Source organism: Marinobacter fonticola (assembly GCF_008122265.1).
Lineage (GTDB): Bacteria > Pseudomonadota > Gammaproteobacteria > Pseudomonadales > Oleiphilaceae > Marinobacter_A > Marinobacter_A fonticola.
Map to the genome: position 1 here is coordinate 2,414,222 of NZ_CP043042.1, position 57,671 is coordinate 2,471,892.

Here is a 57,671-nt window from a genome sequence, read left to right on the forward strand (position 1 = left end):
CGGTAACGGCATTGGTGGATCAGTTCTATGCCGATGTACAGGCGATGGGAGGCGAGCGCTGGGATACGTCCAGCCTGTTGGCACGGCTGCGAAAATTGGGCAACCTGCAGTAAGCCGCTTATGCACGCGGGTGATACCAAACAGAAAAGGCCCCACGGTCGCCCGTGAGGCCTTTTCTTCAACGGTGTTTTCGATAGCCCCGTCAGGCTTTCTTGTCTTTCACCTGCCACTTACCGGCGGTGTAGAAGGCACTCCAGCCTGTGGCCTTACCGTCCTTCTCACTCATAACGTACTGTTCTTTGGTTTTGCGACTATAGCGGATCACCGCGGGGTTGCCCTCGGGATCCTGCTCGGGCGCATCCATCAGGAAGCCGTACTTGGGATCAATCTCCTCCCGGTGCGGCTTGATCTCTTTCACCAACGGCGCCCGGGTCTCCCGATTCTTGGGGAATTTACTGGCAGCCAAGAACAGGCCGGAAGCCCCGTCGCGCAGCACGTAAGTGTCATCCACCTTCTCGCACTTGAGCTCGGGCATCGGCACCGGATCCATCTTAGGCGGAGCGGGCTCGCCGCTACGCAGTAGTTTGCGGGTGTTTTTGCATTCCGTGTTGGTGCAGCCGAAGTATTTGCCGAAACGCCCCGTCTTGAGCTGCATCTCGGAACCGCACTTGTCGCACTCCAGCGTCGGCCCGTCGTAGCCCTTTATACGGAAGGAGCCTTCTTCCACCTCGTAACCTGAACAATCCGGGTTATTGCCGCAGACATGAAGCTTGCGCGTCTCGTCGACCAGATAACTGTCCATCGCCGTGCCACACTTGGGGCAACGGCGCTTCTTACGCAGCAGCCAGCTCTCGCCCTCACCTTCCACATCATCTTCGGCGCTGACGACTTCATCGCCGGAGACCAGATTGATCGTTGTCTTGCAACGCTCCTTAGGCGGCAGCTGGTAACCGGAACAGCCAAGGAATACCCCCGTGCTGGCCACGCGAATCTGCATCGGGCGGGCGCACGTGGGACAGGGAATATCAGTCTCCGTCGGGGTATTACCGCGCATGCCACCGTGGTCAGAGTCGGACCCTGCGGCATCGAGCTGCTGTTTAAAGCGCTCATAGAAGCCATTCAACACCCGCTTCCAGTCGATGTCACCGGCGGCAATTTCGTCCAGCTCTTCCTCGAGGCGGGCCGTGAAGTCGTAATCCATCAAATTCGAGAAGGATTCGGACAGTCGATCCGTGACGATGTCACCCATTTTCTCAGCGTAGAAACGGCGATTCTGTAAACGCACGTATCCCCGATCCTGAATGGTCGAGATAATCGACGCATACGTAGACGGCCGGCCAATGCCTCGCTTTTCCAGTTCCTTCACCAGGCTCGCTTCCGTGTAGCGCGGTGACGGTTTGGTGAAATGCTGGGTCGGGTCCAGCTTGGCCAGATCGAGTTTTTCGTTGACCTTGATGTCCGGCAGCGCCACGTCTTCGTCTTTTTTCGAGGACTGGGGCGCCGCTTTAAGGAAACCGTCGAAACGAATGATGCGCCCGCGGGTACGCAGCTCGTAGCCTCCAGCTTCAACGGCAATGGAGGTACTGGTGAATTCGGCGTCCGCCATTTGGCAGGCGATGAACTGCCGCCAAATCAAGTCGTAAAGCCTTTCTGCGTCCTTTTCCAAACCACTAATGTCGGTGGGCCGCCGCTTGACGTCGGTCGGGCGAATCGCCTCGTGAGCCTCCTGAGCACCCTCTTTGCTACCGTAGACGCGGGGGTTCTCCGGTAAATACTTGCCGCCAAATTGGTTGTCGACGTAGTCGCGCACGTTGGCCACCGCTTCCTGGCTCAGGTTGGTGGAGTCGGTACGCATGTAGGTGATGAAGCCGGCTTCGTATAGACGCTGGGCTAACATCATGGTTTTCTTGACGCTGAAACCCATCCGGTTGCTGGCCGCTTGCTGCAGCGTGGATGTGATAAACGGCGCACTGGGACGCGAACGCGTGGGCTTATCCTCGCGCTTGGCGACCCGGAATTCGGAGGCCTTGAGCTTGTCGACATGCGCTTTGGTTTCAGATTCACTGGTGGGCCGGAACGCCTTGTCACCGTCGCGAGTCACTTCAAAGCGCACCGGAGACTTCTCGTCCTTGGGTGCTAAATTGGCATGTACTTGCCAATACTCTTCCGGCACGAACGTGCGGATTTCCCGCTCTCGCTCGGCGATGAGACGTACCGCAACCGACTGTACGCGGCCTGCGGAGAGCCCGCGCGCCAATTTGCTCCAGAGCAACGGCGAAACCATATAACCGACTACCCGGTCGAGGAAGCGCCGCGCCTGCTGGGCATTTACCCGGTCGCGGTCAAGCTGGCCGGGCTCTTTGAAAGCCTCCTGGATGGCGCGCTTGGTGATCTCGTTAAACACCACCCGGCGATACTTGCCAGCGTCGCCGCCGATGGTTTCCTGCAAGTGCCAGGCAATGGCCTCCCCTTCTCTGTCCAAGTCCGTTGCGAGGTAAACGTGGTCAGCGGATTTAGCCAGTCGCTTGAGTTCGTTAACCACCTTTTCCTTGCCCGGAAGTACCTGGTAATGCGCATCCCAGTCTCTATCGGGATCAACCCCCATACGGGCAACAAGTTGTTCCCGGGCCTTGCGCTTCTTGTACTCGGCCTTCTCTTCGGGGTCCATCTTCCGGGTTTGGGCCGCCTGCTTGGCGCGGTCCTTGGGATCAGATTGGGTACCACTGCCGCTGACTGGCAAATCGCGGATATGCCCGACACTGGACTTCACCACATAGTCGGGGCCCAGGTACTTGTTGATGGTTTTCGCTTTTGCCGGTGACTCGACAATGACGAGATTCTTACCCATAGCGGAATTGGTTTCCTCACATGCTCCCTTCAAAGCAGGGAGCCTCAAAATCAGGTTTAGAGAGACACTGAGCAGATGTCAAAACCTGAGCAGTCAGCACGACAGCTCTTCAGTGCAACTCATTATTGGCTAAAAATCAGGCTGCTAGCGCATTTACACTCGCAGCTTTATAGGTGCTCTGTTTTACAGGGTCAAGATGAACAGCACAACCCATCTTTGGGCCGAGCTTTCGATAGTCAACCATCAATCTGAACCCACTCGCAAAAAAAAGCCCGGCGATTGCCGGGCTTCCGTCAGTCACGCTTGCGAGATCACACCCGCTCCCAGACGGTGGCGATGCCCTGACCCAGGCCGATACACATGGTGGAAACACCCAATGTGCCGCCCTTGGCCTGCATCACGTGCAGCAGGGTGGTGGAAATGCGCGCTCCAGAGCAACCCAGCGGGTGCCCCAGGGCAATCGCCCCACCGTTCAGGTTCACTTTCTCGTCCATGACGTTCAGCAGCTTGAGGTCCTTGAGGACCGGCAGCGACTGGCCGGCGAAGGCTTCGTTCAGTTCCCAGAAATCGATATCCTCGATGTTCAGGCCTGCACGCTTGAGCGCCTTCTTGGTGGCAGGGACCGGACCGTAGCCCATAATCGCGGGATCACAGCCGGCTACGGCCATGCTGCGAATACGCGCGATAGGTTTCAGACCCAACGCTTCGGCCCGTTCGGCAGACATCAGCACCATGGCTGAAGCACCATCGGTCAGCTGTGAGGACGTGCCCGCAGTCACGGTACCGTTTTTCGGATCGAAAGCAGGACGCAGCTGACCCAGGGACTCGGCGGTCGTCTCAGGACGAATAGTTTCGTCGGCCTCGATCAGCTTAACGAACCCGTTCTCATCGTGTCCCTGAATGGGCACGATTTCGTTCTTGAAGCGACCCTCGAGCGTAGCTTCATGCGCCAGACGGTGAGAGCGGGCACCGAACTCGTCCTGCTGTTCACGGGTGATGCCGTGCATCTTGGCCAGCATTTCCGCGGTCAGGCCCATCATGTTGGAGGCCTTGGCGGAATACTTGGACGCCGCCGGGTTATGGTCGAAGCCCGAAGTCATCGGCACGTGGCCCATATGCTCAACGCCGCCGACCATGAAGACATCGCCGTTGTTGGTCATGATGGCCTGAGCCGCGGTGTGGATCGCCGACATGGCGGAGCCACACAGGCGGTTGACGGTCTGAGCCGCGGATTCGTGCGGCAGGCGGGTCAACAGCGAAATCTGACGCGCCACGTTGAAGCCCTGCTCCTGGGTCTGGTTAACACAGCCCCAGATCACGTCTTCAACTTCTTTCGGGTTCAGCTCCGGATTACGCTCGAAAATAGCTTCGATCAGCGCAGCCGACAGGTTTTCCGCACGCACGTTGCGGAAACATCCGTTCTTGGCACGACCCATCGGAGTCCGCACGCAATCGACGACGACAACGTCTCTCGGATTAAGGCTCATAGATCTTTCTCCGTTCGGAAATCTCGTTCAGGGTTAGCCAAAGAACTTTTCGCCATTCTTGGCCATATCACGCAGTTTCTCGGTCGGGTGGTACAACGGACCCAGATCTGCATACTTGTCTGCCAGTTCGACGAACGTGTCGACACCCATGTCGTCGATGTAGCGCAGCGCGCCACCACGGAACGGCGGGAAACCGATACCGTAGATCAGGCCCATGTCGGCATCGGCCGGGGATTCGACGATGTTGTCTTCCAGGCAGCGAACGGTTTCCAGGCAAAGCGGGATCATCATACGGGCGATGATATCTTCTTCACTGAAGTCGTTCTTGGACTGAACCACCGGCTCAAGAAGCTTGTAGGCCTCTTCGTCAACGACCTTCTTCTGCTTGCCCTTGCGGTCCAGCTCGTACTTGTAGAAGCCTTTGTCGTTCTTCTGGCCATAACGGTTGTTGTCGAACATCACGTCGATCGCCGTTGTGCCTTCGTGCTTCATACGATCCGGGAAGCCGTCAGCCATAACTTCACCAGCGTGCTTACCCGTATCCATGCCAACGACGTCCAGCAGATAAGCCGGACCCATCGGCCAGCCAAACTTTTCCATCACCTTGTCGACTTGCTGGAAGTCCGCGCCGTCACGCACCAGACCGATAAAGCCGCCGAAGTACGGGAACAGAACACGGTTGACCAGGAAGCCCGGGCAATCGTTGACCACGATTGGGGTCTTGCCCATGGCCTTGGCGTAAGCAACAGTAGTCGCAATCGCACGATCAGACGTCTTCTCACCACGGATGACCTCAACCAACGGCATCATGTGTACCGGGTTGAAGAAGTGCATGCCGCAGAAGTTCTCGGGACGCTTGAGGTTTTTAGCCAGCAGATCGATGGAGATCGTTGAGGTGTTGGAGGTCAGAATCGCGTCGTCCCGAACCATTTCTTCGGTTTCACGCAGAACCGCATCTTTCACCTTCGGGTTTTCAACCACCGCTTCAACAACCAAGTCTACGTTCTTGAAATCACCGTAGTTCAGGGTGGGAGTAATGCTGTTGAGAACGTCAGCCATCTGGTCGGGCTTCATCTTGCCCTTGTCGACGCGCTTGGCCAGCAGCTTCTTGGCTTCCTTAAGGCCCAGGGCGATACCGTCCTGGTTGATATCCTTCATGATGATCGGAGTGCCTTTCAGTGCAGACTGATACGCCACACCGCCGCCCATGATACCGGCGCCCAACACGGCGGTCAGTTTCACGTCGTTGGCTTCCTTCTCCCACAGCTTGGCCTTTTTCTTCAGCTCCTGATCGTTCAGGAACAGGCCGACCAAGCACGCTGCGACGTTGGTCTTGGCCATTTTGGCGAAGCCCTTGGCCTCAACCTCAAGCGCCTTGTCGCGCGTCAGACTGGCATGCTTCTGCATCACCTTGATAGCTTCGACAGGCGCGGGGTAGTTTTTGCCCGCCTTGCCGGCAACGAAAGCCTTGGAGATCTCGAATGCCATCATGCTTTCCATGGCGTTGAGCTTGATCTTGCCCTGCTTTTCTTCGCGACGAGCTTTGTAATCCAGCTTGCCTTCGTTGCACTGCTTGATCAGATCGACAGCAGCCTCAATCAGCTTGCTCCCTTCCAGGACCGCATCCACGGCGCCTTCTTTGAGCGCCTTGTCCGCCCGGTTCTCAGTACCGCCGGAGATCCATTCGATGGCGTAATCGACACCGATCAGGCGGGACAGCCGCACGGTACCGCCAAAGCCTGGGAAAATACCCAGTTTGACTTCCGGCAAGCCAACCTTCGCCTTGCTATCCATCACCCGGTAGTCGGTCGCCAGACACATCTCAAAACCACCGCCGAGTGCCATGCCGTTAATGGCGGTGACCGTCGGGAACGGCAGATCTTCAATCGTGTTGAATACCTCGTTGGCCTTGAGGTTGTTGGCCACCAGGTCTTCTTCTGAACCGGCAAACAGTTCGGTAAACTCGGTGATATCAGCACCGACAATAAAGCTATCCTTGGAGCTGGTGACAACCAGGCCCTTGATGTCCTTGGATGCTTTCAGCTTGTCGGCGGCGGCCCCCAGCTCTTCAATCGTCAAACGATTGAACTTATTGACTGACTCGCCCTGCAAGTCGAAGTTGAGCTGAGCGATCCCGCCTTCGATCTCTTTAACCGTGATGGCTTTACCTTCGTAAATCATCAACTGATCTCCAGTCTGTGTTTGGAACTGCACCAACGCCCTTACCGGCAAAAGCCAAGGCTCATTCATGCAGAGAGATTTCGGTCACTGCCCGATCATTCGATCCAAAATTCATACAGTCGTTTGAATCGAGTGCCGCACACGATGAAAAAAAACCATGGGTTTGTCAATTTGTTTCTCTCGACTGATCGATGCGCCAAGTCCTACCCACTCGTCATCCATACGCTTTAATAAACAACAATAAATTATTACAAACAAAAGCTTATGAAGGGCTTCTAGCTAATGACATGAACTACGCTTCTTAATACCGCCCAAGCTTTGCGCTTAGCGCACCAAAAGGCCGTGTAAAAGCCTGTCAAAACCGCTTGATTGGTGGGCAAAGTTAATTTAGCCTCACATCCAATCAAGCGACAATAGTCGACGACACTAAACAAGCAAGGCGGTGTCAAAGAGTGTTGCACGCCCCATAAAAACAAAAGCTAACAGACAATTTAGTACGGAGATTTCGCTAATGACTCACTCCGGCATCTGGACTAGGGCGTCGTTTGTGGCGCTGCTTACGTGCGCGTTGTTGCTCTCACCATTTACCTCACGAGCGGCCGAAAACCCACTTCTTTCCAGCCTCCACGATTTTCGGCTCAGCAATTTTGAAGCGCTTAATGCCTACTATAATTTCAGCGTTAACGGCTCCACCGAAACCCTGAATGAAATCGTCGCGGCCATCAATACTTCCAACACCCAGATGAACAGCATCGGCGACCAAAGTTCCGGCTTACTGAACGATGACCAGGTTTCACGGCTAACCCAGGATTTCGATCAATTCAAAGACCTGATGCGGCAGAACATCAACGACGTACGCCAGAACGGCTACCCTGATTTGCGCTTAGTATCCGACATGGCCAACCAGGCTGTGACCCTTAGCAAGACCTCAGCTGAAATGTACGATATTGTCCGCACCGACGAGCAGGTGACGACAGATAAGCGCGTCGAATCCGCTCGTGCGGCGGCCGTTCTGATGGCGCAGATGATGAGCAAGTATTCCGCCCGCTCCACATCGGCTGTGTCGCAAACATTCCAGGGAGCCGACACCGAAGAGCCTTTGGATGAACAGGCCAAGCAATTCGACGCCCTGCTGTCCAGTATTACCGCCGGCAACCCGAGCGACGAACTCCGCGCAGCACTGAGCGGCATCTCGTCCAAATGGGGATTCATTCGCAGCTCTTACGTCAATTACAACGAGAACAACGTGTCGTTTGTTATTGACCGCTATTCGCAGGGTATCCTCGAAGGTTTGGACGAAGCCATTAGTGTCATGACGGACAACACGCCGTCGTCGGCCGCAACCACGGCAGACACCTCCACTAATTGAGAGTGACGGGCCTCGGCCCAAACGCTTCGAGTGAACCGCCACGTACCGGCCGCTTGTTCATTCGCACTCCACTGGCTGCCCAGTCGATTGAATTTTCCAGTTGATTGGGCACGATCAGTGGCCCTCCCGCAGCATCGCGACTTAACACTCGCTTGCCGGAACTCCCCAAGACATAACTTCGCAGTCACGAGCCAATATTGCTCACTCGGTTCATCAGGGACACAACTGTTGCCTGAAGAACAATCAAACTGATACCAGAAGTTTTATAGACAAATGCTCTTCCATAGTGTATTTACACTATATGACTATTAACAATGAGATGTATGCCATTGTCGCAAGAGACTGCCTGTGTCGCAAAGCTCGCATGGTTGACCGTATGATTACCCGTGCCTACGACGATGCCTTGCGGCCGATAGATCTTAGGATTACTCAATTTACGCTACTGGCCGCGATCGGGTATGGCGGACCCAACTCCATCAGTGAACTTGCCGACTGGTTGGCGATGGAGCGCACTACCCTTACACGAAATTTGAAACTTCTGGAGCAGAACGAATTCATCGCCATGGGTGCCGGGAGCCACCACCGTTCCCGCGCTATTAAACTCACCGCCCCCGGCAAAAACAAGCTCGAGCAGGCGTATCCGCTATGGCAGGCGGTGCAAGAAAAGTTTCGTGAGAGCTTAGGGAGCGAGGGATGGTCTCATGCCCATGACACCCTTGCTCAGCTTGCAGACGCTAAATCAATGAAGTGAATATTTAGAAAAATTGCCGGCCCTCCCCTCAAGGGCCTTTTTTAGGAAACTTATAGTGTAGTTACACTACAAAGAAAGGGACATTCCATGCAAAGCAGAACTGATCGAGCAGGTCGCTTTTACCATCTCATACTGACTTACCGCTGGTTGGTCATTTTTCTGGGCATAAGCCTGATCGTTGTCGCGGCTGTTTCGTTGCCAGGCCTGGCTAAAGACACGTCCGCTGGTGCATTCATCGATCCTGAGAATCCCGCGTTGCGCTACCGGGAGAACGTTAAGGAAGTATTCGGCTTAAGCGATCCCATCGTGGTCGCCGTAGCTAACCAAGGTCCAAACGGCATTTTTAATCCGCCGAGCTTGGGCTTGGTGTCGTGGCTGACCGAGAAAATTCAACGTCTTGATAACGTCGATCCTGAACGGGTAATGAGTCTGGCGACTGAATCCAACGTTATCGGCAACGACATGGGTATAGAGGTTCACGAGTTTCTCGACCCAGTACCGACTACCCAAACGGAAGTGGCTTCGGTAAGGGCCGCTGTCGAAAACTTTCCCCTTTACCAAGGCAGCCTCGTTGCTCGCGATGGCCGTGCGACCCTGGTCGTGGTTGAACTGCTGGATGAGGAAAAAGCCCAAGCGACCTACGATGCAATTCTGGAGTTGATTTCGTCAGCCCCCAAAGGCCCGGGTGACGAATTGCTCGTAGCCGGCGAAGGTGCTGTGGCAGGTTATCTTTCCAGCTACATAGACCAGGATGCACAGCGATTAAACCCTTTTGCCGGACTCATCATTACTCTCATTCTGTTCCTTGCCTTTCGTACGGTCCGGGCCGCATTACTACCCAATGCCGTTATCTTGGCGACTGTCGTCATCACATTGGGCCTCATGGCCGCAAGCAATACGCCCTTTTATGTCATCACCAATGGTCTCATTGTCTGCATGATCGGGATCGCGGTGGCCGATTCGATCCATGTATTCAGTCAATACTATGAAGAGCTCCGAAAAGCACCGACCAGCTCTCAGCACGATCTTATCATTCGCACCATGCAAGCCATGACGCGACCCGTGACGTTTACGACCCTTACCACTGCAGCTGGCTTCCTCTCCCTTTACCCGACGACCGATATGCCGCCCATTCAAGCTTTTGGTCTGTTTGGGGCGCTCGCCGTGACAATTGCCTGGGTTTATACCCTATCAGTGCTCCCTGCGATCATGAGCTTTCTGAAACCACGCGCTAGCAAGTCATTCAGAAATACCACCGGAGACGTAGTCAAAAGCCCCAGTTATCGACTCATGGATCGCCTTGGCCGTGCGGTGCTCAATAATCCCAGGGGAATTATCGTATGCGGCCTGATTGTCGCAGCAGTAGGTGCGGTAGGTTTATCGCAAGTTCAGGTTGAGGACCAGCGAATAGCAAATTTCAAGCCCTCTGAGCCGCTGTATCAAGCTGATAAACAGATTAATACGTTAATGGACGGAACCTATCATTTGGATGTCGTGGTTGAGACCCCCGAAGATGAAGGCCTACACGACCCGGCCCGGTTACGCAAAATAGAGAAACTACAGCGCTTCCTTGAGGAGCAGCCGCACGTTAACGGGACCACGTCCATCGTCGACTACATCAAGCAAATCAATCGCGCCGTCAATGAGAACCAAGCCAATGAATTTACCATTCCTGACAACCCTCAGCTGATCGCTCAACTGTTTTTACTGTACGCCACTTCCGGCAGCCCTACCGACTTCGAAGAGGAAATTGACACTGCACATCGCCAGGCGCTGGTTCGTGCCTATCTCGACACAAACACCTTCGCCAACAATCGTCAGCTTGTTCCCGTAGTCCGGGAGTACCTGACCGACCAATTTAACGAACCCGGTCTTACCGCGACCCTTACCGGTCGTGTCAATGTCGACTATCACTGGATTAACGGTGTGGCTGAGAGCCATGCGGGCAGCGTCATCGCATCGGTCCTGGCTGTACTACTGATGGCCTCTGCGGTGTTCAGGTCTGTGACGCTGGGTGTGTTGGCAGTCGTTCCGGTGGCAATGTCCATCCTGCTGATCTACGCCGTTATGGGTTTCATGGGAATCTGGCTCGGCGTCGGCACCTCCATGTTCGCTGCGATTGCTATTGGACTTGGCGTTGACTCCGCTATTCACACCCTTGAGCGCGTGCGTGAACTCGGCAATGACCGAGTGGACAAACCCCTGTCGGTCGCGCTGACCGAACTTTACCCGACCACCGGGCGCGCCCTGTTTTTCAATCTGGCAGCCGTGGGCCTTGGCTTTGGGGTGCTTTGTCTGAGCGATGTACCTCCGTTAGTCCGGTTCGGTGGTTTGGTAGCGTTGGCGGTTAGCGCCTCGTTCATCGCAAGCATCACGCTCTTGCCTGCTCTTGTGCTGCTGGTCAAGCCAGCCTGCATTGTCAGTCCAATTGCGCCGCGCGGCAGACAAAAAAAGGGTGCTGTCACGGCCGCCGTACTGGTGCTTGGGACCGGAATGGTTGCGATTCATGGCATACCTGACGCCAGCGCTGAAGAACTGCCCGAAGGTGCAGAAATTATGAGCTTCGTCGCGGCGCGGCCGGAAGGACAGCAGGTCACACGCAATATGGTGTTCGAATTAACGGACCGGCGGGACCAGACGCGTACGCAGGAGATCAAGGCGTTCAGACGTTATTTCGGCGATGAAAAGCGGACCGCTCTATTTTATACCGCCCCGGCCAATGTCCGTGGTACTGGATTTCTAACCTATGACTATGCAAGCGATGCAAAAGACGACGACCAGTGGCTATATCTTCCCGCCTTACGCAAAGTACGCCGCATTCCGGCTTCCAATCGCGGCGATTATTTTCTCGGTACCGATTTCAGCTACGAGGAGATCAAGAGCGAAAACAAAGTCAGCTTGAAAGACTACGAATTTCGGACGGTGGGCAAGGAAACAATCGATGGAGTTCAGCTATACGTCGTAGAAGGTACAGCGGCGACCGCGGATATCGCCAAAGAGCTTGGCTACAGCAAGGCCGTATGGCGGATCGACCCGGCGATGTGGATCTCCCGCAAGAGCGATTACTGGGATGTCAATGGAAACCATCTGAAGACTATTAAAAATCTACAGATCGAGAAGATAGACGACATCTGGACTGTTTTACAAGTTCGGGCAATTAACCACAAAAGCGGTCACAGTACTCTGATCACGAGCAGTGATGTCGATTACCAAAGCTCAATACCGGCTCGCACCTTCGAAAAACGCGCGCTGGTACGAGGGCAATAAAATGGGAGCATCTATCAACCCAAACCGACTCGCCGCCCTATCACTAATAGGCTGCCTGAGCCAAACAGCGAGTGCCCTGACGCTCCAGGTCATGGGGGATTTCGACGTAGCCGTCGAAACCACGGATGGCGACCTTCAGAAGTCGGAGTTGGTTCTCACGCCACGGATGGATTTCGACTTGCCGGAATCCGTACGGGCCACGGTGATTGCCCGCGGTCGCTTCGACGCCGCTGACGAACTATCTCCAGGCCAACCGCCTCAAAATAGTCGAAGCGAGTGGAATCGCCGCGTCTACTTGGGCGACCACGGGGACCTGGAATTAAGAGAGGCATACATTGACGGGTTCGCGGGCGATGTCTTTGTCCGCTTGGGAAAACAGCAAGTTGTGTGGGGTCAAGCCGATGGCTTAAGAGTTCTGGATGTACTGAACCCCATCGATTATCGCGAGTTTATTCTGCCTGACCTCGATGAGCGACGGATACCCCTTTGGATGCTCAACGCCGAAGCGCCATTATGGGAAGGGACGCTTCAGGTCGTTGCGGTCCCGGATCAAACCTATGATGAACTGCCGCCTTTTGACGGGGCCTTCGGCGTTAGTTCGCGCCTGCTCGTACCGAAAGCCCCTGACGGCGTTCCTGTCACCATAAACGATCCGGATCGTCCCGACAGTCCCTTGCAAGACGCCGACGCGGGTGCTCGCTGGCAAGCTTTTGTCGGGGGCTGGGACGTAAGCCTAAATTATCTCTATCACTATCACGACCAAGCAGTTTACTACCTTAACGAGCGCCCAGGCCGCATCGTGGTCAGCCCAACCTATGAACGTACTCATCTCGCAGGGGCGACATTCTCCAATGCCTTTGGTGACTTTGCCCTGCGCGGCGAAATCGGCTACTCCACAGACCGTTACTGGGTAGCAGACCCTAGTAGCATCGCCAACGGCGTTGCGGAAAGCCCTGAACTGGCTTACGTGATCGGCCTGGACTACAGCGGATTTAGCGACACATTCTTCAGCATACAGGCCTTTCAAAGCTACCTCACCGATCACGCACCGGGCGTCATCCGCGACAGTTTAGAGACACAGCTAACCCTTCGCATCAGACACCTGATTTGGAATCAAGCATTGGGCCTGGAGGCTTTCTTTATACAAAGCGCCAATGACGCTGATGGCTTACTTCAGCTTGAAGCGAACTATCAGTTTAGAAGCGATCTGGTGGGCCGCGTCGGCGCCGATCTGTTCTTTGGCGATAAATCGGGCCTTTTCGGCCAGTTCCAGGAGGCCAATCGTATCAATATCGGTCTGGCCTACTCTTTCTGATTGTTACGACACACCTGATTGTTACGACACACCTGATTGTTACGACATAGCCACAATACAAGGGACGTTTCAAATGAAAATAAAGCGACTGGGAAATAGCATAAGATCGAGCATTGTCGGATCACTATCAGCCGTTATGCCCGCCTACTTTGGTTCGATTGGCGCTAAGGTCTTCTTGACCCCAAGGCGAAACACAAGTACCCAACACTGGAAAACGGCTTACGACAAGGCCACACGCAGAGAAGTTGAAGTGGAAGGTCATCGTGTACCGTTCTGGATACAAGGTTGCGGGCCTCTCGTCTTGCTTGTACATGGTTGGGAGCGTGACCACTTTGCGATGGGGGGATTTGTTCGACCACTACTTGATGGCGGATATACGGTTGCTGCCGTCGATCTGCCAGCTCACGGCGAGGCGGACGGAGCCCGCGCGCCATTACCGCTGCTTGCGAAAGCTATCACAGAAGTCGTATCAACCTTGGACCAACCCTGCAATATTATTGCTCACTCCATCGGTGGCGCCATGACCGTACTCGCGATGGAGGCTCATGGGTTGAAGCCGGACCGCGTGGTCCTTATCAGCACCCCAAGATCGGCCGAAGACTACGCTATTGCACAGGGTAAGCATCAAGGCCTCGGACGGCGGGCGTTGCTTAACATGGTTGAGCAAATATCCCGCGGCCTCGGTGAACCTCTAGAACGCTTCCGCGTTGACAACGCGTTGTTGACTCTCAAAGCGCCTGTACTACTGATTCATGCGGAAGATGACGCGATAGTGTCTCTCCAGGATGCAATTGAAAACGCGAAGGCAGGTACGACCCAAACGTTCTGGATTCCAACTGGGGGACACAATCGCATTCTCGGAAACGAGACGGTCATCGAAAACGCCGTCCAATGGCTGGTATCGCCGATACCTCGACAGGTCATCCCGACACCAGACTTTGCGCTGAGTAGCCATTGAAGTAGCCTCATATAGAGGATTCTAGATCAACTACATTTGAAAAAGAGGTCAACCTTGGGCGTGACGCCAGCTCGTCGCCTGTCAGCGCAAATATAGGACCCAGGCAGGCGGCGAGCGGATGTTAAGAGCAGGGAATGCCTGAGGCAATATGAATAAATTGACACACATCAGCGTTTCATTGGCCGCGCTGGCCTAAATTTATGACTCTTCTATAATTTGTGAATATAGCTCGTGATCTATTAGCGCACGCATTGAGCACCGGAGGATACCGACATGGCAATCTATAAGACGATACTTGCGGCGATCGATCTCACAGAAGAAGCGGACCAGATCATAAACCGAGCCCGGGATCTGTGCGGCATCCACCAGGCAGAGCTTATCCTTATACATGTCGTCGAACCCGTCGGATACGCCTATGGCGGGGATATACCGATGGATCTTACGGAGTTGCAGGACCAGCTCGATAAGTCAGCTCGGGAACAACTTGCCGCTTTCGGCAAGAGCCATAATATTGCGGACAACAATCTGATGGTGACCGTCGGACGGCCGGAATCGGAAATCCATCGTGTCTGCGAAGAGCGCGGGGTCGATTTGGCGGTTGTAGGGAGTCACGGCCGCCATGGCATTCAGTTGTTGCTGGGCTCTACGGCAAATGGCGTACTTCATGGTGCCAAGTGCGACGTGCTCGCGGTGCGTCTTAGCTGACACCTATCGGGCTGACTGAATGGTGCGCGGTGGAAGGTCGATGCCGAACCCAGGCAAGTCGCCACAGAACCGCTGATATGTTTCTCAGACCGATGGCCGGGCGTAAGGTCCGTTGGGCTGGCAAGGACGGGATGCTAGCACTCGCCGTCAGCACCTTCCTCTGCGAGGCGAGACTCCAGCTTTCGCAACTGGGTTTCCAATGAAAAGGTGACGCTGGAGGCCATGGAAAAGAAGTTCAGCAACGCTTTCAAATTACTGTCTCCCTTACAGACGGTATGAATCCGCTGCCAAAGCGCCTGATTCACCAGCTGTAGCCGCTGATTTCGGTCAACCAATCCTTGCAGGTTCCAGTCGGGCTCGCCATGGTTACGTTTAACGAAGTACTGCTGAAGCAGGTAGAGCGAAACGCTGCGGGTGATGAACTCTTCGGCATTCGCGAAGGGCATGTGGTGGATCGCCATCGGACGCAGTTCACCGAGGATCGGACACCGGCTGGTAGCCATAATGAGTCCCAGCAACGAACGCAGGGATTCTTCCAGCGTTGTCTCCTTCTCGTAACGACGGCGTTCATCCTCAACGTTTACCGTCACTTTTTGGTAGGCGTTCTCGTCACGGAACGCCTCAACGACCGGCAAAATATCGACCGCGGCAGGACAATACTCAACGCGATCTTTTTTGAGCGGACAGTTACTGCATTGGCAGTGCGCCAACCTCGTCCATTCCGGACGTTCCAAAACCGGCTCGTTCGGTCGCGAGTCAAGACTGACCCGGAACATGCGGGAATCACTGTTGGCTAGGACAAAGGTATAGGTGACGCTCATTCAGTTGACCTTCACAACGACTGCTGAAACATTGATAAACCGAGGCACGAAAGCGTTCCGCCAAGACTCCATCCACCCAAACTTCATCCACCACCACCTCATCCGCCAAGAGCAATAAGTGTAAAGGAATAGCGCGCTGCAAGGCGTGATGTTTGGTGATATTTTGCAATTTAACGAGACAAAACAGCCGACTGAATCACGTCACTCAACCGGCCATCTCTTCAAGTTCCATCCAGCGCTCAATCTTGGCTTCGAGGGTTTTCTCGATTTCAGCCAGCGCCTCAAGCACGCGGGATATATCTTCGTGCGGACGGCTGTAAAATTCAGGATCCGATACTTGCGCCTGGAGCATTTCAATTTGCCCCTCAAGATCGGCGATTTGGTCGGGCAACTGCTCCAGTTCCAATTTGTGCTTGTAGCTGAGCTTTTGGGCTGGAGTCGTGGGTTTGGCCTCAATTTTTTGGGATTTGGCATCCTTCTTCTCCCGCCGCGCCTCAGGCTCGACGGGAACCTCCGCCGGAAACTGGCCGCCCTGGCGCCGCCAGTCGCTGTAGCCGCCAACGCGTGCGGCTACACTGCCCGACCCATCGAGAAATAACGTATCGGTGACTACGTTGTCGAGAAATTCACGGTCGTGGCTGATTACGATGACCGTTCCGGAAAAATCAACAAGCTGCGATTCAAGCAGCTCCAGCGTTTCAACATCAAGATCGTTGGTCGGTTCGTCCAATACCAGGATGTTGGCTGGCTTGCTAAACAGCTTGGCCAGCATGAGACGCGCTCGCTCCCCACCGGAAAAGACACTGACCGGCGAGCGGGCGCGCTCGGGGGAGAACAGAAAATCCTGCAAATACCCGAGAACGTGCTTTTGCTGGCCATTGATGTCGATAAATTCCCGCCCCTCGGCCAAGTTATCCAGCGCGTTCAGGCGAGGATCGAGCTCGCCCCGGAGCTGATCGAAATAGGCAACCGACCGATTGGTACCGAGGCGAAGCTGGCCCGACACCGGCTCCAACTCTCCCAGCAGCAGGCGCACCAGGGTGGTCTTGCCGGTTCCGTTCTCACCGATAAGACCGATCTTGTCGCCCCGCATCACCGTCAAGTTCAGATTCTCGATGAGGGGTTTGCTTTCGCTGTAACCGAAGCTGGCATCAACGGCCTCCACCACAAGTTTGCCGGATCGCGCGGCATCTTCGATGGCGAAACTGGCGTTTCCGCTGCGCTCGCGACGCTGCCGGCGCTCGTCCCGCATCGCTTTGAGCGCTCGCACACGCCCCATATTGCGGGTCCGGCGCGCCTTGATACCCTGACGAATCCAGGCTTCTTCCTGCTTTAGCCTGCGATCGAACTCGGCGTTGTGGCGCTCTTCTTCTTCAAGCGCCTTTTCTTTCAGCTCCAGGTAGCGGTCATACGTTGCGGCGAAGCTGATCAACTGCCCGCGATCGAGCTCAACGACGCGCGTTGCCAGCCGGCGGATAAACGCCCGGTCGTGACTGACGAACAGCAAAGCACCCGGGAACTGGCGCAGGGCATCTTCCAGCCAGGCGATGGCCGGTACGTCCAAATGGTTAGTGGGCTCATCAAGCAGAAGTATATCCGGCTCGCTGACCAGTGCCTTAGCGAGCAATACGCGACGCTGCCAGCCCCCCGACAACGTATCCAGAGTGCTGTTTGGATCAATCCGGAACTGGGCCAGAATAGCGCTGACTTTTTGATCCAATCGCCAGCCGTCTAGGCTTTCGAGCTTTTCCTGAACGTTCATCAGGCGATTGAGGCTGGCTTCATCGGCCTGTTGCGACAGCGCATGAAAGTCCGCCAGCAATTGACCGGTTTCGGGGAAGGCGTCGGCAACCACCTCGTAGGCAGTACGTCGCTCGTCCGAAGGTAGCATTTGCGGTAGAACTGAAAGCACAGTGCCCTCTTCCAGGCGTACCGTGCCACCATCCGGCACCGTCTCCCCGGTGAGGATTTTGAGCAACGTCGACTTACCTTCGCCGTTACGTCCCAGCAAACAGACGCGCTCTCCGCGCTCGATGATAAGCCCGGCGTTATCCAGCAATGGATGCAAACCGTAGGCGAGCGAAACGCTTTCCAGGGACAGCAGCGGCATTAGTTAGTGATCCTCAACATAGTCAACATCAAAGTAATCCCCCACCCGAAGCTCGCCCAGGGCATCGTGAACCGCATTTACACCGAATACGACGCCATCGGGGGTGCGACGAAAACGGCCAAGCTCCCTCAAGGGCTGCAGGTTATCCGAGCGAACACCCTCGTCAGGATGAACGGTGGTCATGACACAACGGGTGCAGGGTTTGACCAAACGAAAACGCAAGCTTCCCAGCGACAGTGCCGCCCAGCGATCTTCCTCGAACGCCTCACCGCCCGACACCACGATGTTCGGGCGGAACCTGCGCATATCTACCGGCTCACCGATCCGACTTGAAAGCGATTCAAGGGACATCGTATGCGTGATCAGAAAGGGAAAGCCATCGGCGAAACTGACGCGACGCTCGTCATCGACATACGTGTTGTCGACCGGCCGTAACGTGGACTCGGGCATATAGACAAACTGTACGGCTTTACCCAGCCACGCACTCAGTTTTTCTGACGGGCCTGGCTGGGCGGGCTGAGCCTTAACCCAGTCACGCCAGACCAGAACACGGCGCGTCTCGTCGCTGGCAACCACCTTTTCTGGCGCTTCGCCAGGGATACTAATGTGCAACCCTGACGGTGTCAGCGTAGCGTTAACCTGCGCCAGTCGCGGTTGCTCTCGCTGGGTCACGAAGCGGCCTTCGTCATCGACGATCATCCAGCGCCGGTCGCCAGCAGGTCCAAAGGCGTCAAGCGTCATCGCATCAAGGGCGACGCCGTGCAGCGATTTAACCGGGTAAAAGAACAGTTGCTCGATTTTCAACTGCGCCATGAGTGTGCCTCCTTGCAAAACGCTAAGGATATCAGCGGCGATGGCAGGGTGTCAGCGAGAAACGAAAAAGCCCGGCACAATGGCCGGGCTTTTTTTGAATCTGGAGCGGGAAACGAGATTCGAACTCGCGACCCCAACCTTGGCAAGGTTGTGCTCTACCAACTGAGCTATTCCCGCTTTTCGTCATGAGGGCGACCCTCTCAACGGCTGCGTATTTTACGCATTCGGCCGCGACCGTCAACACCTGCCCCGCACTTTTTTCATTCGGCCTTACTTTTATCAACCGCGCCTATCTATCGGTCAAACTGGCTACCAGTCAAACCGGCTATTGGCCATACCGGTTGGCGTCGTTATCCAGGTAGGCCTGCTCCTCTGACGTTGGGTATCTGCCCAGCACCTTGTTCCGATGCGGAAATCGACCAAACTGCGCCACGATGTCCCGATGCGCAACGGCAGACGAGTGAAAGCTCCTAAGCACATCCTTTAGTCGGCCTTGCGCTGTCGCCTCCAGTTGTTCATAGAGCGCCACAGCCTTTTCCTGGTCTTTCAGTCGCTCGGAATGCTGCAGCGGCATGATAAAAAATGCACGTTGAATCAACGGTAAATGGAGATCCAGCCCCCGCTCAAGCCCCTCAAGACAATTTAGGCGCGCCTGCCGGTCGTTGTCGTACGCCATCGCACGACCACGGTGGATATTGCGCGTAAACTGGTCCAACAGAATAAGTTCGGCAAGTGCTCCGCCGGGTTCTTCCCGCCAGGCCTCCAGTCCATTTTCCGAGGCCACCAGCACCAAGGAAAGAAAGCGTCGCCGGATCTCCCAGTCAAAGGCTCGGCTGGATTTGAACCAGCGCTCTCGGTGGAACGAGTCTGGCACGCCGTCCTTATCCAGCGGTCCGAACCAAAAATGTAGAACTTCCTGCCACGCAAACATTCGAATCCCTTTTGACGAGCATCTGAACAAAGGCTTATTCAAAGGCTCTCTTAGTTTACTGTAGTGACACAGCCTGAAGTGCTTTCTGGTAAGACTTCGCTAGTGTGCCGTGCGGTTAATTCGCTGATCCAATGAGCCCCTGAGAGCTTTGAGAGCAAGGCGCGGTGGCGAAGGTTTGGTGGTTCCAAATCGAGCCAGCGCAACGCGGCTATCAAAGCTCTCAGGGGCTCCCGAAGGGCGCGTCGCTGACGACGCCGGGCCGTCGTCAGCGACGCGCAGTAGATCAGTGAATTAACCGCACGGCACGCTAGTATCCAATCTGACATACTTTACGTATAGGTGTTATTAGCGTCAGTTCCGTTACCCCAATCAGGAGTCTTTAGTTTCCATGCAAAATCACCGCGTACTTCTACTGGCCCACGGCAGCAGCGACCCTAGATGGTGCGAGACCTTTGAGAAGCTGGCCGGCCCGAGCCTGCAGGCTATCCCGGGTGCGGCGATTGCCTATATGGAGCTCAGTCAGCCATCCCTCAGCGAAGAGATCGCTCGGGCGGCTCGTGACGGCGTATCCGGTGTCACTGTGCTGCCATTATTTCTCGCCGCAGGCCGACACTTGCGCCAGGATGTCCCGGCTATGCTGGAGAAGCTGTCAACCGAACACGGCATCGATATCGAGCTGGCCGCGCCCATCGGTGAACACCCTTTGTTGGGTGAAGCTATTCAGCATATCGTTGAAGAACGTCTTGATAACGATAACCCTCGCTGAAACTAGGCCAATCCATTGAGGAGGTCACTATGACTCAGCACATCCTGGTCACCGGAGGAACCGGCTTTATAGGCCAGCGGCTCTGCCCGGAGCTGCTGACTAAGGGCTACCGGCTCACGGTACTGAGCCGGCAGAGCGAGGCCGACGTCAAAGCCCGTTGCGGTCGCGTGGAGGCAGTCAACCAACTCAGCGAAATATCCCGGTTGCCGCGTCTCAACGCCGTCATCAACCTCGCCGGCGAAGGTATTGCAGAATCCCGCTGGACCGAAAAACGTAAGCAGGAACTCAGAGACAGCCGCATTGCGTTGACACGCCAACTCATGGAACAGCTTCAGAGCCGCGAGCAACAGCCAGAGGTTATCGTCTCAGGGTCTGCGGTGGGTTACTACGGCAGTCACGGCGGCGAACCATTGAACGAAGATGGACCCGTCAAGGACGAGTTCACTCACCACCTCTGTGCAGACTGGGAGTCCGAAGCGTTGCGAGCCCGCGACTGGGGCGCTCGGGTGGCGTTGTCGCGAACCGGCATTGTGCTCGGCCCTGACGGCGGTGCGCTGGGCAAAATGCTACTGCCTTTCAAACTTGGGCTAGGCGGTCGACTCGGCGATGGCCAGCAGTATATGCCGTGGATACACCGGGAAGACGTGGTAAAGGCCCTTATTTGGATGCTTGAGTCACCGGAAGCCTCGGGCGCCTATAACGTGGTCAGCCCTCACCCGGTGAGAAACGTGGATTTTACGCGCACACTTGGACGCGTTCTGGGACGGCCCACCATCATCCCCCTGCCCGCTTTTGCGTTAAAAGCAGGACTTGGCGAGATGTCGACTCTGCTGTTGGACGGCCAACGTGCGATGCCGGAAAAACTGTATCAGGCAGGATTCGATTTCAAGTACCCCGAGCTTGAAGATGCCCTGCGCGCCATTGTGTAGTGCAACCCGGTTCGGGCTAGCGCAGCGGCCCGCGTTTGGGCGACGGCTCACAGCGTCGAACGCTATGCAGTGCTAACCTGCCGGCTATCTGACTGAATCAGTATCGACGCTGGCCCATGTACAAGAAATCTCTGCTAATCGCTCTAGCCCTTCTCATCGGTGCTTCGCCCTGCTTTGCCGATGGCCGGGCCGCAAAACAGAGCTTCGAAACCTGCAGCATGATTACCAGCGAGTACATCACCGTGCTGCAGTTGGTTCACCAGGGCTTTACAGGGGAACAGTTGTTGAACGCTCTGCCCGGGCTAAGCGAGGGCGGGGCCACACGTGTTCGAGAACTGGCAAAAGTCGCAGATCAAGATGGGCTCGTCGACACGTTTTCGTCAGTCAATGCCGAGTACGCCCGCTGTAGCAAGCAGGTGTTCGAGCAAACTGGCGCGCCCGATCCGGCCACGCGGGAGGGCCACTTCTATTTCTGCGCCGGCGAGAACAAGCTGCGCCACGAGATACTTTTAGCGGCGACGCTCGAAGCCTCGAAAAACGAGGTTCTGACGCAGATTCCGGCAAGCCGCCATCGCATGGCCCGCGCTATATTCGAACTACAGGACAACCAGGGCACGTTAGCCGCGTTCGATGCGATCGGCGACGAGCTGAAGTACTGCCTGAACGGCCAAAGCTGATTTTCCTGAAAATTTTTCAGAAAAGAGTTTGACAGCCTGGGGAGCCTTTCTTAATATACGCGCCACCTCGACGAGGTCAGCGTTTAACGCGCAGCGTCCCCTTCGTCTAGTGGCCTAGGACTCCGCCCTTTCACGGCGGCAACAGGGGTTCGAACCCCCTAGGGGACGCCACTTTTTTCTTTCGCTGTTCTTCTGCAATTACTGCGTTCTCGCTGCTAACCGAGTTTAGACAGCATACGATCCGGAGAAATAAACTCCAGCCCCTGGGCAATCGCCACCCCCTCGCAGGTCAGCTTGCCCTGAGCAACATTCAGTCCAGGTAGAAATCCCGAATCGCTTTCAAGCGCTCCGCGCACCCCTTGATCCGCCAGCTTTACGACGTAGGGTAAAGTCGCGTTCGTTAAGGCCAAGGTAGATGTTCTCGCCACCGCACCGGGCATATTGGCCACGCAGTAATGCACCACACCGTTCACCAAGTATGTGGGATCGTCATGGGTTGTCGGTCGAGACGTTTCGGCACACCCTCCCTGATCAATCGCAACATCCACCAATGCGGCACCTTCCGGCATCACCTTCAGCAGGTCCCGGGTAACGAGCTTGGGTGCTGACGCGCCGGGAATCAGCACCGCGCCGATAACAAGGTCCGCCTCTTCAAGCACCTTCTCCAGAGCATCGGTGGTCGAATAGAGTGTCGTGATTTGCCCACGATACTGGTGATCCAGTTCGCGCAACACCGGCACCGAACGATCTAGCACCGTTACCCGGGCGCCGAGCCCGACAGCAAGCTGGGCGGCATTTCGCCCCACTACACCCCCGCCAATGACCACAACGTTTCCAGGGTGGACGCCAGGCACGCCGGATAGCAAAACCCCACGGCCTCCGCAGACTTTCTCCAAAGCCTGTGCACCTGCCTGGATCGCAAGGCGACCCGCCACCTCAGACATGGGCGCCAACAGGGGCAACTGCCCTTGGCGGTCAGTCACCGTTTCGTAGGCAATACAGGTAGCCCCGGAATCCATGAGTTCGCGGGTCTGTTCAGCGTCTGGCGCCAAATGAAGGAAAGTAAACAGGATATGATGACGCCTGAGCTTGCTGCGCTCCTCGGCCAAAGGCTCCTTGACCTTCACCAGTAGCGTTGCCCCCTCGAATATTGCAGTGGCATTCGGCACGACCTGAGCACCGGCCCGAGCGTACAGTTCGTCCGGAAATCCCGCCCCCTCTCCTGCACCGGCCTGAACCAGGACGTCATGCCCATGGTCAGCCAACTCCCGGACGCCCGCAGGTGTAAGCCCGACCCGATATTCATGATTCTTTATTTCCTTGAGCAAACCGACAGTTGTCATCGCAGCCTCCCGTCCAGTTCTGCGGCGAATTCAGTGGCCGCTGCCCGATTCCATTTGAACTCGGGTACGCCAAGTATAGAAGAATCGCGGGAAGATCAATGGCTCAAGACAACCGTTTAACAAGGCGTTCTCTTAGGGCCGGAAAGAGCCCGTCGGTAGTAAGCTTTTGCAAAATCATACGTTTATTTGCGAATCCGAAAAGGCACCGCAGGAAATCTACTGCTATAGTGGCTAAAAGGCTGATAGAACCTGATTTTTCAGGTGCGATAACAAACAGCCGTCAGGTTGATCCGCATTTTGCTGTTGGATACACGTGTGGGTGTATAGACTGCAGATGGATTGCCTGAGCAAAACTCGACACCCGATTCTTTCTATAACAGGCTCTATGAATCGACAGCATGTCTAAATTGTCGACGCGATTAAGTCAGTTCAAGGCCAGCTCGCCGCTGTCTTTCCGCTTGCTGGCTTACATACTGCTATTTAGCTCGCTATTCACGCTGTTCGCGTCCGCGATCCAGGTTTATACCGATTTCCGCAACGATATTTCGCTCGTGGACGAGCGGATGTCCGTCATCGAAACAAGCTACGCCAGCAGCCTGTCGCGAAGTTTATGGGCGCTGGACCAAAAGCTGCTGCAAGTGCAGATGGAAGGCATCCTCAGCCTGCCGGATATCGTTCACCTGCGCCTGAAGATCTTTCCGGATTCCGAAGTGGTCATGGGCGACGTGCCCCGTGATACCTCGACGATGACCCGTACCTTTGTGCTCAACCACGACGGCGATGAACTCTACAGGCTCGGTGAATTGACCATTACCGCCAGCCTCGCCGATATCTATCAGGATTTACGCCGCAAAGTCCTGGTTATTCTGACCACCCAGTTCTTCAAGACGTTTTTCATATCGGTGTTGATCATCTGGATATTCCAATATTTCGTGACGCGCCACCTTTCGGCCATGGCGAGCTATGCCCGTAGTTTTTCGTTGCGGGATCTGCAGGAACCGCTGGCATTGGATCGTCCCGACACCGACGTCAATCGCCGCGACGAGCTATCCCAGGTGGTAGAAGCATTCAATCAGATGCGCGATCGGTTGAACGACGATATTCGCCGGCAAGAAGAGGATGCGTCGGAAATCCGCAAACTTTCCATGGCTATTGAGCAAAGCCCGTCTTCCGTGCTCATTTGTGATCGCCACTGGCACATCGAGTTTTCCAATCATAAGTTTTCCCAGCTCACCGGCTTTCCGCTTGACGAAATACGCGGTAAACATCCGGGAATGTTGACCAGCGATACGTTCTCACACCGGGAAAACCAGCAACTCTGGCAAAACATCCGGCTACAGGTGCAGCGCGTCGGTGTCTGGCAGGGCGAGATCAACAGCGCCCGTCGCAGCGGCGAACGCTTCTGGGAACAGGTCATCGTGACGCCCATAAAGGACGGAAAAGGCAACCCGACGCACTTCCTGATCCTTGGCGAGGACATCAGCATTCGCAAACGTTACGAGCAGCAGCTCTTGCGTCAAGCCAACTACGACATTCTGACCGGTCTGCCCAACCGCATGCTGGCGCTGGATCGCCTCAAGTTGGCGCTGGCCCAGGCGCGGCGGGAAGAAACGCTGGTCGGCGTCATGTTCCTGGACTTGGACAACTTCAAGCACATTAACGACACCATGGGGCATGAAGCAGGCGATAACCTGCTGATAGAGGCTTCCAGACGCATTTCGAGCTGCCTGCGAGGAACCAGCACCGTGGCCCGCCTGGGTGGAGACGAGTTTCTGGTGATCCTGCCCGGCCTGCGCGAGTCGATTTCAACCGAGCAGGTCGCTGACCGCATCCTGCAAACTTTCGCCCCGCCCTTCCATCTGAACGGCCAGGAGGTGTTCGTCAGTACCAGTATCGGTATCGCGATCTACCCCACAGATTCCGATAACAGCGGCAATCTGCTTCAGCACGCAGATGCAGCGATGTATCAGGCGAAGAACAAGGGCAAAAGCGCCTACGAACGATTCGCCCCGGAAATGAAAGAGGTCTCCCACGAGCGTTTGCAGATCGAGTCGCGGCTGCGCCGGGCGCTCGAACTGAACGAATTCGAGCTCCACTTCCAGCCTATCGTCGAAACCGCGTCCGGTCGCCTGATTGGCGCTGAAGCCCTGATCCGCTGGAACAATCCCACCATGGGACTGGTCATGCCGGACAAGTTTATTCCCCTGGCGGAAGAGACCGGTCTGATCATTCCTATCGGCGAATGGGTTATTCAGCAAGCGTGTGCTGCGGCCAGCCAGTGGCAGGCCTCCACGGGGCTAACACTCAGCATTGCGGTCAACGTCTCGCCCCGCCAATTCCGCGATCCCGGCTTTGTCGATGTGGTACAGCGTGCGATTAACGAACAGCAGCTGGATCCCACCCTGTTAGAGCTCGAAATCACCGAGCGCCTGATTCTCGACAATACCATTGAAACCTCGGATATCCTGCGCCGTCTGGATACCATGGGCGTGCGTTTGTCGGTGGATGATTTCGGTACCGGCTATTCTGCGCTGAGTTACCTGAAAAGCTATCCATTCGACACGCTCAAGGTCGACAAGTCCTTCATTCGCGATGTCATTGTCGAAGATGGCGACGCCGCCCTGGTCAAAGCCATCATCAACATGGCCCACAGCCTCGGCCTTCAGGTCATCGCCGAAGGTGTGGAAGAGGAAGCACAGACCCACTTCCTCAAGGCTCAAGACTGCGACTATGCCCAGGGCTATTTCTACAGCCGGCCAGCCTCCGATGCCGATTTCGTCGAGTGGGTAAGGACCCATCATCGGACTTCCGGTTAACAATAGCTGACTACCACTGGTCCCGTTCCCACCGCACCGGTACACTCGAAATAAAAGGCGGATCAAGGAACGGACGCGAATGTCAGAATCCCTTCTTGTGGTGAACTGCGGCAGTTCATCACTGAAACTGGCGATATATTCCAGAAACGCGGAGCGACAAGCGCAGGTGCTGGCTGAACGGCTGGGCACCTCGGAAGCGTCCGCTAATGTTGAGTATCGTGGGCAACGAGAAACCATTCGGTTGCCGGAAAAAGCCAACCACGAACAGGCGTTGTCCGCCGTCATAAAGCATCTGGAAACGTGCGAAATCCTCACGGGCAAACCGATAGCCGTCGGCCATCGCGTAGTCCATGGCGGCGAAGCCTTTAAGACCGCGACGATTGTCGACGAAGAGGTTATCGACGCTATTGATCGCTGTAGCGAATTGGCGCCCCTGCATAATCCGGTCAACCTCACCGGCATCAAAGCCATGCAGTCGCTGTATCCGCAGACACCCCAGGTTGCAGTGTTCGATACAGCCTTCCACCAGACCCTGCCGGACCACGCCTACCTCTACGCGCTACCTCGCCGTTGCTATCAGGACTGGGGTATCCGACGTTACGGTTTTCACGGCACCAGTCACGCTTATATTCTGCGTGCATTGGCTGAACGGCTGGATAAACCGCGGAGTTCGGTTTCCCTGATTTCCGCTCACTTGGGCAACGGCTGCAGCGTCACCGCTATCGAGGGGGGCGAGAGCAAGGACACCAGCATGGGGCTCACACCGTTGGAAGGCTTGGTTATGGGCACCCGCAGTGGGGACGTTGACCCTGGGCTATTTGACTTCCTGCAACGCAAGGGCCTATCCCAAGACAGCATCTCGCGCATGCTGAATCAGGATAGCGGTCTATTGGGGTTATCCGGCAAAACCAACGATATGCGTTCGCTCGTCGAAGCCGCAGAAAGCGGCAACCAGGCCGCCAAGGAAGCGATAGATGTCTTTTGCTTTCGCTTGGCACGCTATATCGGTGCGATGATGGCGTCGCTCACTCATTTGGATGGACTGGTCTTTACCGGCGGCATCGGCGAGAACAGCCGGCGCGTCAGAGCCCAAACCGTTGGCCACCTTCGTTTGCTCGGCTTCTCCGTCGACGACAACGCCAACGAAAACCACGGCAAGGATAATGGCGGTCGCATCAACGCCGAGGGCGACTACGGCATCTACGTCATCCCGACCGACGAAGAAGGCATGATCGCCACCGAAACATTGGAATCTGTAGATGTACAAGCCGGCACCGGCGAGGATTGACCATGGCGAAGAACCTGTTTATTGCGCCCACCGCACTAGGATCCGGCCTGACATCGGTGTGCCTGGGCCTAGTCAGGGCACTGGATCACGTCGGTGTTCGGGTCGGTTTTTTTAAACCCGTAGCTCAGCTCGTGGACGAAAAGGAAGAGGAAGATCGGTCTATCGCGTTCGTGCGCGCGCGCACCGATCTCAATCCACCCTCGCCAATCAGCCTGAAGCATGCCCAGAATCAGCTTAACCGGGACAAGTCCGAAATGCTGATGGAAGACATCATCGGCAACTACCAGAAAGCGGCCAGCAATGCCGACGTGGTGATCGTCGAGGGGCTGGTGCCCGATCGTAGCGAAGCCTATACCGCCCGCCTGAATGTAGAAATCGCCCGCAATCTGGATGCGCAGGTTATCCTGGTGAGCGCCCCAGGCGAATCCACCCCCAAGGAACTCGACGAGCTGCTGGACTTCTCGGCCCGACTCTACGCAGATCCCGAAGACCCGGATGTTATCGGCGTTATCCTCAATAAGGTAGGACAGCCGCAGCGGCCCGGCTTACTCCTTCCAGACGTGATACCGACGCGCTCCGAATTGCCGGATTACCAAAGTAAGTGCGAGATTTTCACGAAAGAAAGGCTCCGTCTTATAGGTAGCGTACCGTGGCAGCCTGAACTATTAGCGCCGAGAGTATCGGATATCGCCAAGTCCCTTGGCGCCGAGGTGCTGCACGATGGCCAGATCGCACAACGCCGGGTACAGCGTGTCACGGTGTGCGCCCAGACCATTCCCAACATGGTTGAAACCTTGCGCCCCGGCACGTTGGTCGTTACGCCAGGCGACCGGGAAGACATCGTTGTCGCAACGGCTCTGGCCGCCCTCAACGGTGTACCGCTCGCCGGGGTGCTGCTCACTGGCGATATCACACCGGATTCCCGAACCATCGAGGCCTGTCGTGGCGCATTAAGAACGGGCCTGCCAGTCCTGCAAGTGGCTACCAACACGTTGGAGACGGCGTATCAGCTCTCCCGCATTCCATCGGAAGTCCCGGTCGATGACGCAGACCGCATCGAAAAAGTCATGGAAGTGGTCGCAGGAACCCTCGATACCGCCTGGCTCCAGGAATACTTGCGTATCGAACGGGAACGCCGCCTCTCGCCACCGGCCTTTCGTTACATGCTCTCCGAGCGTGCGCGCAAGGCGCAAATGCGCATCGTGCTACCTGAAGGAAACGAGCCTCGCACCATCCAGGCCGCCGCCACTTGCCAGGAGCGGGGACTGGCCCGCTGCGTGTTGATCGGCAAGCCCGACGAAATCGAATCCGTTGCCCGGTCCCAGGGCATTTCATTGCCGGATGAAGTGGAGATCATCGATCCTGAGGACGTTCGCAGCAATTACATAGACCCCATGGTCAAACTGCGAAAACACAAGGGACTTGCCCCGGATATGGCGGAAGCGCAACTGGAGGACAACGTGGTGTTAGCCACGATGATGGTCGCGTTAGGGGAAGTGGACGGCCTGGTCTCCGGTGCAGTACATACCACCGCCAATACGGTGCGACCGGCGCTCCAGCTGATTAAAACCCACGATACGGCCCGCGTGGTGTCCTCGGTTTTCTTCATGTGCCTGCCCGATCAGGTTCTGGTTTATGGCGATTGCGCCATCAACCCCGATCCGGATGCCGAAGCCCTGGCCGACATCGCCATCCAAAGCGCCGACTCCGCCGAACTCTTCGGCGTTACACCGCGCATAGCGATGATCAGCTATAGCACCGGGGAATCCGGCTCCGGAGCAGACGTGGATAAAGTGCGGGAGGCAACACGCATCGCCAGAGAACGACGGCCCGACCTGATGATCGACGGGCCGCTACAATATGACGCCGCAGCCATCGAAAGCGTGGGCAAGAGCAAGGCTCCGGACAGTCCGGTCGCCGGCAAGGCCACCGTTTTCATCTTTCCCGATTTGAATACCGGCAATACGACCTACAAGGCCGTTCAGCGCAGCGCCAACGTCGTGAGCATCGGTCCGATGTTGCAGGGTCTGAGAAAACCGGTGAACGACTTGTCCCGAGGTGCGTTGGTCGAAGACATTGTTTTCACCATAGCCCTGACCGCTGTGCAAGCCCAGCAGTCAGAAGATACGAAGAGCGGGGATCAATCCGAGGGAGAATAGATTAAGCCGATCTCAACTCTGGGTAGCGATTCGCCACCTGTCGGTTAATGATCGGTACACTAGATCAGCGGGACTTCTTGAGCTTCTCCTTTTTCTTCGTTTTTCGCACATGCTGCATCATGCGCCGTTTTTTGGTCTGCTGACGGGGTGTTAGGCGGTTCACCTTTCCCGCGAAGGGGTTCTCGCCAGAGCGAAATTCAAAGCGAATCGGCGCGCCGTGTACATCCAGGACTCGCCGGAAGGTGTTTTCCAGATAGCGTTTGTAAGCCCCTGGCAAAGCGTCGGTCTGATTGCCGTGGACAACGATCACAGGCGGATTGGAGCCGCCCTGATGAGCATACCGCAGCTTGATGCGGCGTCCGTTGACCAGAGGCGGCTGATGCTGGGTCAACGCATCTTCGAGAATAGCGGTCAGGCGGTTGGTGGGCCATTTCTCCATAGCCGATTCGTAGCACTTCTTCACCGAGTCGTACATGACGCCGACACCGGACCCGTGGAGCGCGGAAATGAAATGCTTGTCGGCGAAATCGATGAACTCCAGGCGGCGCGCCAGCTGCTCTTTCACGTGGCCGCGCTGCTCACCATCCATACCATCCCATTTGTTCACCGCGACGACCAGCGAACGTCCCGCATCCAGCACAAAGCCAATCAGGTGAAGATCCTGATCCACTAGGCCTTCCCGGGCGTCAATGACCAGGATCACGACGTGGGCATCTTCGATCGCCTGGAGGGTCTTGATAATGGAAAACTTTTCAATGGTCTCTTTAATGCTCTTGCGCCGCCGCACGCCCGCCGTATCGATCAGGGTGTATTGCTCACCTTGACGCTCGTACGGAATATAGATGCTGTCCCGTGTCGTTCCCGGCATGTCGAAGACAATCACCCGCTCCTCACCGAGCATTCGGTTGACCAGCGTCGACTTGCCCACATTGGGCCGACCGACAATGCCGATACGGACACCCGGATAGCGCTCCGCCACATCCTGCTCGACCTCGCCCGCGGCAGGCAACAGCTCCTCGAGCATCGAACGGATACCCCGGTTATGCGATGCGGCAATCAGATAAACGGATTCAAAACCCAGCTGGTAGAAATCAGCCGCCGCAACGTCCGGGTCCTGGCCATCGGTCTTGTTAACGACCAGGTGGGCAGGTTTTCCGGACCGGCGCAACTGGTCGGCAATCAGCTCGTCGCCCGAGTTCAGGCCGGCACGGCCATCCACCAGAAAGAGCACGATATCGGCCTCTTCGACCGCCATGAGCGACTGGCGAGCCATTTCGGCGTCGATCCCCTCCTCGTCGCCGGTCAGCCCGCCGGTATCGATGACGATAAAGCGCTGGCCCTCGAAATTGCCTTCTCCGTACTTGCGATCCCGGGTAAGACCCGAAAAGTCGGCGACCAGGGCATCCCTGGTTCGGGTCATCTGGTTGAACAGGGTCGACTTGCCAACATTAGGCCGTCCAACCAGGGCAATTACAGGCGTCATAGAACGTTCGTCAGTCAAAGAGTTTGGAATGGGCAGGCTGAGACTAGTCAACGCGCCCGAAATGGTTTTATTCGGCTTCCTTTAGCCGGAAGGCTGCCAGTTCACCGCCGTTGCCGTACATGTAGATTAGATCGTCGTTACGTATCATCGGCACCCGCAACCCTTGCTCATCGATCTGTTCCTGGCCCTGAAGCGAGCCGTCCAACTGCGACAAGATATGCACATAACCTTCGAAATCGCCCGTTAGCAGGTAACCTTCAACCGGCAGCAAGCCCGTGGTCTGGCGCCACTCAAGACTATCTTGCACCCACAACTCCTGGCGATTGAACAAATTATACGCACTGATCACGCCGTTGGAGCCGGAAATATAAACGTTGCCATAGTCCAGCGTCGGCGATTGGAAGCTGGAAGCTTGGCGGCGCCAAATTTCTTGGCCGCTTCTCAGATCGACCGCAGCCACGTGGCCTTGGTAACCGGTCACGTAAACAACGCCATCCCGAACGACAGGGGTTGCGTCTACATCAACCAAACGCTCCAGCTCGGTACGGCCAGCAGGCTCTCCTACAGCGTATTGCCATAGCGGTTGGCCGGTTTCCGACAATAGGGCATAGAGTTGGCCGCTGGCGAACGCGACGAGCGTTACTTCCGGACCGACCCAAGGGGTAGCGTTGCCGCGAAAGCTCAACACGGGAATCACGCCGTCATACTGCCACCGCTTTTCACCGGTTTCGACGTCAAAGGCCAGAGCCTTGCCGTCAATGGTTTGAGCCACGACGACGGAGCCATTGGACTGCGGCGGCGCCAGTATTTCGCTAGGTAACTCCGCCGCCCAGCGCTCGCCTTCGCCGCTCCGTGGTAATGCAATCAGCGCACCTTCCCGCGTGCCCAGATAGAGATTCTCGCTGTCCGCGCCGACGCCTGCGAGAATCTCCCGATCCAGATCCCGTTCCCAATTGTAGTCGCCGGTTTGCGGGTCGAGAGAAACCAGCTCCCCATCTGCAGAGACGGCGAATAACTCGCCTTCGGACAGGACCGGCTGAAGGAACAACAATTGATCGTCATGGCCGTCGCCAACGGCAGTATCCCAAACCTTATCTAGCCAAACCGTGCTTTCAATTTCCGGTAACGGCTTGGGCTGTTCGAAGGTGTCGTTTGAACTGCAACCCACGAGCAGACCACCCAGAGTTGCGCCCAGGGCGAGATGGCGGACCGTGGCCAGACGACGAGAAAGGCGTGCGCCCCAAGGCATCAAGCATCCTCCCCGATTGCCATATCAGCCATCTTCAGCTCAAGAATAGGATTGGGCGCCGGGCCGGATGCTTCGCGGGCCGCCAGATAGGCCTCGCGGGCACCTTCCATGTCGCCCTGGGCTCGCAAGATGTCACCTTCGAGCTCGGAATACAGTGCCTTGAATTCGCCCGGATCCTCCACGGAGCGCAGCGTGTCCAAGGCCGCTTCGGAATCGTCGGTAGCGAACTGGGCCTGGGCCAGGCGCTGGTTGATAACGGTCTTGAGCGAGCCTTCCGGCGCCCGGGCAAGCGCCCACTTATAGCTATCGACCGCAGCCTGCGGATCACTTTTCTCGGTGAATTGATGAGAAGCCAGAATCAATGTGCCATATACGGCGTATGGGCTGTCCTCATGGTCTTCCTGAAGCTGGTTGGCAACAAAACCAATGGTCTTCTCCTGCTCGTCGTTGGCGGGCTGATTCATTGAGCTGAGAAGCTGCTGATACTTCGACGCCGCGAGACTCAGCTGTTCGGCTTGATGCTGCTGCCAAGCCTGCCAGCCAAATACGATAGCCAATGCCGCGCCGATACCGATAAGCAAAGCGGCACCGTTCTTTTTCCACCAATCCTTGATTGCTGCAACTTGTTCTTCTTCGGTACGCAATTCCACGTTCAATTCTCCCGTAAAAACAATAAACGCTTAATTCCCGATCGGACGTTTAGCCCAGCAATTCGGATAAAGTTGTGATCAGATCGGTCTGGTTGACGACCTGCTGCTCGCCTTCGCTGCGCAAGGGCTTGACGCTAACGGTTTTCGACGCGACCTCGTCTTCGCCGATAAGCAGGCCGTAGCGCGCACCGCTGCGGTCCGCCCGTTTCATCTGGCTTCTAAAGCTGCCACCACCGCAATGAGCAACGACGACCTTTTCCGGTAAGGCATCGCGCAGCATCTCCGAAACACGCAGCGCATCGGCCTCACCGGCCTCGCCCATGCCCATCACGTACACGTCGGCATCGTTGCTGACCGACGGCGGTACCACTTCAAGGGTTTCAAGCATCAATACCAGTCGCTCGATACCCATTGCGAAACCGACCGCAGGTGTCGATTTGCCACCCAGCTGCTCAACTAAACCATCGTACCGGCCACCGGCGCAGACCGTGCCTTGGGCCCCGAGGCTCTCGGTCACCCATTCGAAGACAGTCTTGCCGTAGTAATCAAGCCCTCGCACCAGGCGCGCATTGATGGTGTACGCTACCCCGGCAAGGTCGAGACGCTGCTGGAGCCCGACAAAATGGGCTGCAGAGTCATCGTCGAGAAAATCCGCAAGGTTCGGCGCGTCTTTCAAAATGGCCTGGGTTTCCGGCACCTTGGAATCGAGAATGCGCAGCGGGTTGGTTTCCAGACGGCGCCGGCTGTCTTCGTCCAACTGCTCACGAAAGTCGCTCAGGTAATCCACCAGCGCAGACCGGAAGGCCTTACGAGACTCCGAGGTGCCAATGGAATTGATTTCCAGGCGTACATGGTCGCCCAACCCCAGCGCTTCCCAGAGCCGTGCGGTCATGATCAACAGTTCCGCATCGATGTCCGGCCCTTGCATGCCAAAGCATTCGACGCCGATCTGATGGAACTGACGGTAGCGCCCTTTCTGCGGACGCTCGTGGCGGAACATCGGCCCCGCATACCAGAGTTTGCGGGTCTGGTTATACAAGAGACCATGCTCTTCGCCCGCCCGAACGCAGCCCGCGGTGCCTTCGGGACGCAGGGTCAAGCTGTCGCCGTTACGGTCATCGAAAGTATACATTTCCTTCTCGACGATATCGGTCACTTCGCCGATGGAACGCTTGAACAACTCTGTCTGTTCGACGATTGGCATACGGATTTCTTGGTAGCCGTAGCCCCGCAGTACGCGACTCACCGTACGCTCCAGATACTGCCAGACCGGTGTCTGATCCGGCAGGATGTCATTCATCCCTCGAATTGCTTTGATTTTTGCCAAGGTGTTTTTCCAATCGAATACTTGAGGTCAAAACAGCGGGGATCCGGCCGACCAGTTCGGCCTGGCCGGAAACGATCATGCATCAGATCACGCCCGAACCCGACTTATGTCAATCGTGCGTCCGGGCGATAACCGCAGCCTCACGCTCTTTGCGCAGCTCGACGGCCTCCCGGATGAGCCGTTCCAGACTATCCACAAGATTTTCATTGTCGAGCTTCTGGTTCGGTTTGCCATCGATGTAGAGCAGGTTACGCGGGCTGCCACCGGTGAGCCCGAGGTCGGCCTCCTTGGCCTCGCCGGGACCGTTGACGATACATCCAATAATGGCCACGTCCATAGAAGTGTTGACGTCTTCAAGGCGCGCTTCCAGATCGTTCATGGTCTGGATCACGTCGAAGTTCTGACGCGAGCAACTCGGACACGCCACAAAATTGATCCCTCGCGCCCGCAGCCGCAGGCTCTTGAGGATATCGTAACCGACTTTTACTTCCTGCACCGGGTCTGCGGCCAGGGAGACACGGATGGTATCGCCGATACCATCCATGAGCAGCATGCCCAGACCGATGGATGATTTGACCGTACCGGAGCGGAAACCACCCGCTTCAGTGATCCCCAGGTGCAAGGGCTGCTCGATCTGCGAAGCAATCTGGCGATAAGCCGCCACCGTCATGAAAACTTCCGATGCCTTCAGGCTGACCTTGAAATCCTGAAAATCATGCCGGTCGAGGATATCGATATGGCGCATCGCGGACTCGACGAGTGCTTCGGGAGTCGGTTCGCCGTACTTCCTTTGCAGGTCTTTTTCCAGGGAGCCCGCATTGACGCCGATACGGATCGGGATATTGCGATCCTTGGCGGCATCGATTACCGCACGGACGCGATCCTCTCGCCCGATATTGCCCGGGTTGATACGCAAACAATCGACACCGTACTCGGCTACCTTGAGTGCAATTTTGTAATCGAAATGGATGTCCGCAACCAACGGCACAGAAACCCGTGGACGGATCTTGGAGAAGGCTTCTGCCGCATCCATGCTAGGTACCGATACCCGTACGATATCGGCACCGGCCTGTTGCAGCGCTTCGATTTGCGCCACCGTCGCGTCCACGTCGCAGGTTTCGGTATTGGTCATACTCTGGACGGCGATCGGTGCGTCGCCGCCAACCGGAACCGAACCTACGTGGATCTGGCGGGATTTACGTCTCTTGATCGGAGATTCGTGTTTCATAGCGTCCTGGAATCGTGTTCTGGATCAATTTCCCAATGTCAGGGCGACACGGTTGTTGGGCGCGGGATAGCGCGACAGATCGACAGCTTCACCATTAAAACTCAACGTTGCAGCATCCGCAGCGCCAAGCACAATCCGGAAGGGTCCCTGCCCTTCATATTGCAGGCTATCACCGGCACGTTTCAGGGAAGCTATCACAGTCTGCCCTTGCCCGTTTTCGACAGACACCCAGCAATCGCCGGTAAAGTTGCCCGACAACACATCGGTATCGGCCGCTGGCTGGGTGGCTTCGGCTGTCACCGCCGGTTGATCCGCCGATGCGGCATCCGCGGGGGGCTCATCCGTCTCGGCGCCCTCTTGCGCTTCGTCCGTAGGGGCGGGCGAACTAACCAACGGTTCCTGCTCTGGCTCTGCCGGGTCCGACACTGACGTAGGCTCTTGCGGCCCAGATTGCTCTTGCTCTGCGGGCTGCTCTTGCTGTGCGGGCTCGGGCTGCTGGGGTGCTGTATCTACGACCGGCTCATCTTGTTGCTCCGCCGGCACGCTCTGCTCTGGCTCTGCGGGGGCTTCAGGCTCAGGTGATGCCGGAACCTCTTCTGTCGCCTCCTCGCTCAGCGATTCTTGATCAGAACCATTGCCTTCATTACCGCCTTCCTCGGCAACCGGCGTCGCCGTTGCGTCGCCCTCTTGTTCGGGCGTCGAAAGATCGTTGGAAGCCGATTCCGGTTCCTGGACCGATTCATCGGCGGTTTCCATGGCCCCAAAGTCAAAAGGCAACAACTGCCTATCCAGCAACCGCATACCCACCAGGACAAGGGCCACCAGCAGAAGAATAATCATCGTCCAGCGTGCAATACGACGTTTCCGCTGCTTCCGCCGTTCGATATCTTCGAGCGGGTTATCCTTTCTTTCGTCCTCAACCTGCTGGCGCATGGGCTCAAGCTCCCAGTCCAGCTTCTCAATCACTGCCGCCGGATCTAAGCCGACCTGCTCAGCGTACGTCCTGACATACCCCTTCAGGAAAAGCTCGCTTCCGATTTTTTCGTACTGGCCCTCTTCAATAGCCTGGATGATCGATGGACGCAGGTGCTGACTATCCGCTACCTGGGTAACGGACATACCTTTAGCTTCGCGCGCTTTGCGCAATTGATTCCCGACCTCGCCGGCTAGCGCTGGCGCTTCCGGTTGTCTCTGGGCATCATCATTATTCATTCGAAATCAGTGCTCTGTACTGTTTGAGTTGTTCTGATTCTGGATACTGGTTGCGGAGAAGTAAAGCAAGGCTGGCCTCCCGGTGCCTGTCACCGTAAAAATGAGCCAGTTTAAGTCCCGTCAGTAGACTTTCGGGAGAATGGCTTAACTTCGGATCACGCTGAATCATTCCAGCCAAACGCTCATAGTATCGTTGAGCCTCATCATACTCTCCCTGACGGATCAGTGCCGTTGAAAGCGCCAACAGATAGTTGGCGTTACCACGGGTCAGGTCTGCCGCGCGCCGGTAGCTTTTGACGGCAGCCTCGTACTCGCCAAGCTGATCCTGGGTACGGCCGAGGTTGTAAAAAATCGAACCACGATCATTAAAATCGGTATCCTGCGAGGCTCGGCTAAACTGTTCCCGGGCGTCTTCGTACTGCCCCTGGCCATAGAGGAAAGCCCCGTAGAAAAGGCGTCCGCGGGTATAGTCCGGATCGCTATCGACAGCCTTACGGAACGACTGCTCAGCCAGCTCTCCCTCGCCTTCCTGTTGGTAAATCAGGCCCATAGCGGCCAGCGCCCCGGCACTATCTTCATCAAGTTCGAGCGCCCGCTGCAAATGATCCCTAGCCCGTTCGTAGTTACCTTGGCTGACGTAAGCGGTACCGAGTCTCACGTAGTTCTTTACCGCTTTTTGTTGATCCGCCTCCCTGGCAAAAGGGCTGTTGGATGTAGTCACGCACCCGGCAAGTGTCAGCGAGCCGAACAATAATAGCAATCTGACAATCAGGACAGTACGACTTGCGTGGACAGTACGGCTTGACGATTTCACGCTTCACATATCCTTCAACACAGGACGTCATTATGGTGCGACGTTATGCACCTGAATATACCGAGCGCTACGACGCGTACGGTCTTCGAACTGGCCTACGAGCTGCCCGCAAGCTGCATCTATGTCGTCTCCGCGGGTGGTGCGTACGGTGGTGACGTAGCCTGCCTCATTCAGAATTGACTGGAAGCGCCGGGTGGCCATAGCCTTGGGGCGCCGGAAATCGCTCTCCGGAAAGGGGTTGAACGGTATGAGATTGATCTTACAGGGCAGATCTTTGAGCAAGGTTGCAAGCTGATGAGCGTGCTCAAGCTTGTCATTGACGCCGGCAATCACCGTATATTCGATGGTCACCTTACGCTTATCAGGCAGACGCGACATATAACGGCGCGTGGCCGCTAAAAGCTCCACAATCGGGTATTTTTTATTCAACGGCACCAGCTCGTTACGCAGCTCGTCGTTAGGCGCGTGCAACGAGATCGCCAGAGAAACGTCGGACACCTCGCCGAGTTTATCGAGAGCAGGTACGACGCCGGAAGTACTGAGAGTCACCCGACGTTTGGAAATCCCGTACGCCAGATCTTCCATCATCAGATCCATCGCATCGACGACGTTGTCGAAGTTCAGTAACGGCTCTCCCATCCCCATCATGACCACATTGGTGATGGGACGCTCGGCGTTGGGCTCAAACGGCATGAATGCACGGCGCGCGACCCAAACCTGGCCGATGATCTCAGCAGCCGAAAGGTTACGGTTGAAGCCGCGCTTTCCGGTGGAGCAGAAGGTACAGTCAAGGCTGCAGCCGATCTGGGAGGAAACGCAAAGCGTTCCGCGCTGGCCGTCGGGAATCAGCACCGTCTCTACGCTGTTACCGCTGTCCATGCGCATGACCCATTTACGGGTGCCGTCCTTCGACGTCTCGTCGTAAACGACTTCCGGGCCACGCACTTCAGCAACTACTTTAAGTTTCTCGCGCAACGCCTTGCTGACGTTAGTCATTTGATCGAAGTCATCGACACCCCGCTGGTGAATCCATTGCAGGATCTGAGTGGCGCGAAACTTCTTCTCGCCTAGAGACTCGAAAAAAGCCTCCAGCTTGGCCTTTGGCAAGCCCAGAAGGTTGGTTTTTTCGGTCGGCGATGTCATGGCAATAACCTCGATCAGATAACCCGTCGGGACGGGAAGAACACCTCCCCGCCCCTGACGAAATCAACCGCGTGGGCAGATTTCGTTGTCGTTGAAGAAATAGGCGATTTCGCGCTCGGCGGACTCGGCCGAGTCGGAGCCGTGAACAGCGTTTGCGTCGATGGAGGATGCAAAATCAGCACGGATAGTGCCAGCGTCCGCTTCCTTCGGGTTGGTTGCGCCCATTAGGTCACGGTTTTTCTTGATGGCGCCATCGCCTTCAAGAACCTGAACCACGACCGGGCCGGACGTCATGAATGCCACGAGATCCGGGAAAAAAGGCCGCTCTTTGTGCTCAGCATAAAAGCCCTCGGCCTGTTCCTGGGTCAGGTGCATCATTTTCGCAGCCACGATGCTCAGGCCACCTTTTTCGAAGCGGGAGTAGATTTCGCCAACGACATTCTTGGCTACCGCATCCGGCTTAACGATAGAGAGCGTGCGCTCAATAGACATGCTAAATCTCCAGTTGGTTTTAGGAATCTCTGAATAAGTCCATTGGCGCTTCCGGCTTTCTGGGAGCGCCAATGGACTTATTCAGAGGTTCCTCAGGTGAAAAACTAGACGGCGATTATACGCGGGAAGCCGGCCACTGCCTACCTGACACCCGACCTCGAACGACTCAGCTCCCGTAAACGTCCCAGTACGGAGGCTATTTCCGAGGCGGCGAAGTCGATTTCCTCTTCGTTGCTGAATCGCCCCAAGGAGAACCGAAGCGCGCTATGCGCCAGTTCATCGCTGACGCCCAGAGCTCTGAGTACGTAAGATGGCTCCAAGGATGCCGAAGTACACGCCGAGCCGGACGCCACCGCCAGCTCGCGCAGACCAAGCATCAACGACTCACCGTCCACGCCTTCAAAGCTAAGATTGACAATACCGGGAACGGTGAGTTCCGGGTGCCCATTCAGAGAAACACCCTCGATACTCAGTACCGCCGCCAGGAAACGCTCTCTGAGCGCGAACAACCGTTCGCGCTCAATATCCAGCTCGTCGGCCGCGATCCTGAAGGCTTCGCCCATCCCCAAAATCTGATGGGTAGCCAATGTGCCGGAACGCATGCCCCGCTCGTGCCCGCCGCCGTGAATCTGCGCGTCGATTCGGACATTCGGATCGCGACGCACGTAAAGCGCACCGATCCCTTTAGGACCGTATACCTTGTGACCGGAAAGGGAAAGCAGGTCCACCTTGACCCGCGAAAGGTCGATCGGCAGTTTGCCGGCCGCCTGAGCTGCATCGACGTGGAAAAGGATCCCGCGATTACGGAGCATGCTGCCAATGGCCGGAACATCGTTGGTCACGCCCAACTCATTGTTGACCCACATAACGCTGACCAGGCAAGTGTCTTCCGTTAGGGCCTCTTCAACCCGATCGACCGTAATCCGCCCGTTAACATCCGGCGCCAGGTAGGTTACGCGCATACCCTGCGTTTCAAGCCAACTGCAGGTATCCAGCACGGCCTTGTGCTCAATCGCTGAAGTAACGATGTGACCGCCTGGAAACCGTGAAGCCACACCCTTGATCGCCAAGTTATCTGACTCAGTCGCACCGGAGGTCCAAACAATCTCTCTCGGATCCGAGCCGATCAAATCGGCGACTTGACGCCGGGCGCCTTCGACGGTCGCTTCTGCCTGCCAACCGTAACCGTGAGAGCGGGATGCGGGGTTGCCGAACACACCGTCCAGGGTCAAGTGCTCCACCATCCGGTTAGCAACACGGGGGTCGACGGGGGTTGTAGCGGCGTAGTCGAAGTAAACTGGCTTTTTCATAGCACCCTGGAGTAGTCAGGGCCCGGCGGGGCAGGCCCGCACAGGCATGGAATCAGACAGGATCGCCCTGCAATAGGCGCCGGGTATTGATGGCCTCGGCCTGGCGCTGGTTCTGACGATGCGCCACCACCTGGATTTCTCGCTTGCGCATCAGGTCGGCGAGACTGATCTCACTTAAAAACGTATGGATCTGCTCACTGAGATCCGACCAGAGATGGTGGGTCAGACACTTCTCTCCCTGCTGACAGTCACCCTTATTCTGACAGCGTGTCGTATCCAGAGATTCATTAACAGCGTCGACAACCTCGGAAATAAAAACGGTATCGTGAGGCCGACCGAGCTGGTACCCACCACCCGGACCACGCACACTGACAACCAGCTTATGGCGGCGCAGTTTGGCGAAGAGCTGCTCAAGGTAAGACAGGGAAATATCCTGGCGCAGGGAAATATCTGCCAGCGTGACGGGCCCGCCTTCGGCGTGCAGCGCTAAGTCGAGCATCGCAGTCACTGCGTAGCGCCCCTTGGTGGTCAGTCGCATGGATCACTGCCTCGAGAGGTCGAAAGATTCATAACTTCAAACTAGAAGTATGAATTGACCGACTATTTCAGTCAAGTATTAGGGTTTCGACAAAAACTATCGATATAGCAGTCACTTAACCGCAACATATCGATCAGTCCTTATCATCCCGAACGCAATCAAAATCCTCTTCATCGATGTGCGGCATCCTGCCGTTGCGGTACTCGTTGTCCACTCGCTGCAAAGCCTTGCACATGTTCTCGATCCGGTCATCCACCACCTGCATGTGGTCGAGCAGACTGCGCACCGCGCGGGCCACAGGGTCCGGCATCTCCTCGGTGACGCCATAAGCATCGAAGCCCATGCGCTTTTCCATTTCGCGCCGCTTCTCACCCTCTTCGGCGCCATCACGCTTGACGATGACACGGCCGGGAATGCCCACCACTGTTGCATCGTCCGGAACCGCTTTAGTTACCACGGAATTGGAGCCAATTTTTGCCCTGGCGCCCACCTCGAAAGGCCCGAGAATCTTGGCCCCGGCGCCCACCACGACGCCATCGCCCAGCGTTGGGTGACGTTTGCCCTTGTTCCAGCTTGTGCCGCCCAGAGTCACGCCTTGATACAAGGTAACATCGTCGCCGATAACCGTCGTTTCACCGATGACCACACCCATGCCGTGATCGATAAAAAAACGACGACCGATCGTTGCCCCCGGATGAATCTCAATACCCGTCAACCAACGGGCCAAAGTCGATATCGTTCGCGCGAGCCACTTAAAGCCGCGGCACCAGAGACTATGAGCCAACCGGTAAAATAGGAGCGCATGCAAACCCGGATAGTTGGTCAGAACCTCGAAGGTATTTCGTGCCGCCGGATCCCGGTGAAATACACTGTCGATATCTTCGCGCAAACCATCAAACATAAGGAACCTCTGATAAGTCTATTGGCGATTCTGACTCGCCCCGGCACTCTTCTGCACGGCCGTGAGAATACCTCGCAGAATATTGATCTCCATCTGATCCAGATGCGCGCGCTGAAATAGCCGGCGCAGCCGGGCCATCAATTGTCGCGGGTTTTCCCGCCGGTGAAAATCGATATCCACCAACACCTGTTCCAGATGCGCAAAAAAGCCATCGACATCGTTGACCGAAGCCTGCGGAACGTCCCAACCCGCATCGCCAGGCTGCAGTATCGGACGCAAGGCCGTCTCTTCGCCCGCATCTTCGAGTGAACGCAACAACTGCATCCGCAACTCGTAGCAGATGACTTGAACGGCCATCGCCAGATTCAACGAACTGTAATCCGGGTTGGACGGAATATGTATATGGTAGTGACAACGCTGCAGCTCTTCGTTGCTTAAACCGTGATTCTCCCGACCGAAAACCAGCGCGACGTCTCCCCTGCCTGCTTGTCCAGCCGCCCTCTCGGCACATTCAGGCGGCGCGATCACGGGCCAGGGCACCTTGCGCCCGCGAGCGCTGGTGCCCATTACCAGCACACAGTCCGAAATCGCTTCGTCCAGCGTATCGACCACCCGGGCCCGATCGAGGACATCCGAAGCGCTGGAAGCGCGCGCATAGGAGGCTTCGTCCGGGAATGAGGCGGGATTCACCAGCCACAGATTAGCCACCCCCATATTCTTCATCGCACGGGCGACCGCACCGATGTTGCCCGAATGCGATGTTTCGACAAGGACAATGCGAAGATGGGCATGAGGATTAGTTGCAGTCATGATGTTTGTCTGTCGCCTCGGGTACATCGGGATCAAGGTATAACGGGGTAAAACTACATCCGTATAACGAGGCGAGCCATGATACCAGAAACCACCCCAACATCACGCTTGCCGACTGCATTACCCGGGTAATCCACTACGCGTGAGTTAACCAAAAAACGTACAAGGCGCCAGAGCGATTTGCTATCATACGCGGCCTTTGAACAGCCAGGTAACAGAGAGCTCCATGCAACCAGCGATTAAGATGGCCCTGCGCATTGCGCGCCAGGGTTCCGAGTACCTCAAGGCCCATTTTGAACGTCAGGACCCTGCCGCCTCAGATGACGCCGGCGCCCGACAGCAACTGGAACGCGCTGAAGCCTCTCTCTATACCAATTTTTCCGAGCAACTCCAGAAAGCGTACAAGGATCACTATATCGCTCCGGCAGGCGATATTGAGGCCTCGGGCCACGAACTGAGCTGGCACATTTTTCCTCTCATCGGCGGCGAAAATTTCCTGCGGGGCATTCCCGATTTTGCACTGGCCCTGGTTCAGAAGAAACAGGACCGGGCCGAGCATTTGCTTCTGGTGAATCCAATTACCGGGGAAGAATACTCTGCCAGTCGCGGACATGGTGCCGCCTTGAATAGCCGCCGAATCCGCATGAGCGGCTCCCAGCAAATGGCCAAGGCCACGGTTTCGACAAACGTGTTGAACTTTACACGCGAAACCGACGAGCCCTTGGTCTGGGGCGAACTGATCAGCACCCTTGCCTGGGAGTCGGCACAGGTGCGTACCTGCGGTTGCGTTCTGCTGGACTTAGCGCGCGTCAGCGCCGGCCACCTGGATAGCGTTGTTCTGTTCCGCCCGACAGCGGTTGAGTTATCGCTGGGCTTGCTGCTGACTCACGAAACCGGAGGACTGTCCGGCGACTTCGCGGGCAATCCGTCCAGCCAGGGAAGCCACCAACTGGTCATCGCCAATCCCAAGCTGTTCAAGGATGTCCTGAAGACCCTGCATCCGTTCCGCGGAAGACTGCCTCGCTAATGCAAGCAGCCCTGTCTGTGCTCCCAAGCTGGTAGCCCACACGCAAGAAAGGCCGCAAAAAGCGGCCTTTCTTTTGGTCAACGTATTATAACGGGAATCGTGCGTCAGTCCGGAAACGGGGCAGCCCTGCTGGCTGCTCCGACGGTGCCCCTGGGCATCACATCCGGTTGAGCCACTCCGGCGGCTGCTCTTCCTCTTCCTGTCCGGCTGCGCCTTCTTTCGGCGGGACTATCAGGTCGTCTCGCGTCACACCAAGCACAATTAACAGATTCGCCGATACATAGATAGAAGAATAGGTACCCACAATAATCCCGATGATCAAAGCCACGGAGAAATTGTGGATGGCCTCGCCACCCAGGAAATAAAGCGACAATAGTACCGCCAGCGTGGTGCCGGAAGTGTTCAGTGTTCGACTTAAAGTCTCGGTGATGGAGTGGTTCACCACCTCTTCCGTCGTACCCGTGCGTAGCTTGCGGAAGTTCTCCCGGATACGGTCAGACACGATAATCGTATCGTTCAGCGAGTAACCGATAACCGCCAGCAGGGCCGCAAGCACGCTTAGATCGAACGTCCATTGGAACAGAGAGAAGATCCCGAGAACCACGATAACGTCGTGGGCCAATGGCAATACCGAAGCAACACCGAACTTGAACTGGAAACGCATCCCAACGTAAATCAGCACGACGAACAGTGCCAGCAAAAGCCCCAGCCCGCTGTCTTCCTTCAACTGGTCGCCGACTTGCGATCCGACGAATTCGGCTCGAACCATGTCTAGATTGTCACCGGCTGCTCTGAGGTCTCCCGTAATGCGAGACGCCAGCTCGTCGTCGAAATCCTGGCGCAGACGGACCAGCACGGAGGTTTCGTCGCCAAAATTCTGCACCACGAATTCATCGTAGCCCGCCTCATCCAGCGTCTGGCGGACGTCTTCGAGCGACGGCGCCTGTTCGTAGGAAAACTCGACAGACGTGCCGCCCGTAAAGTCCAAGCCGAGATTCAAGCCGTTAATCGCCAGGATCACTATGGAAAGCGCGACGGATGCCAGGGACACCACCGACGCAATGCGCCGGATCCCCATAAAATTGATGGTTTTTTCGGTCAGTTTAGCCATTGGCAAGCTTCCCTCCGATTGCAAGCTTTTCAACCTTGCGACCGCCGTAAATCATGTTAATGATGGCCCGACTGACCAGCAGCGCTGTAAACATCGAGGTCAGGATGCCGATACAGAGTGTCACGGCGAAGCCCTTGACCGGCCCGGAACCCATAGCGAATAGAATAATCGCGACCAGCAGCGTGGTGATGTTGGCATCGAAAATCGACACAAACGCCCGCGAGAAACCGGCGTTAATTGCACTCTGAGGCGGCACGCCCAGTCTGAGCTCTTCTTTTATGCGCTCGAATATCAGCACATTGGCGTCGACAGCCATACCGACGGTGAGAACGATACCGGCTATGCCCGGCAACGTTAACGTGGCGGAGAGGATCGACATGCACGCCACCAGCAGCATCAGGTTGATCGCCAGCGCAGTGTTGGCTACCAGACCAAAGAACCGGTAGTACACCAGCATGTACAGCAGAACCAGCGCTAAACCTACCGTGACGGACATCACACCTGCATCGATATTCTTTTGCCCAAGGCTTGGGCCAATCGTGCGCTCTTGAACAAAGTACATGGGCGCAGCCAGGGAGCCGGCCCGGAGCAAAAGCGCTAATTCCGCAGCTTCAGTGGTGGAATCCAGACCCGTAATGCGGAAAGAGCTGCCCAGCGTTGACTGGATAGTCGCCAAGCTAATAATACTCCGCTCAACTTTGCGCTCTTCAACCTCCCTCATTTCGCCGTCGACCCGTCTTTCCACGGTTTCTGTGCGATATTCGATGAAGAGCACAGCCATACGGCGCTTGATCGCATCCCGTGTCGCACGGGTCATCATGTCGCCACCCGTGCCGTCCATGGTGATGTTGACCTGCGGCTGACCATTCTCGTCAAACGCCTGCTGGGCGTTGGCCACATTCTCGCCGGTGACAATAATCTCTTGCTCCAAACGCGCGGTACGGTCGGCGTTATCCCGGAAGGGATACACCTCGGTGGCGCTGTCGGGGGCATCCTGCCGAGCTTCAATCCGGAATTCCAGGTTGGCGGTTGCGCCTAATACCCGCTTGGCCTGAGCCGTGTCCTGCACACCGGGCAACTCGACCACAATACGGTCGCGACCCTGGCGCTGAACCAACGGTTCGGCAACACCCAGTTCGTTAACACGGTTGCGGATGGTGGTGAGGTTCTGCTGGAGGGCGTAATCCTCTATCTGAGTCACTTCCTGTTCGGAGAGCGTCAACACCAGCTTCGGCTGACCATCCTCACCTTCGGTCTCATCCAGCAGGAACTGATTGTACTGATTGCGAACGAGGTCGAACGCCTCCTCGCGAGAGGCCTCGTCGCGGAATGTCAGTTCAATGGTATTGCCTTCACCGACGTCGCCACCGCGATAACGGATGCGCTCTTCGCGCAACTCACGCTTCATCTCACTGGCAAAAACCTCGAGTCGCTTCTGCAGCGCGCTTGCCATATCGACTTCGAGCAGGAAGTGAACGCCGCCGCGCAAATCCAGGCCCAACTTCATGGGGCCGGCCCCGATACTGCGCAGCCATTCAGGCGTTGTCGGTGCCATGTTTAAGGCCACTAGGTATTCACGGCCCAGAGCCTCCTGCACAACAGGACGTGCCTTGAGCTGGGCTTCTGCATTATTGACCCGGATAAGCGCGTCAGGGGGATTCAAGGACGCGTCCTTGACCTCGATGCCGCCCTGCTGCAACGCCTCGACCGCTTGATTGAGGGTGGCCTGATCGACTTGGGTGCTACTGCGAGCACCGGTGATCTGGATCGCATAGTCGTCGGGAAAGAGGTTGGGCAATGCGTAGATGAAACCGATCACAACCGCGACCAGAATCACGAGGTTTTTCCAGAGCGGGAATTTATTGAGCATGGAATGCCTTGTTTGCTGGACCAAGCCAGCCCTGTGTCATTCTTTAATACCTGCCGCAGCCGGGCGTTGGATCGACTGCGCCTCTATCAGCACCCGGCCAGGATGGCTCCAGGACCCGATAAAACAAGGGGCACGTGCGTGCCCCTCAGGAAGGTTTTAGATGTCTTTCAAGGTGCCTTTTGGCAGCACGGTGGCTACGGCAACCTTCTGAACCCTAACTTCCACATTGTCAGCCACTTCGACCACGATGAAATCGTCGGTGACCTTGGTGATGCGGCCGGCAATACCACCGGATGTCACCACCTCGTCGCCCTTGTTCAAACCCGCCATCAGTGACTTATGCTCCTTGGCACGCTTGGATTGCGGGCGCCAGATCAGGAGGTAGAAGATCAAGATAAAGCCGGCAAAGAAAATGATCTGGCCGATGACGCCCATACCCTGGCCTGCAGCAGGATCCTGTGCAAATGCCATCGCCGGAAACGCCGCGAGGCTGACAGTAAGCGCGTTGAGCAAAGCTTTCATTCGTGTACTCCGTTATTGATTAAAATCCGGGCCCGACTCGTTATCCGGTAGTGGGCGCACATCAGTCTTCAGATTCGGCGGTCATGGCCGGCACAGGCTGTCCCCGACGTGCATAGAACTGTTCGATAAAGTCCGACAATGTACCTGCTTCAATGGCACCACGCAATCCGGCCATCAGGTTCTGATAATACCGCAGGTTATGGATGGTATTGAGTTGCGAACCGAGCATTTCGCCGCAGCGGTCGAGATGGTGCAGATAGCCCCGAGAAAAGTGCTCGCAGGTATAGCAGTCGCACCGGTCGTCGAGAGGACGGGTATCGCTACGGTGCTTGGCGTTACGGATTTTCACCACGCCTTCGGAGGTGAACAAATGCCCGTTGCGGGCATTGCGGGTGGGCATGACGCAGTCGAACATATCCACGCCGCGGCGTACGGCTTCGACGATATCCTCGGGCTTGCCCACGCCCATGAGGTAACGTGGGCAGTCGGCCGGCATCAACGGCGGCAAGCGGTCGAGGATATGGATCATCTCTTCCTTGGGCTCACCCACCGACAGCCCGCCGATGGCATAACCTTCGAAACCGATATCGACCAGTCCCTCCAGAGAACGCTCCCGAAGCGGCGGGTACATGCCGCCCTGGACGATACCGAACAGCGCCGAAGGACTGTCGCCATGGGCCTCCTTGCTACGCTTGGCCCAGCGCAAGGACATTTCCATGGAGTCTTCAGCCTGCTTTTCCGTGGCTGGATAAGGCGTGCATTCATCGAAGATCATGACGATATCCGCACCCAAGTCACGCTGGACCTGCATGGATATTTCCGGCGATAGCTCCACCGGTGCGCCGTCGACGGGCGAGCGGAAGGTCACGCCTTGCTCCGTGATTTTGCGCATTTCTCCCAGACTGAAAACCTGAAAGCCGCCAGAATCGGTCAGAATCGGTCCCTGCCACTGGGTAAAATCGTGCAGGTCGCCGTGCTGCTTGATCACCTCTGTGCCCGGGCGCAGCATCAGATGGAAGGTATTACCCAGAATAATCTGGGCGCCGATGCCCTCGATATCCCGCGGCAACATGCCCTTCACCGTGCCGTAGGTGCCGACCGGCATAAAAGCCGGGGTCTGGACCTCTCCTCTAGGAAAAGTCAGGGTTCCTCGCCGCGCTTTGCCATCCGTCGCGCTGGTTTCGAAGGACATAAAACAACGGTCACTCATTGATCTAACTCCTGAAGCGCTTGCTCAGCCTGAACCGACATCCGCTGGCCGGTGACAAACATGGCATCGCCATAACTGAAAAAACGGTAGCGTTCGTTCACAGCTTCCCGATAGGCCTTCATGACTGCGTCATAGCCGGCGAAGGCGCTAACCAGCATGATGAGCGTGGATTCCGGTAGATGGAAGTTGGTCACTAGCGCGTCGATACACTGGAAGCGGTAACCCGGGTAAATGAAGATGTCGGTTTCGCCCTGAAATGGCTTCAATTCGCCATCGCGAGACGCGGACTCCAGAGAGCGCACTGATGTCGTTCCCACGGCGACAACCCGGCCGCCCCGTGCCCGCGTGCGATAAATCGCATCGACAGTCGCTTGTGGCACTTCAGCGACCTCACTGTGCATTCGATGTTCTTCAATCGTGTCCACCCGTACTGGCTGGAACGTGCCTGCACCGACATGCAGCGTGACAAACGCCTGCTCTACACCACGCTTTGTCAGCGCCGTCAGCATGGACTCATCGAAGTGCAGTCCCGCGGTCGGCGCTGCAACCGCCCCCGGATCGCGGGCGTAAACCGTCTGGTAGCGTTCCCGGTCGGTGGATTCGTCAGGACGATCTACGTAGGGCGGCAAGGGCATATGCCCCACAGCCTCCAGCAGCGAGAGCACGGAATCGGCGCCCTCTTCCAGCGCCAAACGGAACAACGCATCCCGACGCTCGACCATACGGAAAGCGCCGCCCCCCTCAATCCGTACCAATTGGCCTGGCTTCGGCGATTTAGAGGATCGGATATGAGCCAGCAACTCGCGCTGATCGAGAACCCGCTCCACCAGGATTTCCAGCTTGCCGCCGGTTTCTTTCTGGCCAAACAGACGAGCCGGGATCACGCGGGTATTGTTGAATACCAATAGGTCGCCGGGTTCGAGCCGATCAAGAAGATCACGGAAATGCCCATGACTGACGGCACCGTTGAGTCCGTCCAGGTGCAGCATGCGGCTTGCTGTGCGTTCTTCGAGGGGGTAACGCGCGATGAGTTCATCCGGAAGGTCGTAATGGAAATCAGAGACTTTCATGGAGGCTCAACCCAATCTTGGCAAGGGGACCTATCGCTAAGGCCTATCACTAGGACCTGTCATTAGAGAACGGGCCAAAGGTTGGCTCAGATCCCGGAGGGTGCGCTATACATTCTGGAATTTGGTGCCGGGGGTGGGACTTGAACCCACACGCAGTTGCCTGCACGAGATTTTGAATCTCGCGTGTCTACCGATTTCACCACCCCGGCGACTGGAGAGTGTGGCGATTATACTGAGGCGAATTTCAACGTCAACAGAAGCCCCGCAAAAAAGCGGGGCCAAAATACTAAAAAAACGAATCAGAGACGATCGAACAACGACAGTTGCGACACCTGGGCAAAGGACTGCTGCGCGGCCTGCAGCACAAAGCTTTGGAAGCTCAGATTGCTCACCGCCTCGGCGTAGTCCACGTCTTCCAGTTTGGAGCGAATATCCTTCGAGTACAGTGCCGAGTCGTCTAAGAATCCCTGGGTGGACTCCACGGCGTTCATTCTGCCGCCAAGCTCTGTCTGTTTCAGCAGGATGCTTTCTTGCGCGTTGTCCAGATTGGCTAGCGATTCGGAAATGAAAGCGTCGTACTGGGCCCGCCCCATACCTGAAGATTTCTCCATCGAGTCGAGACCCGCGATGAGGTTTTCGATAGTGCCGAAAACGGACTGCTTTTTGTTGATAGCAATACTGAACTCGTCGCCGTCCTGAGCGTCATTAACCGTCATTTTCACCCCGGCGACTTCGAACTCGTCGCCGACGCTAGGTGCAGGCGTGGGCGTAAGATCGGTGCCGTCCGGGCTGGTTACGGATATTTGGCCACCGAGACCGACAGAAACGGTTAGATCGTCCGGTACACGGGGAGCGAACGCGTCCTTCAGCGCTTGTGCGTTTGTCAATTCAAGGCCCGAGACATAGCTGCCGCCACTATTAGCCGCATTCGGAACAGCGGTAATAGCAGCCGGAACCGCGGCAAATATACCCTTGCCATGATCACTGATCGCCACAGTGACGCCGTCGTCGATTTCCAGCTTGCGCTGGCCCTCGTCACCATTGTATTGCCAACTGCCGTCGGGTTGTTTAACAAAGGCCGGTTGCGAGCCCTGGAAACCGCTGAAGATATACTCGCCGGACGCATCGCGGGTATTGGCGACATTCGCCAGCTGGCCCAAACGCTCTTTCAACTCCGAGGAAATCGACTGGCGGTCGTTGGCCGACAACGAACCGTTCCCCGCTTGTACCGTCAGCTCGCGAACACGTTGAATAATATCGACTGCACTGGAAAGCGCGCCCTCTTCCTGCTGCAGCCGATTACTCGCAAGGTCCGCATTGCGCTGATAGGTCTCAATGCGCTTGACCTCCTGATCCAGCTTGAGAATGCGAGCAGCGGCCACAGGGTCGTCGGACGGCCTGTTCACCTTCTTGCCCGTGGAAATCTGCTCCTGAGTATTGTTCAGGTTGCTGTTCAATTCCTGCAGCCTGTTAATACCGCTGGAAAAAACCTGTTGCGAAGAAATTCGAATCATTCGGCATCACCTCGCCCCGAGACCGGAGCCATTATCGGAAGCTTTGCAGCAATGTGTTAAACAAGTCCTGAGCCACGGAAATGACCTGAGCTGAGGCGTTGTAGGCAGCCTGGTATTGGATCAGCCTGCCGGCCTCCTCATCCAAATTCACGCCAGACACCGATTCGCGCTGGTTGGTGGCTTGTTCGAGCAGGGTGCTGCCGGCTTCCAGATCGAGCTGACTTTGGCGGGTCTTCACGCCAACGTCCTCAACTAATCCGGCATAGCCCTCGGCAAAGCTTTGACTGGCGCCGTTCATCGTATTGGCGGTACCGAGTGCCGCCAGAAGCTCGGCATTGCGGTTGTCCGAGACGCCGCCGGCGTTGAACGCTATGTTGAACGTATCGCCCGGTTCCGGCTGGCCAGAGACGCTGTACTGGAAGCCTTGGTACGCAGGGCCGTCATTGGGCGAGTCGCTGAACAGCGTGTTAGCTTGCCCGGTTTTAAAAGTATCCCGGTTAAGCTCACTGCCATTGGCGTCGGTGACAACGAATTCCAATTCATCCCTCGCGTTGAGCTCAAAGCTGACCTCAAGCGGACCGTTCGCAAGGTTTTGCCGTTCCGTGAATCCGGGCAATAACGCGTTGGTAATCGGATTCCGGACATTAAGCATCGTGCCCTGTGTGATCGTTCCCGACCCTTTGTTCGCGTCCGCCGTGGTCGCCTTGATCGGGCTTGCCAGTGCCAGATCCTCATCCCGGCGGACCTCCAATCCGATATTGGCCGCGGCGTTACGTGTGGGCTGGATCCGGAAGCTATCGCCCGCATTGATCGAGCCGCCTTCAAACCGGATGTTGAAACCGGGCATGGTGATCTCGGCCCTCGGCATATCCGGCAGGCGACCCTGGTTAACGGTTTCCCCGGTAGCTTCGTTGATCAGCTCGTAGTTGCCGTTTTCCCCAAACTTCAACGTCAAGGTGCTGCCCTCGAGGGCAGCGGTGTCGGTAATCTCGACCGCCAGTTGCGCGTTGTTCGGCGCCTGGTTGTTGTCGTTCGCGATCACGCGGCTGGTCTGGGCAGCAGATGCATTGATATCGGTGAAGAACAGACCACCCAAGTCGCCTTCCAGATCCATACCAATTTCATGCTGATGATTCACCGAAGCCGAGAGCGCCAAAGCGACCCGGCCAAGCTCATCGAAGGCTGGCTGTAGGGCTTCTTTTTCAAAGCGGCGCAATCCCCCCAGCTTGCCGCCGTTGATCTGGTCATCGATCTCCAGGGTACGGCCGCCAGCTTTCAGGGTCACTTCAAGCGTTGACGGATCAGCGGCGTTTTCCCGCGTACCAAACTGAGCAGCATTTGCGCCGGTAACCAACGCCAGGCCGTTGCCCAGCGACACGTTCACCTGACTGCCCTGAGTCTCGTTGACTTTGATACTGACCAGTTCGGAAAGCTGCCTCAGTTTTTCATCACGCTTATCGATCAGCTCATTGGGCATCTTGCCCTGAGCCAGGCCCGGCGATTCGGAAATCGCCAGGTTCAACTCGGCGATACTGTTGAGCAGCGTATTGGCATCTTTAGTGCCCTGCTGCATCTGGGTTTTGACCGATTCACGCTGCTGAATCATGACTTCTTGCAGCGCCTGAAAGCGATTGACCACCTGCTGGGCTTCGCTGAGAACCATCTGCCGCTGGGGTAACGACGTGGGATCTTCCGCCGCATTCTGCAAACTGGCAAAGAAGTTATTGAGTGCGTTGCTCAGGCCCGTCGATTCACCGCCCAATAAATTATCAAGCCGTGTGAGTTCGGTATTGAGCGCCGCTTGCTCGCCCTGAAGCGTAGAACTTTCCCGGACTTGCTGTACCAGATACTCGTTCGCAAGACGTCGGATGTTGGAAATGGAAACGCCGGTACCGATCGTACCGGCCCCCGAACGCAAACCATCCTGAGTCTCGAACATCACCTCCTGGCGACTATAACCCGGCGTGTTGGCATTCGTGATGTTGTTGCCCGTGGTATTCAGCGCAGTCTGGTGACCCAGAATGCCGGAAAGACCAATATTGATCAGGCCAGCCATATCCTTTACTCCTCACCACGCTGATTGAGGGACAGGGTCTCCCCTGTGATTGCCTCAAAAGAATCACTATTGAGAATGCGACGGATCTTCGCGCCATAGGCCGGGTCTGTTGCATAGCCTGCCGCCTGCAATCCATCCGCAAAGGCCTCGGGATTATCGGCAACCGCCAACACGTCGCGGTAACGCGGATTCCGTTCCAGGAACCCGATATAGTCCTCGAAACTGGACTGGTAATCCGGGTAGGCACGGAAAGCCGCACGCTCATTCATTTTCACGCCTTCACGGTATTCGGAGGTCGTGATATCCACCGCACTGCCTTGCCAACGGCTGTCGGCCTTGATACCGAACAAATTGAAGCTGTGTTCGCCGTCGGCGGCCTTGATCATGTGCTTGCCCCAACCGGTCTCGAGCGCAGCCTGGGCCACCATCACCCGGGGATCGATGCCGGAATCGCCGGCGACAGCCTCTGCCATCGGCAGCAGTGTGCGCACGAAATGCTCAGGCGACTCGAACGTTTCCGGCAGATCGATGGAGACAGTCTCGGCAACCTCTTTCTCGACAACGGCTTCACGCGGTTTTTGAGCAGCCACGCTCTCTGAGATCGCCTTAACCTCGTCAACTTGTTTGGGCAAGCGCGGCGATAAGGCCGGGAGGCTGCGATCGTAGTCCGCAATCGTGGCCTTATGGCCCGTTGCCTTCGTGCCGCCGTCGTCCATGCCGGGAATCTGGCGTGACAGTTGCCGGGCCAGGACATCGGAAAGCCCGAGGCCCTGCTGCTGGCTCATGGACAGCGTCAACTGGTTGTCGAACATCTCTTGGTAGAACTTCGACTGACTGCTATTGAGGTAATTGCCCTCGGCAAACACGTCGTTCACCGAGCGCATGGACTTCAGCATCTGGGACATGAACAGGCTCTCGAACTGCTTGGCCACCTGCTCCAGAGCAGCCTTTTTATCCGTGCGCGCCTGGGTCTTCAGCGCGTTGAGGCCGCTGAATTCGGTATAGAACTGCGCACTGTCGAGACGAGAGCTCTGCATCACAACACCTAGATGACGATCAGCTCGGCGCGCAATGCACCGGCCTGTTTAAGCGCTTCCAGCACAGCCATCACGTCACCGGGGGCTGCGCCAACCTGATTAACCGCCTGAACGATTTCGTTCAGCGTTACCGCCGGACCGAACTTGAACATCCGTGCCGGTTCCTGGGTCGTGGTAATCGTGCTATCCGGTGTCACCACAGTGTCGCCCTGTGCAAAGGCGTTCGGCTGGTTGACCTGGGGGTTCTCTTCGATGGTCACCGTGAGGCTGCCATGGGTCACCGCAGCCGGACTGACCTGCACGTTTTGCCCCACAACAATGGTGCCGGTACGGCTATTGATCACGACTTTCGCGGCCTCTTGTGCCGGGTCGACCTCCATGTTTTCCAGCACCGATAGGAAGCCCACCCGCTGGGAAGGATCCCTCGGCGCCTTGACCGAAATCGATGTCGCGTCATGGGCGTAGGCCATCTCCGGACCCAGGGTTGTGTTGATGGTTTCAACGACCCGGCGAGCGGTGGTGAAATCCGGGCGCAGCAGATCGAAGGTAATGGTATCCCCCCGGCTGAACGGCGAGATGACTTCGCGCTCGACCGAGGCGCCATTGGGAATACGCCCCACACTCGGAACGTTGACGGAAATGCGCGATCCGTCCTGCCCGGACGCGCCGAAGCCGCCGACGACCAAACTCCCCTGGGCCATCGCGTATACCTGGCCATCGGCACCCTTCAGCGGCGTCATCAGCAGGCTACCGCCGCGCAGACTGTCTGCATTGCCGATGGACGACACGGTGATGTCTATGTCCTGACCACGCTTGGCAAACGGCGGCAGACTGGCGTGAACCGTCACAGCGGCCACGTTGTCCAGCTTGGGGCTGACACCCGGCGGCAATGTAATGCCGAACTGGTTCATCAGGTTGCGGAACGTTTGGTCGGTGAACGGCGCCGAATCGCCGGTGCCATCGAGACCCACGACCAGGCCGTAACCCACCAACTGGTTCGAACGTACACCCTGTACCCGCGCCATGTCCTTCAGGCGATCAGCCAGTACCGGCTGGACCCATACGGCGAATGCAATGAACGCAATAAATGCGCGTAACGATTTCATAGCGGGAACCACTCACTGTTGAAGAAGCGCGACATCCAGCCTTGACGGGTGGCCTGATCGAAATCGCCGGTTCCGCCATAGGCGATACGGGCGTCAGCGACACGATTGGAAGAAATCGTGTTGTCCGGGTTGATATCCTGGGGACGCACGAGCCCGGTCAGGCGGATGTACTCGTCACCGTTGGTGAGCGACAACCACTTCTCGCCGCGGATACGCAGAATGCCGTTGGGATACACCTCGGTGACCGTGACCGTGATGCTACCGTTCAAGCTGTTGCTTTGATCGGCCTGGGCATCGCCTTCGAAATCACGCTCGAACTTGGGGTTGGTGCCCAGATTCAACTTGTTGAGTCCAAGGATACCGCCGTCGTTGAAGTTGACCTCGCTGTCCTTGGTAATACTGCTCTTCGCGTCCTTGGAGGCTTGGGTCTGCTCCTCAAGCGTGATCAGCAGGATGTCGCCGACGTTGAGAGCCACCGTGTCGCCGTAAAAATTGAAGTTACGGGAGGTCTGATAGATCGCGCCGGAGGACGGATCGCGCTGCATCATGGACTGCGCCCTGACCGGGGCAAACGCAGGATCGTCGGGTATCGCCCGTGGACGGCTGACCGCCTGGCAGCCCTGCAACAGGGCCAGCGATACGATCAGAATCGGTGTGAATCGGAGTTTCATCATTTAACCTCCCTTCCCGTCACGCGGCCTTAGCCAACGTTCTGAGATAGGAACTGGAGCATCTGGTCGGTGGTAGACACCACCTTTGAGTTCATTTCGTAGGCGCGCTGGGTGGTGATCATGTTCACCAGTTCTTCCACCACCTCGACGTTGGACGATTCAGTCATGCCCTGCTCGATGGTGCCGAGACCGCCAATACCCGCTTCACCTTCCTGGGGGTCGCCACTGGAGTTGGTCTCGCGGAACAGGTTGTTACCGACGGCCATCAGGCCCTGCGGGTTGACGAAGTCCACCAGCGTCACTTCACCGAGCTGCACCGGAGCGGCCTGATTTTCGATGACGGCAGAGACCGTGCCGTCGGTTCCGATGGTGATGCTGGTGGTGTTCTCCGGCACGTTGATATTCGGCTCCAGCGGATAACCGTTGGCGTTGACAACGTCACCGTCCGCGTTGAGCTGGAACTGCCCGTCCCGGGTGTAGGCGATCTCGCCATCCGGCAGCAATACCTGGAAGAAACCGCGGCCGTTGACCGCCATATCCAGCGGCTGCTCGGTCACCTGCAGGTTGCCCTGGGTGAACTGCTTGGCGGTGCCCACCACACGCACACCGGTACCGAGCTGCAGACCTGAGGGCAACTCGGAATTTTCGGTGGACATGCCGCCTGGCTGACGGTTGATCTGGTACAACAGGTCCTGGAAAACGGCACGGTCTCGTTTAAAGCCCGTCGTGTTCACGTTGGCCAGGTTGTTGGAAATGGTGGACATGTTGGTGTCCTGCGCACTCAAACCTGTTTTGCTGACCCAAAGTGCTGGATGCATTGTTTGTCTCCTGCATGGAATCGATCGTCGAAGCGGCGAATTGTTGCCGCCGTCCGATCATTCTCTCCGGCTAAATCCGGCTATTAACCAAGGTTCTGCAACAGCCGTGCCGTCGCATCGGAATTACTTTTCGCGGTTTGCATGACCTTCACCTGCATCTCGTACTGCCGTGCAAGCTCAAGGTTGGAAATCATTTCCTCCACCGCGTTGACGTTGGACGCTTCGAGAAACCCGGACTGCAACCGTACGCTCGCATCCAGTGGTTCGGCACCGTCGATGGCCTGATCCGGCTTGCGGCGGACAAAACCGTCGGTTCCTTTCATCAGCGCATCCTGGGGCGGATTCACCAGCTTCAGGCGATCCACTTCCACCAATTGATCTGGCGGTCCACCTACGGGCACGATCGAGACAGTGCCGTCCTGGCCGATCACCAGGCTGTCGTATGGCGGTAACGCAACCGGGCCGCCGTTTCCGAGAACGGGCTCACCGGTTGCGGTACGCAACATGCCGTTGACGTCGACGTTCAAACTGCCTGAGCGGGTCAATACTTCTTCCCCCGTCTGCGCCTGAACGGACAGCCAGCCTTCCCCGCCGATGGCAACATCAAGCGCTCGGCCGGTTTCCATCATGGCGCCGGCAGAAAGATCGGTGCCCGGGCGCTCGGTCATGGCGTAGGCGCGCGTCGGGAAGTGCTCGCCGAAGACCGGCATGCTGCGGGCCTGGGCGAAGTCCCGTTTAAAGCCTGTGGTATTAACGTTCGCCAGGTTATTGGCATGCGCCTGCTGCGCCAGCATGGTTTGCTTGGCGCCGGACATACCGATAAAGATGGATTTATCCATGGGAAAACTCCTGCCGGATTTTTGACTCTTGGTAGAGTTAAAGCAGAAGTCGTGCCAGAAAATCGAAAAGCAGCAACAGCCGTGAGTTCAGAGGCTCACGGCTGTTGTGGAAGGCAGGTTTAGCGGAGG

The 57,671-nt window shown here is 56.7% G+C and carries 48 protein-coding genes and 3 tRNA genes (2 of these 51 running past the window's edge); 15 read left to right on the plus strand and 36 right to left on the minus strand.

The features are described 5' to 3' along the window. Nucleotides 1–113, plus strand: partial view of an NAD(P)-dependent oxidoreductase gene (locus tag FXO11_RS10700; RefSeq protein WP_148862961.1) — the end only. It extends 772 nt beyond the left edge of the window; 113 of the gene's 885 nt are visible here — the last part of the coding sequence; the start codon falls outside the window, past its left edge; the stop codon is at nucleotides 111–113. Between the two features lie 89 nt (nucleotides 114–202). Here FXO11_RS10700 and topA read toward each other — a convergent pair whose 3' ends face one another. The 3 genes from topA to fadB form a co-directional block, all read right to left on the minus strand. Then, nucleotides 203–2,848 carry a type I DNA topoisomerase gene (gene topA, locus FXO11_RS10705; protein WP_148862962.1) on the minus strand — a complete coding sequence of 882 codons (2,646 nt, stop codon included), beginning with the start codon at nucleotides 2,846–2,848 and terminating at the stop codon, nucleotides 203–205. Between the two features lie 311 nt (nucleotides 2,849–3,159). Beyond that, nucleotides 3,160–4,335 carry an acetyl-CoA C-acyltransferase FadA gene (fadA, locus tag FXO11_RS10710; protein ID WP_148862963.1) on the minus strand — a complete coding sequence of 392 codons (1,176 nt, stop codon included), beginning with the start codon at nucleotides 4,333–4,335 and terminating at the stop codon, nucleotides 3,160–3,162. Nucleotides 4,336–4,368: 33 nt separating this feature from the next. Beyond that, the gene (fadB, locus tag FXO11_RS10715; protein ID WP_148862964.1) at nucleotides 4,369–6,516 is read right to left on the minus strand and encodes a fatty acid oxidation complex subunit alpha FadB; all 2,148 of its coding nucleotides are present in this window, start codon (nucleotides 6,514–6,516) and stop codon (nucleotides 4,369–4,371) included. A 511-nt stretch (nucleotides 6,517–7,027) separates the two neighbouring features. Here fadB and FXO11_RS10720 point away from each other — a divergent pair. From FXO11_RS10720 to FXO11_RS10740, 6 genes are all read left to right on the plus strand, one after another. Then, on the plus strand, nucleotides 7,028–7,885 hold the full coding sequence (locus tag FXO11_RS10720; protein WP_148862965.1) for a hypothetical protein: 858 nt from the start codon (nucleotides 7,028–7,030) through the stop codon (nucleotides 7,883–7,885). A gap of 301 nt (nucleotides 7,886–8,186) precedes the next feature. Further along, nucleotides 8,187–8,636, plus strand: a complete 450-nt coding sequence (locus FXO11_RS10725; RefSeq protein WP_148862966.1) for a MarR family winged helix-turn-helix transcriptional regulator — start codon at nucleotides 8,187–8,189, stop codon at nucleotides 8,634–8,636. An 87-nt stretch (nucleotides 8,637–8,723) separates the two neighbouring features. Continuing rightward, the gene (locus FXO11_RS10730) at nucleotides 8,724–11,903 is read left to right on the plus strand and encodes an efflux RND transporter permease subunit (RefSeq protein WP_148862967.1); all 3,180 of its coding nucleotides are present in this window, start codon (nucleotides 8,724–8,726) and stop codon (nucleotides 11,901–11,903) included. Continuing rightward, on the plus strand, nucleotides 11,836–13,218 hold the full coding sequence (locus tag FXO11_RS20270; protein WP_319945913.1) for a DUF1302 family protein: 1,383 nt from the start codon (nucleotides 11,836–11,838) through the stop codon (nucleotides 13,216–13,218). The genes FXO11_RS10730 and FXO11_RS20270 overlap by 68 nt, the downstream gene beginning before the upstream one ends. Before the next feature lie 73 nt (nucleotides 13,219–13,291). Then, entirely contained in the window at nucleotides 13,292–14,176 is an 885-nt protein-coding gene (locus tag FXO11_RS10735) for an alpha/beta fold hydrolase (protein WP_168203158.1), read from the plus strand. A 273-nt stretch (nucleotides 14,177–14,449) separates the two neighbouring features. Continuing rightward, complete coding sequence (locus FXO11_RS10740) at nucleotides 14,450–14,881, plus strand: universal stress protein (RefSeq protein ID WP_148862969.1); 432 nt, start codon at nucleotides 14,450–14,452, stop codon at nucleotides 14,879–14,881. Between the two features lie 134 nt (nucleotides 14,882–15,015). On the opposite strand, the gene FXO11_RS10745 is transcribed toward FXO11_RS10740, so the two are convergent. From FXO11_RS10745 to FXO11_RS10765, 5 genes are all read right to left on the minus strand, one after another. Further along, a complete protein-coding gene (locus FXO11_RS10745) occupies nucleotides 15,016–15,702 on the minus strand; it encodes a DUF6901 family protein (protein ID WP_148862970.1) in 687 nt (228 codons plus the stop codon). Between the two features lie 205 nt (nucleotides 15,703–15,907). Next, the gene (locus FXO11_RS10750) at nucleotides 15,908–17,812 is read right to left on the minus strand and encodes an ATP-binding cassette domain-containing protein (RefSeq protein ID WP_148862971.1); all 1,905 of its coding nucleotides are present in this window, start codon (nucleotides 17,810–17,812) and stop codon (nucleotides 15,908–15,910) included. Between the two features lie 3 nt (nucleotides 17,813–17,815). Further along, nucleotides 17,816–18,625 carry an MOSC domain-containing protein gene (locus FXO11_RS10755; RefSeq protein WP_148862972.1) on the minus strand — a complete coding sequence of 270 codons (810 nt, stop codon included), beginning with the start codon at nucleotides 18,623–18,625 and terminating at the stop codon, nucleotides 17,816–17,818. Nucleotides 18,626–18,726: 101 nt separating this feature from the next. Next, nucleotides 18,727–18,802: transfer RNA gene (locus tag FXO11_RS10760), tRNA-Gly, on the minus strand. A gap of 148 nt (nucleotides 18,803–18,950) precedes the next feature. After that, nucleotides 18,951–19,556 (minus strand): DUF924 family protein, encoded by a 606-nt coding sequence (locus FXO11_RS10765; RefSeq protein WP_148864881.1) that lies wholly within the window; start codon nucleotides 19,554–19,556, stop codon nucleotides 18,951–18,953. 388 nt (nucleotides 19,557–19,944) lie between these two features. Here FXO11_RS10765 and FXO11_RS10770 point away from each other — a divergent pair, with 388 nt between their 5' ends. From FXO11_RS10770 to FXO11_RS10785, 4 genes are all read left to right on the plus strand, one after another. Then, nucleotides 19,945–20,322 carry a sirohydrochlorin chelatase gene (locus FXO11_RS10770; RefSeq protein WP_148862973.1) on the plus strand — a complete coding sequence of 126 codons (378 nt, stop codon included), beginning with the start codon at nucleotides 19,945–19,947 and terminating at the stop codon, nucleotides 20,320–20,322. Nucleotides 20,323–20,351: 29 nt separating this feature from the next. Then, a complete protein-coding gene (locus FXO11_RS10775; RefSeq protein ID WP_148862974.1) occupies nucleotides 20,352–21,251 on the plus strand; it encodes a TIGR01777 family oxidoreductase in 900 nt (299 codons plus the stop codon). A 116-nt stretch (nucleotides 21,252–21,367) separates the two neighbouring features. Then, nucleotides 21,368–21,928, plus strand: coding sequence for a hypothetical protein (locus FXO11_RS10780; RefSeq protein WP_148862975.1), 561 nt, complete (start codon nucleotides 21,368–21,370; stop codon nucleotides 21,926–21,928). A 95-nt stretch (nucleotides 21,929–22,023) separates the two neighbouring features. Then, a tRNA-Glu gene (locus FXO11_RS10785) sits at nucleotides 22,024–22,099 on the plus strand. A gap of 44 nt (nucleotides 22,100–22,143) precedes the next feature. Here FXO11_RS10785 and ald read toward each other — a convergent pair. Then, nucleotides 22,144–23,271, minus strand: a complete 1,128-nt coding sequence (gene ald / locus FXO11_RS10790; RefSeq protein ID WP_148862976.1) for an alanine dehydrogenase — start codon at nucleotides 23,269–23,271, stop codon at nucleotides 22,144–22,146. Between the two features lie 398 nt (nucleotides 23,272–23,669). Here ald and FXO11_RS10795 point away from each other — a divergent pair, with 398 nt between their 5' ends. The 3 genes from FXO11_RS10795 (at nucleotide 23,670) to pta (ending at nucleotide 29,534) form a co-directional block, all read left to right on the plus strand. After that, the gene (locus FXO11_RS10795) at nucleotides 23,670–26,087 is read left to right on the plus strand and encodes a bifunctional diguanylate cyclase/phosphodiesterase (protein ID WP_148862977.1); all 2,418 of its coding nucleotides are present in this window, start codon (nucleotides 23,670–23,672) and stop codon (nucleotides 26,085–26,087) included. A 79-nt stretch (nucleotides 26,088–26,166) separates the two neighbouring features. After that, the gene (locus FXO11_RS10800; protein WP_148862978.1) at nucleotides 26,167–27,375 is read left to right on the plus strand and encodes an acetate/propionate family kinase; all 1,209 of its coding nucleotides are present in this window, start codon (nucleotides 26,167–26,169) and stop codon (nucleotides 27,373–27,375) included. A gap of 2 nt (nucleotides 27,376–27,377) precedes the next feature. After that, on the plus strand, nucleotides 27,378–29,534 hold the full coding sequence (pta, locus tag FXO11_RS10805) for a phosphate acetyltransferase (RefSeq protein WP_148862979.1): 2,157 nt from the start codon (nucleotides 27,378–27,380) through the stop codon (nucleotides 29,532–29,534). A gap of 64 nt (nucleotides 29,535–29,598) precedes the next feature. Here the strand turns inward: pta and der are convergent, their stop codons facing one another. The 13 genes from der to trmJ all read right to left on the minus strand — a co-directional run bounded on the left by der (nucleotide 29,599) and on the right by trmJ (nucleotide 42,691). Then, the gene (der, locus tag FXO11_RS10810) at nucleotides 29,599–31,017 is read right to left on the minus strand and encodes a ribosome biogenesis GTPase Der (protein ID WP_148862980.1); all 1,419 of its coding nucleotides are present in this window, start codon (nucleotides 31,015–31,017) and stop codon (nucleotides 29,599–29,601) included. A gap of 67 nt (nucleotides 31,018–31,084) precedes the next feature. Further along, complete coding sequence (bamB, locus tag FXO11_RS10815; protein ID WP_148862981.1) at nucleotides 31,085–32,266, minus strand: outer membrane protein assembly factor BamB; 1,182 nt, start codon at nucleotides 32,264–32,266, stop codon at nucleotides 31,085–31,087. After that, nucleotides 32,266–32,916 (minus strand): YfgM family protein, encoded by a 651-nt coding sequence (locus FXO11_RS10820; protein WP_148862982.1) that lies wholly within the window; start codon nucleotides 32,914–32,916, stop codon nucleotides 32,266–32,268. Before FXO11_RS10820 ends, bamB begins: the two co-directional genes overlap by 1 nt. A gap of 49 nt (nucleotides 32,917–32,965) precedes the next feature. Next, nucleotides 32,966–34,216 carry a histidine--tRNA ligase gene (hisS, locus tag FXO11_RS10825; RefSeq protein ID WP_406565649.1) on the minus strand — a complete coding sequence of 417 codons (1,251 nt, stop codon included), beginning with the start codon at nucleotides 34,214–34,216 and terminating at the stop codon, nucleotides 32,966–32,968. A 136-nt stretch (nucleotides 34,217–34,352) separates the two neighbouring features. Further along, on the minus strand, nucleotides 34,353–35,471 hold the full coding sequence (gene ispG, locus FXO11_RS10830; RefSeq protein WP_148862984.1) for a flavodoxin-dependent (E)-4-hydroxy-3-methylbut-2-enyl-diphosphate synthase: 1,119 nt from the start codon (nucleotides 35,469–35,471) through the stop codon (nucleotides 34,353–34,355). A gap of 24 nt (nucleotides 35,472–35,495) precedes the next feature. Next, nucleotides 35,496–36,683 carry a RodZ domain-containing protein gene (locus FXO11_RS10835; protein WP_148862985.1) on the minus strand — a complete coding sequence of 396 codons (1,188 nt, stop codon included), beginning with the start codon at nucleotides 36,681–36,683 and terminating at the stop codon, nucleotides 35,496–35,498. Further along, a complete protein-coding gene (gene pilW / locus FXO11_RS10840; protein ID WP_148864882.1) occupies nucleotides 36,676–37,455 on the minus strand; it encodes a type IV pilus biogenesis/stability protein PilW in 780 nt (259 codons plus the stop codon). Before pilW ends, FXO11_RS10835 begins: the two co-directional genes overlap by 8 nt. Nucleotides 37,456–37,527: 72 nt before the next feature. Beyond that, nucleotides 37,528–38,640 (minus strand): 23S rRNA (adenine(2503)-C(2))-methyltransferase RlmN, encoded by a 1,113-nt coding sequence (gene rlmN, locus FXO11_RS10845; protein ID WP_148862986.1) that lies wholly within the window; start codon nucleotides 38,638–38,640, stop codon nucleotides 37,528–37,530. 63 nt (nucleotides 38,641–38,703) lie between these two features. Further along, nucleotides 38,704–39,132: a nucleoside-diphosphate kinase gene (gene ndk, locus FXO11_RS10850; RefSeq protein WP_148862987.1), complete on the minus strand. Its 429-nt coding sequence runs from the start codon at nucleotides 39,130–39,132 to the stop codon at nucleotides 38,704–38,706. Between the two features lie 140 nt (nucleotides 39,133–39,272). Next, the gene (locus FXO11_RS10855; protein ID WP_148862988.1) at nucleotides 39,273–40,442 is read right to left on the minus strand and encodes an IscS subfamily cysteine desulfurase; all 1,170 of its coding nucleotides are present in this window, start codon (nucleotides 40,440–40,442) and stop codon (nucleotides 39,273–39,275) included. A gap of 52 nt (nucleotides 40,443–40,494) precedes the next feature. After that, nucleotides 40,495–40,980 (minus strand): Fe-S cluster assembly transcriptional regulator IscR, encoded by a 486-nt coding sequence (gene iscR, locus FXO11_RS10860; RefSeq protein ID WP_148862989.1) that lies wholly within the window; start codon nucleotides 40,978–40,980, stop codon nucleotides 40,495–40,497. A 133-nt stretch (nucleotides 40,981–41,113) separates the two neighbouring features. Beyond that, complete coding sequence (cysE, locus tag FXO11_RS10865) at nucleotides 41,114–41,881, minus strand: serine O-acetyltransferase (protein WP_148862990.1); 768 nt, start codon at nucleotides 41,879–41,881, stop codon at nucleotides 41,114–41,116. An 18-nt stretch (nucleotides 41,882–41,899) separates the two neighbouring features. Beyond that, a complete protein-coding gene (trmJ, locus tag FXO11_RS10870; protein WP_148862991.1) occupies nucleotides 41,900–42,691 on the minus strand; it encodes a tRNA (cytosine(32)/uridine(32)-2'-O)-methyltransferase TrmJ in 792 nt (263 codons plus the stop codon). A 226-nt stretch (nucleotides 42,692–42,917) separates the two neighbouring features. Between trmJ and FXO11_RS10875 the strand changes: the two genes are divergently transcribed. Beyond that, complete coding sequence (locus FXO11_RS10875; protein ID WP_148862992.1) at nucleotides 42,918–43,718, plus strand: inositol monophosphatase family protein; 801 nt, start codon at nucleotides 42,918–42,920, stop codon at nucleotides 43,716–43,718. A gap of 157 nt (nucleotides 43,719–43,875) precedes the next feature. Here FXO11_RS10875 and secF read toward each other — a convergent pair whose 3' ends face one another. The 14 genes from secF to FXO11_RS10945 form a co-directional block, all read right to left on the minus strand. After that, nucleotides 43,876–44,829 carry a protein translocase subunit SecF gene (secF, locus tag FXO11_RS10880; protein WP_148862993.1) on the minus strand — a complete coding sequence of 318 codons (954 nt, stop codon included), beginning with the start codon at nucleotides 44,827–44,829 and terminating at the stop codon, nucleotides 43,876–43,878. Continuing rightward, nucleotides 44,822–46,699 carry a protein translocase subunit SecD gene (gene secD, locus FXO11_RS10885; RefSeq protein WP_148862994.1) on the minus strand — a complete coding sequence of 626 codons (1,878 nt, stop codon included), beginning with the start codon at nucleotides 46,697–46,699 and terminating at the stop codon, nucleotides 44,822–44,824. Before secD ends, secF begins: the two co-directional genes overlap by 8 nt. Before the next feature lie 156 nt (nucleotides 46,700–46,855). Continuing rightward, nucleotides 46,856–47,221, minus strand: a complete 366-nt coding sequence (gene yajC, locus FXO11_RS10890) for a preprotein translocase subunit YajC (RefSeq protein ID WP_148862995.1) — start codon at nucleotides 47,219–47,221, stop codon at nucleotides 46,856–46,858. A 61-nt stretch (nucleotides 47,222–47,282) separates the two neighbouring features. Then, nucleotides 47,283–48,413 carry a tRNA guanosine(34) transglycosylase Tgt gene (gene tgt, locus FXO11_RS10895; protein ID WP_148864883.1) on the minus strand — a complete coding sequence of 377 codons (1,131 nt, stop codon included), beginning with the start codon at nucleotides 48,411–48,413 and terminating at the stop codon, nucleotides 47,283–47,285. Between the two features lie 14 nt (nucleotides 48,414–48,427). Then, nucleotides 48,428–49,501 carry a tRNA preQ1(34) S-adenosylmethionine ribosyltransferase-isomerase QueA gene (queA, locus tag FXO11_RS10900; RefSeq protein ID WP_148862996.1) on the minus strand — a complete coding sequence of 358 codons (1,074 nt, stop codon included), beginning with the start codon at nucleotides 49,499–49,501 and terminating at the stop codon, nucleotides 48,428–48,430. Between the two features lie 122 nt (nucleotides 49,502–49,623). Further along, a tRNA-Leu gene (locus FXO11_RS10905) sits at nucleotides 49,624–49,710 on the minus strand. A 90-nt stretch (nucleotides 49,711–49,800) separates the two neighbouring features. Beyond that, entirely contained in the window at nucleotides 49,801–51,015 is a 1,215-nt protein-coding gene (flgL, locus tag FXO11_RS10910; protein ID WP_148862997.1) for a flagellar hook-associated protein FlgL, read from the minus strand. Between the two features lie 31 nt (nucleotides 51,016–51,046). Further along, nucleotides 51,047–53,071, minus strand: coding sequence for a flagellar hook-associated protein FlgK (gene flgK / locus FXO11_RS10915; protein ID WP_148862998.1), 2,025 nt, complete (start codon nucleotides 53,069–53,071; stop codon nucleotides 51,047–51,049). 5 nt (nucleotides 53,072–53,076) lie between these two features. Further along, nucleotides 53,077–54,108 (minus strand): flagellar assembly peptidoglycan hydrolase FlgJ, encoded by a 1,032-nt coding sequence (flgJ, locus tag FXO11_RS10920; RefSeq protein ID WP_148862999.1) that lies wholly within the window; start codon nucleotides 54,106–54,108, stop codon nucleotides 53,077–53,079. A gap of 8 nt (nucleotides 54,109–54,116) precedes the next feature. Then, on the minus strand, nucleotides 54,117–55,214 hold the full coding sequence (locus tag FXO11_RS10925; RefSeq protein ID WP_148863000.1) for a flagellar basal body P-ring protein FlgI: 1,098 nt from the start codon (nucleotides 55,212–55,214) through the stop codon (nucleotides 54,117–54,119). After that, entirely contained in the window at nucleotides 55,211–55,885 is a 675-nt protein-coding gene (gene flgH, locus FXO11_RS10930) for a flagellar basal body L-ring protein FlgH (protein ID WP_148864884.1), read from the minus strand. Before flgH ends, FXO11_RS10925 begins: the two co-directional genes overlap by 4 nt. Before the next feature lie 29 nt (nucleotides 55,886–55,914). After that, on the minus strand, nucleotides 55,915–56,703 hold the full coding sequence (flgG, locus tag FXO11_RS10935; RefSeq protein ID WP_148863001.1) for a flagellar basal-body rod protein FlgG: 789 nt from the start codon (nucleotides 56,701–56,703) through the stop codon (nucleotides 55,915–55,917). Between the two features lie 83 nt (nucleotides 56,704–56,786). Beyond that, entirely contained in the window at nucleotides 56,787–57,542 is a 756-nt protein-coding gene (locus tag FXO11_RS10940) for a flagellar basal body rod protein FlgF (protein WP_148863002.1), read from the minus strand. Nucleotides 57,543–57,661: 119 nt separating this feature from the next. Further along, nucleotides 57,662–57,671, minus strand: the final stretch of a protein-coding gene (locus FXO11_RS10945; RefSeq protein WP_148863003.1) for a flagellar hook protein FlgE. Its footprint extends 1,934 nt past the window's final position; only the last 10 of its 1,944 coding nucleotides appear in the window; the start codon falls outside the window, past its right edge — the gene reads right to left on this strand; the stop codon is at nucleotides 57,662–57,664.

What these genes read in the sequence shown, in the direction of transcription:
- topA (WP_148862962.1), bottom strand. Translation starts at nt 2,848, where the DNA reads ATGGGTAAGAATCTCGTCATTGTCGAGTCACCGGCAAAAGCGAAAACC.
- fadA (WP_148862963.1), bottom strand. Translation starts at nt 4,335, where the DNA reads ATGAGCCTTAATCCGAGAGACGTTGTCGTCGTCGATTGCGTGCGGACT.
- fadB (WP_148862964.1), bottom strand. Translation starts at nt 6,516, where the DNA reads ATGATTTACGAAGGTAAAGCCATCACGGTTAAAGAGATCGAAGGCGGG.
- FXO11_RS10720 (WP_148862965.1), top strand. Translation starts at nt 7,028, where the DNA reads ATGACTCACTCCGGCATCTGGACTAGGGCGTCGTTTGTGGCGCTGCTT.
- FXO11_RS10725 (WP_148862966.1), top strand. Translation starts at nt 8,187, where the DNA reads ATGACTATTAACAATGAGATGTATGCCATTGTCGCAAGAGACTGCCTG.
- FXO11_RS10730 (WP_148862967.1), top strand. Translation starts at nt 8,724, where the DNA reads ATGCAAAGCAGAACTGATCGAGCAGGTCGCTTTTACCATCTCATACTG.
- FXO11_RS20270 (WP_319945913.1), top strand. Translation starts at nt 11,836, where the DNA reads ATGTCGATTACCAAAGCTCAATACCGGCTCGCACCTTCGAAAAACGCG.
- FXO11_RS10735 (WP_168203158.1), top strand. Translation starts at nt 13,292, where the DNA reads ATGAAAATAAAGCGACTGGGAAATAGCATAAGATCGAGCATTGTCGGA.
- FXO11_RS10740 (WP_148862969.1), top strand. Translation starts at nt 14,450, where the DNA reads ATGGCAATCTATAAGACGATACTTGCGGCGATCGATCTCACAGAAGAA.
- FXO11_RS10745 (WP_148862970.1), bottom strand. Translation starts at nt 15,702, where the DNA reads ATGAGCGTCACCTATACCTTTGTCCTAGCCAACAGTGATTCCCGCATG.
- FXO11_RS10750 (WP_148862971.1), bottom strand. Translation starts at nt 17,812, where the DNA reads ATGCCGCTGCTGTCCCTGGAAAGCGTTTCGCTCGCCTACGGTTTGCAT.
- FXO11_RS10755 (WP_148862972.1), bottom strand. Translation starts at nt 18,625, where the DNA reads ATGGCGCAGTTGAAAATCGAGCAACTGTTCTTTTACCCGGTTAAATCG.
- FXO11_RS10765 (WP_148864881.1), bottom strand. Translation starts at nt 19,556, where the DNA reads ATGTTTGCGTGGCAGGAAGTTCTACATTTTTGGTTCGGACCGCTGGAT.
- FXO11_RS10770 (WP_148862973.1), top strand. Translation starts at nt 19,945, where the DNA reads ATGCAAAATCACCGCGTACTTCTACTGGCCCACGGCAGCAGCGACCCT.
- FXO11_RS10775 (WP_148862974.1), top strand. Translation starts at nt 20,352, where the DNA reads ATGACTCAGCACATCCTGGTCACCGGAGGAACCGGCTTTATAGGCCAG.
- FXO11_RS10780 (WP_148862975.1), top strand. Translation starts at nt 21,368, where the DNA reads ATGTACAAGAAATCTCTGCTAATCGCTCTAGCCCTTCTCATCGGTGCT.
- ald (WP_148862976.1), bottom strand. Translation starts at nt 23,271, where the DNA reads ATGACAACTGTCGGTTTGCTCAAGGAAATAAAGAATCATGAATATCGG.
- FXO11_RS10795 (WP_148862977.1), top strand. Translation starts at nt 23,670, where the DNA reads ATGTCTAAATTGTCGACGCGATTAAGTCAGTTCAAGGCCAGCTCGCCG.
- FXO11_RS10800 (WP_148862978.1), top strand. Translation starts at nt 26,167, where the DNA reads ATGTCAGAATCCCTTCTTGTGGTGAACTGCGGCAGTTCATCACTGAAA.
- pta (WP_148862979.1), top strand. Translation starts at nt 27,378, where the DNA reads ATGGCGAAGAACCTGTTTATTGCGCCCACCGCACTAGGATCCGGCCTG.
- der (WP_148862980.1), bottom strand. Translation starts at nt 31,017, where the DNA reads ATGACGCCTGTAATTGCCCTGGTTGGACGGCCTAATGTTGGCAAGTCG.
- bamB (WP_148862981.1), bottom strand. Translation starts at nt 32,266, where the DNA reads ATGCCTTGGGGCGCACGCCTTTCTCGTCGTCTGGCCACGGTCCGCCAT.
- hisS (WP_406565649.1), bottom strand. Translation starts at nt 34,216, where the DNA reads ATGAATGACATCCTGCCGGATCAGACACCGGTCTGGCAGTATCTGGAG.
- ispG (WP_148862984.1), bottom strand. Translation starts at nt 35,471, where the DNA reads ATGAAACACGAATCTCCGATCAAGAGACGTAAATCCCGCCAGATCCAC.
- FXO11_RS10835 (WP_148862985.1), bottom strand. Translation starts at nt 36,683, where the DNA reads ATGAATAATGATGATGCCCAGAGACAACCGGAAGCGCCAGCGCTAGCC.
- rlmN (WP_148862986.1), bottom strand. Translation starts at nt 38,640, where the DNA reads ATGACATCGCCGACCGAAAAAACCAACCTTCTGGGCTTGCCAAAGGCC.
- ndk (WP_148862987.1), bottom strand. Translation starts at nt 39,132, where the DNA reads ATGTCTATTGAGCGCACGCTCTCTATCGTTAAGCCGGATGCGGTAGCC.
- FXO11_RS10855 (WP_148862988.1), bottom strand. Translation starts at nt 40,442, where the DNA reads ATGAAAAAGCCAGTTTACTTCGACTACGCCGCTACAACCCCCGTCGAC.
- iscR (WP_148862989.1), bottom strand. Translation starts at nt 40,980, where the DNA reads ATGCGACTGACCACCAAGGGGCGCTACGCAGTGACTGCGATGCTCGAC.
- cysE (WP_148862990.1), bottom strand. Translation starts at nt 41,881, where the DNA reads ATGTTTGATGGTTTGCGCGAAGATATCGACAGTGTATTTCACCGGGAT.
- trmJ (WP_148862991.1), bottom strand. Translation starts at nt 42,691, where the DNA reads ATGACTGCAACTAATCCTCATGCCCATCTTCGCATTGTCCTTGTCGAA.
- FXO11_RS10875 (WP_148862992.1), top strand. Translation starts at nt 42,918, where the DNA reads ATGCAACCAGCGATTAAGATGGCCCTGCGCATTGCGCGCCAGGGTTCC.
- secF (WP_148862993.1), bottom strand. Translation starts at nt 44,829, where the DNA reads ATGGCTAAACTGACCGAAAAAACCATCAATTTTATGGGGATCCGGCGC.
- secD (WP_148862994.1), bottom strand. Translation starts at nt 46,699, where the DNA reads ATGCTCAATAAATTCCCGCTCTGGAAAAACCTCGTGATTCTGGTCGCG.
- yajC (WP_148862995.1), bottom strand. Translation starts at nt 47,221, where the DNA reads ATGAAAGCTTTGCTCAACGCGCTTACTGTCAGCCTCGCGGCGTTTCCG.
- tgt (WP_148864883.1), bottom strand. Translation starts at nt 48,413, where the DNA reads ATGTCCTTCGAAACCAGCGCGACGGATGGCAAAGCGCGGCGAGGAACC.
- queA (WP_148862996.1), bottom strand. Translation starts at nt 49,501, where the DNA reads ATGAAAGTCTCTGATTTCCATTACGACCTTCCGGATGAACTCATCGCG.
- flgL (WP_148862997.1), bottom strand. Translation starts at nt 51,015, where the DNA reads ATGATTCGAATTTCTTCGCAACAGGTTTTTTCCAGCGGTATTAACAGG.
- flgK (WP_148862998.1), bottom strand. Translation starts at nt 53,071, where the DNA reads ATGGCTGGCCTGATCAATATTGGTCTTTCCGGCATTCTGGGTCACCAG.
- flgJ (WP_148862999.1), bottom strand. Translation starts at nt 54,108, where the DNA reads ATGCAGAGCTCTCGTCTCGACAGTGCGCAGTTCTATACCGAATTCAGC.
- FXO11_RS10925 (WP_148863000.1), bottom strand. Translation starts at nt 55,214, where the DNA reads ATGAAATCGTTACGCGCATTTATTGCGTTCATTGCATTCGCCGTATGG.
- flgH (WP_148864884.1), bottom strand. Translation starts at nt 55,885, where the DNA reads ATGAAACTCCGATTCACACCGATTCTGATCGTATCGCTGGCCCTGTTG.
- flgG (WP_148863001.1), bottom strand. Translation starts at nt 56,703, where the DNA reads ATGCATCCAGCACTTTGGGTCAGCAAAACAGGTTTGAGTGCGCAGGAC.
- FXO11_RS10940 (WP_148863002.1), bottom strand. Translation starts at nt 57,542, where the DNA reads ATGGATAAATCCATCTTTATCGGTATGTCCGGCGCCAAGCAAACCATG.